Source organism: Yersinia pekkanenii, from assembly GCF_001152565.1.
Lineage (GTDB): Bacteria > Pseudomonadota > Gammaproteobacteria > Enterobacterales > Enterobacteriaceae > Yersinia > Yersinia pekkanenii.
Genome location: NZ_CQAZ01000040.1, coordinates 1 through 43357, shown reverse-complemented (window position 1 = coordinate 43357; position 43357 = coordinate 1). Strand labels below are relative to the sequence as shown.

Here is a 43357-nt window from a genome sequence, read left to right as displayed (position 1 = left end):
ACGTCGGGCAAGAGACCAGATAGCAAAGGCCAGATTGTTTTCTGCTTTACCATCAGAGAGACAAAAGCCTCTTCCCCAGCATAATGCGTTGAGGCAGATGGCTAAAATACCCTCTGTTTTACCACTCCCGGTCGTGGCCATCAGTTGAATATGACGAAGGGCATCATCCAGGTTTAACCAAAGTTCATGGGCTAATTGCTTGCCCCTGGCATAACCCAGACAAAGGATCCCCTCTGCCTTCCCATAATGGCGAGTTCGGGTAACAAACCGAAATACCCCCCCAATCCCTTTATAGCCTTTAAACCCCTCCCGCTCGGTGGTGATATCAATTCCACCCACATCCGTTGGCATGCGAAGCGGCATCCTAAAAGGCCGGTCACCGAATATGATAAGCAATATCGCCGTACCCGGTAATGTGACCAACAATGTTGCTTGCCAAAAACAAGCCGCAATCAACGCCATTAATAATGTGATTTGTATACCGATAGGGGAGAGAATTGAGTCAGCAAAGTTGGCATCGAGGACTGGGCGATTAACTCGGCGTGCATCAACTGAAGATTGACGTTTATCCATGGGTTATCTCGCTTATTTTCCGGCATTCATGAAGGAGTCCAGCGTGTCATCATTTTGCAACGCGCTAAAGGGCACAGGACGACCATCATCGGCAACAAGCTGCGGTGTTCCCCGGAACCCATAACTGCTGAAAGCATTATCGTTGACCGCCAATGCTTTTTCGCCAATGTCACATCGGGTTAATACGGGCGCTTTACCCGTGATCTCTAGCATCCCGGCAGCATCATCAAACAGATTTTTCCAATGCTTGCTGCGAAACTCTGGTGCCGCACATAGCACGGGGATCACTTGGGCCGCTGTTTTTTGTTTGCCTAACAGGGTCACAGGGAAAATGACAATGTTGTAGCGTTGACCAATCGCTTCGAGAGCCGGTTCAATTTCCCGGCAGTGTGGACATAATGGATCGGAAAAAACGTACAGAGTGCGGGGATGGCCAGAGGTCAGAGAAACGGTAAATATCTGCCGTTCTGTCGCATTACGTAAGTTTTTAGCTAAGGTATCTAATGCGTCTTGTGTCGTTTTCTGTTGGACCAGTGATGCCACTGGGGGCCGTGATTTACTGATTTCACTTTTAGCCGGTGCATTCTGTACCGTTGGTGTTGCTTCTACCTTAATGGGCTGTGTTTCAGCGGTTTTTGGTGCAATTGGGGAGCCAAAAAAGTGCGGAGATCCATATGTGACAGTAATGGCCAGTGCGGCGACAACGGCAAGAGAAATAAGCGTCTTGATGGTTTTACGTTTTCTATAGTGTTTTTCCAACGTGTTATTCAATGTATTCAAAAGGTAATGAACCTCTAACTCCTCCCCCGTATTCTTGAACATAAGGGTGTCATTAGTGAACGATTGGCGAACAAAAAGACTGTCATCTTTGATGTAAAACTGGCTTCTTACGCGAATATCAAGAGTGAAAAGGGCAGGGCCATTCTGATTGTCAGACTGGACAATCAGAAGTGAACCGGTAATGCGGGCAAAGTATTGTTTGATTTTCATTATAGGGATCTCTGTCAGAATTTTGATTTAGGTCGTTTAAGTGAAAAAGGTGCGCGGGTGGGTTCTGGTTGTGCGTTATTGGGGGGAGATTTAGGCACTTCACCTCTGGGACTGGGGTGCGGTGGCGTCCATTCAATCTCTTCGCTATTCCCTTCATCATCAGGGTCATCGTCAAAGGTAAAATCATCTTCTTCAATGGGTACCCGGTCATCAATGATTGCACCGACAGTCATCAAGTCGAGCTCCAGTCCTTCCACGGCATAGGTCACAACCGGCTTGGGTATACGTTCGTTATGCACTGCAGCCTCACGTTCCCATTGCGCCATCGTGACGATGCCGGCACCTTCAACAAACGGTTTAGGTCGGTCGGAGGAGCACAAGGCATACCACAGGCTACGGTCGAGGCCTTTTAACCACCGAAAGCGGGCGTTAGGAAGGTGCAGATCATTGGCATGGAGGGCTGCGATAGCCGTTCGGGCATAGCAATGTTGTTTGAGCCATGTTTGGGCGGCCTGATTGGACGATATTTTTTTGAATGCGGTGCTGGCGGCAGATAATACGGGGTAACCAATTTTACCTTTGTCTCGCCGACTTTTGATGAGGCAAGAACGGTTCAGTGTGTCGAGTAGTTTTTCTGCTGTTTTGCGGTCGTTAAGAAAGAATTGCAGACCAAAAACGGCAAATAACGCCCGTTCATAAGAGTTCAAATCCTCCATTTTCAGATTCGATATTCGGAGACCTAACTGACGAGTGAATACCTTGGTGGTCAAGTCATGGTCAAGACGCCGGTCGATAACTAATTTATGACGCTGAGCAAACTCTGAGGGGTCCAGTGCACTACGATGTTCCGCTGGGTCAACATTGAGCAACTGTGACTTTTTATCGCCATAGCACAATGCCGGAATAATGGCGGGGGAAAATCGGGCCATTATCCAGGGGAGCGTATGGATATTTATTTCCCGGCGAGTTTTGTTTACCGGGTGAGTCACGGTGGCGTAAATACCCATAATGGCCAGCGGTACCAGGAACAGCAACAGTATCCCCGCAGTCCTGTTCATCACATCGATCCACTGCATTAATGTGATGTTATCTGCGCTGTTTGCAGTTGCGGCCAGCAGGTTAATACGTTCGGCAACAAAAGTGTGAATACGGGGGTAGTCACAAAACATCCACAGGTAATATAAAAGGGTACAACTCCAGTAAACGATATTTTCAAGGAAAATCCAGAAAACGACTGCTACGCCAATAAAGGCACTTAATAATAAAAACCAGTCATTTTCAGGCGTGACATTATGGCGTTTATCCACGCAGAACCTCTGTCAGAAATGAATAATGAAAAACCCGGGGTCTGGAAGACGCCGGGTTAGGGGGAGTTACATTGGAAGGATTACAGCAAGATCACGCCAGAAGAAAATCAGCAGGCTAACATTTTAAACCCCATTTCATTCGCCAGTCGCTCGGTGTTGTGTTTCACATAGCCTGGGAAATTATAAGGATAGTTGTATTGCTGGTTTCTCATGACACAGATTTTCTCGTACAGTAACCAGGCTTTACTATTCTGAATATCAATGAAAGGCATTTCTGTCGAGTTAATATAAAGTCGTAACTGATTATTGGCCCGTAACTCACATTGTCGCCAGTTGCTGATATTAAACCCCAGAATGTCGACTTCTTTATTATTCAATAACCGAACGTAAAGCATTGTTCCTCGTTTAGTATCGATGCCGAAATAAGCACTGGAATGAATCTCACGGATTTCATTCTCTGGCGTTGGGTCATAGCTCTCATCACTTTTAATGGTTGAGAGGATAGAGGTCAGTCGGCGGCGTTTGTTGAAGTATCGAATGATATACCAGCCAATAGGGATAATTAATGCTGACCAAGATAAGGCTGCATATAATAAATCTCTATTTCTATTAGGTGAGTATATATCACTAGCCATCCAAGTGGAAAAAGAAGCGATAAAAAGAAATATTGGTATGCCAGCAATTATATAAAACATAATACTAACGCCCAATATTGTTTCTTTTTTTGTAGTGTGTCTTGCCATAATTAACCCTCCAAATTGATCTTTCTATTATAGCTGAAAGTCGCTGGTGTTTGTAGGTAAATTAAACAATTAAACTGATTATTTAACACCATTATCGTTATTTCCCTCGCCTGCTGAAGCGACTATTTTCTTGGCATTAGGTGTTCTGCCTGAACCACTGCCAAACCCGGCAAACATATTTTTGACGGAGTCTGCCATACCATTCAACATGCTGGCCCCTTCACGACCACCCAACCAGGATATAACGTAATCGGGCATGGTGACTTGCAAACTAAAGGCTCTGGATACCAAGGTTGTACAAATACGGGCATAAATCATTAGAATGCCGACAATACTGACCAAACCGGTTATCGAGTCGGCTTGAACATTGGCAATGGCTGATGCCAATAGCAAATTAAGCAAGGTACCGATGGCGACAATAACCAGGCTGGCGAAGAAGAACCCGAATACCATTAACATCGGTCGTAGCATTACATCAATCAGGAATATATAGCCATATGCGGAACGACTGCCTTTATCTTCCTCACTACCCAGATGGGTGGCAGACCATAAAGAACCCGACATTGCACCCACAATGACCCCAACAACCCAGTTGGTTGCGGCACTTATCCAATAGATAAAGGGAATGAAAGGCAGATAAATAGAGAGGCTAAAACCAATACTGAAAAGAATGAATAACAAAAAATAAACTACAGGACTTATTGCATCTAAAATACCTTCAGCAATATCACCAGCACCTGAAAGACCATTAACAACTTTAGCCCCAATTGCTCCAACATTATTACCCTTAGACCAATAGAGTAATGCTTTTGCACCAGTGTATACGGTGAATACTGTTTGAGCACCTACTAATGTGTAATCACCTATAGCTTTCATTTTCAATAATGGATTAACTTGATCACTTGAATCATTATTTGAACCGAAATTTATATTGGCAATTTTATTAATAAGGTCTTGCCCCCAGGAGTTAGTCATACTAACTAGTACTGCTGATGAGTCCGTCGCATTACTGACAAGTTGAGTATCTTTACTCTTTTGGGTACCCAATGGCGCTGAGTAGGTATTATTTTGTAATTGGGCCCTGTAGGCCATAGCCAACTGGTTATAGAGTGAACCCGCACCTATTTCACCCAACCCGGATATGCCGGAGACCGTTGGGCTCATTGTTACCACGGCATTGGTTTTACTGTTTGCGGTGGCAAAGGTTTGATACCAACTTCCCAGCGCTAACCAACCGTATTGCTTTAGTTGCTGTGCTACCAGGTCCTGTAGTGATGATTCATTGTCCATCGCCTGCGCTGCCTGGCTAACGGTTTCCTCGTATTGGCGAGCGGCTTCCTGGACTTCGCTTTCTACATCAGCAATATTTCCTTCCCCACTTCGTTGCTTCTGCCTAAACTCACTGACAAAATTGTAGGCGGATTGTGAGAGCCGATTTTGCATCTGATTTAATGCATTCTTCTGTGCGGCGATAAGGGGTTCTACGTTTACCGGCACATCAAAAAGGGGGATCCAACTGCTACTTTTTTGTGTCACAGGCAGGCGAGCTGAACCACATTGCGCACTGCCGTTACTAATTTCGTACCCATCATTCAGCGAATTTATACTCATCAGCTTTGTGCCGGCGTCGCCACTTTCGCTGTACATGGTATGAAGTTCATCATTGATGCCATACATACACAGATTCATTTCAAATATTGCTCGCGAGGCGCTAAGCGTCTGAGGGGCAATCGGCTGCATAACCAGTGACTTCCCGCCTTGTAGCATATCCGCCGCCCTGTCTGTTAGCATATTGGCGGACCCCACGCCCATTATCGATGCTGCCCATAACACGACCAATTGTGAAATAGACCAACCCGAAGGCGTCGGTACCAGCGTAATAAAACCGGCCAGTGTGGTGACCGGGAACATCATGGTGCGCCCGGAGGAAAATACCTGTCCCTGATTGCCCGCGCGAACTGTTTGGCGAAGAGTGACAGATAGGAACCAGAACATAGCGATTGTGGCGATAATGCTGTTGAGCACAAAAAAGAGTTCACCAATCATGCTGGTATTGGTGGGGCTGAGAGGGTTATTGACCACATCGCCAAAAATCATCACAAGTGCCTGACGGGATAAGTCACCACTGCGCTTTGCTGCACTGGAAATGGAATCAAAATCCACGCCATCAGCAGCACTCCCCGAAAGAGAATAAAGTCCGAGTACAATGAGGCTGAATATACGCGTTATAACTTTCATATCTAGCGTTGCTTTTATCCAGGCAGTCTCAGTCAGAAAACAGCGAAACTCACCACCCTCGGCATTAGATACTCGTTGTTCACGCAGTTGCCAGCGTCGGTACTCGCATATTAATACCTGTGTAAATCCTCTCGCAGAAACCGACAGCAACGCCATAAAAAAAACACTGACTTTGAGCCAAATGATGAGAGGAAGTTGGGAGATGTTAATCAGCAATAGGGCCATCAGGGCCAGCACCAACATCACCGGAGCAAACAAAACAAAACGCCATATCCTTTTTTGCGTTAAAAATCGCTTGTCCAATTGAGCTGGCGTTTGACCGCTAGCCTTGACGGCTTCTTCCCAGTTCAGTGACGGTAGAGCGGCTTCCTGATCCTTCTTTCCCTGATGAATATGCCGTATTCGGTCAGCCATCGATATCCAGGGGCGAGCGGTAATCTGGGCGATTTTTAGCGTTTCGGCTATCGGGATAGCTATATTCAGTGCGCCAGTCAGCCAGCCGGTCTTTTGGGCTAACTTTTTGCTTTCATCGAGAGGGAGAAGAAGATTGGCGGCCTGGTAGGTACGTTTCATTGCGCGTTGTTTTGGTGTGACAGGTGTTTCTTTATCCATTACGGCTTACCCCTGCGCTAACCTGCTGTAATTTCTGTTGTAATAGCGGGCGGAATTCCTGTGCGCCAGCGATACCCAATTGTTGGCCAGAAAGGATATTGCCTTCCTGAAGCTGTTGTTTAATCCCCAGTAATAACCAGTTTTGCAGGTTCTGAACCTTGATGGATTCACGCATCAGGTTATCGTCCTCCATGTCTTGCAGGTCCGTCAGGTAGTCGGTATTGGCGTACCGACGTCCAACTTCAAAGGACTCAAACTCCCGCTCAGACATGGAGTGGGTCCTCCGAGCTTCAGGAGAGGCGTTCTGGTCGAAATAGGCAGCGGCTGATGGTGTCAATAAGGCTTCTTTCAATACTTCTTTGGTCTGAGGATTGGGCTGGCTGGCCGCAATCATGGCCAACTGCGGTTGCGCAGCAGCGGACTGGATCCCCTGATGTTGGTTCATGATGCCGATATATTGTTGGCCAGAGGCGGTCTTAACCTCACCTTTGCTGAGCTGTTGGCCTGCAGAACGCTGTGAGGTATTTTTCATGTACATCATGGCGGCATCCGTTTGTTCTTGAGTGAATGTCATGTCGGGTGCCTTATCGGGTTTACCGGCACCGTAGAGAATTGACCGGATATCAGTATCCCCCCCCGGTAAATCAGAGACCTGTTGACACAATGCTGTCCCCCCGTAAGCTGCAAAATCTGAGGCGCTACAGTAGTTGGCGTGGATAGACGCTGACCGGAACTGCTCTTGTTCAAGCGGAACGGCCGGGGCGCTGACCGCTGTTTGAATAGCCTTGTTTGCTATCCCACTTCCCCCGGCTAATTGCCCTTCCATCGAGCGGGAGCCGGCGGTCACTTGCGTTGCCATCCCTGAGGCTGAGTCACTGCAAATACTGTCAGGAACGGAATAGCTACGCCGAGCGGTCTCCAGTCGCTCGGTTTTACGGGCAAACGTCTCATAATCACGCTGAGTTTTTGCGGTTTCCTCAATCATTGCCGCCAGTTTGTCACTGTTAGTATTGATGGCGGTCCCGATTTGAAACTGAGTGGCCGCGATATCCGCCAGGGTGGTATTGATGGCCATCAGTTGTGGTCCAATGACTGTTTCTACGGGGATGCTACTGGTAATTTCGACTGGCATGGCATAAGCCGCACCGGTGCTACACAGCGAGAATGCTGTGGCGATCAGTGTTTTTTTCATGGGGTTCCTTACAAACGAAAGCCGCGTGAGGCAATAAGTTCGTCAGCCAGTCGGCGAATGATATTGGCGTGGTCGTTTTCCCCAGCCTGCTTTTGCCTCAGCTCAATGAGTTTTTCAGCACTGCCGGTAGGAAAGTTTTCTGCCAGGATTTCGCGAGCAGTACGGCCATCGAGCTGTTCATACATCAGGTTACGAAGTGCGCTGTCTTTAGGCGTTGAGTTAAGCGCCCAGAGTTCGCGGGGACCGACGGTGTTTTTGAGGATTTGGGCAATACGGCCCACTTTGGTTTTAAATACCGCCAGAAAGCTGGTACCACTGCCATCCGCTGCAGCGCCTTTACTGCTGTTCATAAAACGCCGGATGGTGGCTGGAGGGACCTGAAAATGCTCTGTTAGGATCTTTGCGTCTTCCGGGCGAATACGCATTAGGTAAAGTGAGTTTGCGGATTTCAATAAGTTTTCGGGGAAATCAGACAAGTATTGCGATGACAAAACGGTACGAATTGCAAACTTACGTTGTTCACGGTCCTGTGTTTCCAGTGCACTGAAAATGAAAGGTACTTTCTGAGCATTGTGCAGCTCGTCATAACCTTTGGTTTTGAGCTCCTGGTCCAGTTGCTCAATCCTCGCCAAATGGAAATCTTTGTAGTGCGGGTTAATTTTACTGATCAGTTCATCAGCGTATTGCGGCAGAATGTAATCTCCCGATGCCACCTGACCGGCAAACAAGTACATAATACCGGTTCGCAGATGGCCCTCATCGGAGTCATCCCCCATCACGTTGTTGAGGTCAATGGCCACGACCCGGGTATTCGGGTTTAAAGCAAACTGAGTGCGGCCTGATAGCATGCGGTACTCTGTCCCCGCTTGGGTTAAGCAGCGGGATATGTACTCCAGCAACGGTTCTTGTGAACCATCGCGATTAACCTTCCCGAAAGCACTGCGCACATCGTCATGATTGAGCCAAATTTGCAGGTCTGAGAGTTCGGGAACGGCCTGGTATTGTGCTTTCATCGCCTCAGCAATAAACCCCTTTTCAAACAGCATGTCGCGTACTTCATACCAGGAAAATTCTTCCCATTCATGGTTTGAGTGTAGTGAGCGTAATCCGCTGCTGACGAGTGCAGTATCTACGCTTGGTACCCAAGATGGGGCATATCGAATAGGGCTCTTTTCGGCATTATTCCGGTAGGCTTCATCGATAACCCGCCCGAGGATCTGACGAGTATCCTTGGGATTGGGCGGATTTCCCTTGCTGGGGTCAATACACAGCGCATAGAGAATGTTTATTAACCAGGCACGCTCAGGTATCAAAGGATAACGAGCACCCAGTTGGATATCGAACGGATTACGGCAATAATGGGCATCATTTTGCAATACGATACCGACTGCTTCATCCTGGCGTTCTGGTGGAAGGCATTCACGGATCATCCGTATCAGCCCTTGTGCGCCGTAACCTTTATCTATCACACTGAGGAATGGCAGGTGTGTTTGACCGTTAGTGATGACCACTTCGTTTAGTACGTTGATTAATACAGACTTACCGGAACCCGGTTCACCGGCTGCGATTTCAGTGTGTTTCTCTTGCAATGAACTCCCCAGTCGGACGGGAAATAATTTACCGTCCAATGTCAACCAAACGACATTGGCGTCGTTAGTCCAGGGGGTGGCAGGACGTTGCAGCGGTAGCATTGCCAGTGCAGCGGACAACGGAGGGAACAGCAAGTTGGCCCCTCCTGCAGTAGCCGCACCTACAATTGAATTTACCCAAGCCCGTAAAGGATCACCAAACGTCCGTGTGACCTCGCACACTCCCCATGACTGAAAGGCTTTCTGCAACATGGTGATGTTGCGCTTCACATCGGATTCGGTTTCTGCCCAGGTACTGGCGGAAATGGTCATCACACAGGTCGGGTCATTCTCATTGTTTTTGGCCAGCCATTCTACGGACTCATAGATAGGGCGAAGAGAGGAAATAACGGCCAAAAAACCGAGCGCGGTCCGTTTTTTCCCCAAGATCTCTTGCCCGCCAGGCATCAGGTCAAAACGTACTCTGAAGGGGACTTTACGGTTCACTTTATTAAACAGTTGGGTAAACGTCTCCGGCTTTTGTGGCCCAAGAGTGACCGCTAAACTGGTGTGCCACATGCCATCGATTTCAACCAGATTGCCCTGAGTGTTCGTTTCCTGAGAAAACAATTGATAATTCAGGTGGGGAGCTAGCAGGCCGGAGAAGTCGTCCCCTTTTGGGCTCCCATGGGGGAACAGCACATCACCGGGTAAAAATGGACGCCAGTCAGATGCCGTGCCATTACGGTCAACTTCTTCCCGGATACTGAACCCGACTTCATGTGCGTCCATCAGGCGTAACAACACGCCCTGACCATCAGTAGAAAAGTCACTTTGTATCTTACTGACCAGGGCATCGTGTCTCATTTTCAGGCCTTCGAGTCGATACAACTCTGGATTCTGGCCATAACGTGCAACGGGAGCCCCTTCAAGCTGTTTGTTCAGTCGCTTTTGGTCGCTCTTTAATTCGGCTCCCGGGAGAGAAATCAATCCGGTATAGACAACCAGGAAGGCCCGTTCGCGAGCGGCGTAGGGCGTCAGTTTGTCGATTTTCTCTTGGATGATGTCGTCAATATCGATACCCAACCGACGTATAGCCCGGAATTGTGGTGCAAACAGGCGGTTTAACTCTTCGCGTGCTTTACCTGGATCTCGCTCAAAGACAAAACTGAGTTTATGGCCCAATGTTTTGAACTCACTGGCAAGTGAGGTATGAAGGCGTGATATGTAGTGATTGAAAGAATAGGTGTTCTCTTTTTTTTCTGTTTCCGTGAGGGCATTCTGTTCGTCAAACTCACAAAATGCGCCCTGAATTTCATACACGCTGGCGTAATCACCGGGGTGAGTGACAAAAATATATGGGGCTTGCAGTTCGGGTCGTAGAGCCCGATCTTCATCCGTTAAACCGAGGGTGGTCCGCAGGTCGCAATAGGCCGTAAAGTCACGGCCTAGCGTGTAGCGAGACGTGTTGGCAATGGCCGATTCAACCGCATTCAGGATTTTTTCAACGATCATATTATTTGTCCTTTGCCAGATGCTTTTGGTACAAAACGGTCCAACTGGCGGTGTCTGATTCAGGTTTACTGCCAGCAAAGATGCCCTTGCCTGTGAGTTTTTTGGGATTAAGTATGAGGGCCAGATGACGCCAGCGAGCTTGTAACTCGGGGCGTTGATCCTTATCTACCTGCAACAAGGCTTCTCCAAACTCACCGGGATGGGATGTTCCCCAAAAACGTTCGACTTCTTTTTTATGGGTTCCCAGCCAGTTGATGACGGCTTTTGCCTCTTCCTGATAGACAGCGTCACCCGATTGCAGTGCATGAACAGCGGCTCGCTGAAGATGGTTTACATCTTCTGGCCGCAACTCAGGTAAATAAACGACATGCCCGGCATCTGCATCCAGCCCCCCGATGTTCTGCCAGGCTTCACAAAGGGGGTCGACAACACTCAGATTGTTGGTGCTGTGATTGAGTGGATTGTTATCGACAAAGAACAAACGGTTATTTTTTGAGGTATAACCGCAGAATTCACAGTGGTGGTGACTGTTTTCTTGTGCCTGCCTGCGCAGTGAGGACGAGATTTTTTTAATCGGCTCCTGTCCCCAGGTTTGCTGCAAAATAGAAAAAACGAGCATAAGTCTCCCAGACAATTGTTGGTTTAGGTGACGTTGTAACAATGAGCGGTGAGCTTATTGAGGCGGGGTGTCAGTGCTGATAGGTTTATTGGATAAACAGATGGTGGTTCTCACACTGACTGGCGGTTTCTTTCGGATTAGCCAGTACAGGATTTTAGCTATCAATACAGCCATCACGATCAGGGTGTAAAACAACACAAAGGCCTTCGATATCGATTGTGCTACCGTCGATATTGGGGTGGCCTGTTCGGTACATTCTTCAGGGGTAAAGGTAACTTTTGGCGGTCCTTCTGGCGCTGGCATTGTTTGGCGATTTAGGGTCATGACATAGCCGGGAGGGGCATCTTTAAACACTTCAGATTGACTGAGCATAAGATTTTCCGTCAAGGGTGTCAGACCGCCAGAATGCAAAATTCCCATGATAAGAAAGGTGGCCACAATCCCTGCAGGGATGATGACTAAACAAACAAAAGCCTGGGTTATAGAAAGCCAGGCTATCGCTAAAAAACGCATGGTTAGGACTCCAGATTAATCATCTAAAACCCCGCACTGATTTGTACGGGGCATTTATCATCAGCCGACACTGACCGGCTGGAGACCGGCCTGGCTTTGGCCACGCTTAATGAACTGGTCCAGAGCGATAAGGATGCAACCAATGCCAATTGAAATGGCAATGTGAGAGCCTTTGACATGCGGGTCATTCTTTTTACGGGCCCATAAAGGGGTATTGCGCACATTTCCCCGACAAGCGCCACGAAAGAGGAAATATATAATTAAAATCAGGTAGTTAATGGTTTTTTTTTCACTGCCCGCGGATAAGTGAGGGAAAAACCGCAAAAAATGTATAAAAAATCGATTATAAGACACTGATGTACATTAAATTCCGTTTAACGATTTAAAAGACGCTATTTTAGGCATAGTTTTCTGTGTCTGAAATGTTTTGATATTTCAGACAGTTAGCTATTTCACTTATATTCACATTCTTCAAATCGTTGGACGGACGGGAGAAGCATTGATTCATAGAGTGCTTTTATACTGTTAACTATATGATAAATATATTTTTTTACGCCCTATGTGGCGTAGATCGGGGAAATGTGCACGGAACCCCATAAAGCAATCCCGACGAGTACACACCCTATACCGGCCACCTGAGCCGCCTTCATCAGTCCGGGCTTAACGCTATAGATACCGTCAGTCATGCTATTGATCATGCCCGCAATATCATCATCAGCGGTCGCTGCCTGGGCGGTACATAACGTCACAATAAACATCAAACCCTGAACCATTTTGCGGCCTGTGCGCTCAGCGGCCAGACAGAGGCGAGTACAGATAAACAATGAAATGTGGTTAAGAACGTGCATAAAAACTCCTGATTTAAGAAAAATAAACATGAAAAAAAATAACGGCGATGCGTAGGATTTTTGTTAAATCCTGATGTTACGCACGGGGAAAGTGGTCAGAATGAACTGCGTGTTAAGAGGCGAGTTGTGTTAACCCCGTATTACCAGGCGATTTTAACGGTATTCTGAAGTGCAGAAAGGAAGTAGGGATTACAGAGAAGTAAGATCCCTATCAATGCTTTGACGACGCCAGTAGAAACATCTTCACCTGCACTTAGCCCTGTATGGCCATCTATCAGCGAACGTTTGATCCGCTGTACCCCTTGATAGAAGTAAATTACCCCCACGACTTGTAACAGCGTTAATACGGCGTTGATCGCCTCAGCTGCTGCCCCGTATTTTGCGGTGGATGCATAGGTAATCGCATCAAAAGTGACATCACCGAATCCCAGTTGGTGTGCGGTCGCGTTCATCATCTGTTTGAGTGCAATGAGCCCACCGCACAAAATAAGGAATGCCACAATCTTGCCCAGACTGGTATCCGAGCCGGTCATGTGGTTTTTGGGGCGAGTAACACGAACCAGGTACAAGATAGCGCTGACTATCCCCATGATCAGGGCTAACGCCATGATGAACTTGATGCCGGATTGCGTGAGATTATTGGCCAGATTGACCAACATCTGTATCAGGTCATTATTCATACTGCCCCTCTCAGCGGATAATGCCGGCAGAGGTCTCAATCTGGCGCTTATCCGAATCAATCCTTTTGATCAGCACGTTACCCAGAGTATCGCCCTCACGAACGGCATAGGTACTGCCTTGATGAGAAACCCACGCCATCCCTTGCCATAAGGTATTGATGCTGTAGCCCGATGTGCTGACCCGGGGTGTGCTCCGTGCCACACTTTTGGTTACTGTGGGAGTGGATGTTACGCTGGCTTTTGCCTGTGTGGCAGGCTGGGAACGAACACTTTCCAGTCGAATAGCCATATCGCCGAGTTGTTGCTCCAAGACTTTAACCTGCTTATCTGACGCATCCAGTCGGTCGGAGATTGCCTGTATGGCCTCGCGGTTCTCTTCAGCATAAACACGACGGGATTCAAGAACCGCTGCCATGTCTTTTTTAAAGCTGGTCAATGGGTCAGAAAATACAGAACTGCTGCGAACAGGCATGTCGGGTGAGGTATTGCTCTGGTAGGCTGATGACCACTCCGTTTGGTTCACCGGCTCCGGTAACGATTTTCTTTCTACAAACTGAGGCGCGGCTCCAGTGTCCTGACTTTGAGGCCAGACAATGTAAATTCCCCCTAATAGAATGAAAATGGCCAATCCGATGCATTCTACTTTTCCCAGACCAAACCAGCGCTTAGGGGGCGTTTCCTCCAACACCACGGAAGCTGCCTCGTCGTCTGAATCGGGGGCATCATTGTAAAGCGTGTCATCGTTTTCCCCATTATCGGGATGTATCTCGGGGGCATTGAGATCAAAGATATCCGGTTTTTCCTGCTTCATTGTGTGGGTCCTTCTGATTAACGATTGTCATAGCGCGGGGTGTACGGGCTCGGTGTTCTATTCAAGGTTGTTGGCTGCGCTGTTACTGGGGGCGGCTGGGATGTGAGTTGGTGTGGTTGTGCCTGGGTTTGTTGCTGAATTTTTTGTTGGCCACTTTTGCTGCGAATATTATCACTCTGATAAACTCCGCCAATAAACTGGATAGCAATAACCTGATTGGGCTCAACAGTGGCTTGTTTTACCGGTAAACGGGCGGCATCACTGGCCATTACCTGGCCTGCCTGACTTCCGATCCCGCCTACAATCGTACCGGCAACCGCTGAACCATTGGGAGTACCGGTGCTGGTTTGAATAACCCCCCCTTGAGGGGTAATGATGTTTTGTGAATTAGCCTGCTCATAAAGCTGACCCGTGCGGCCAATCCCCATCGCCAGCGCGGGTAAAATAATGCGTGAAAAATAGCGATTATTGACGTTACTGGCGACCGAGGATTGAAGTGTTTCATCGCTCAACGCATAGGCGTCGACCGTGTAGGTTTCGCCACCCCAGGCCATCCGGGTGAAGTGAATATTCACGCCGTCTCCCGCCAACTGAACGCTACTGGCATGCAACATTGCGCCTGCATATGGCCCGGCTGGGATGCGGGCGATAACTTGTGATCCCGGGTTATCGGAGTCGACAGCTGTTTCAATTACTCCCGGCGTTCGGGTATAAGGCGGTATCAGCTGGATATCAGGCATATTACTGTCATCGAAGGATTGCCGGGAGGGTGTGGGTGATGACAGGCTTGAGGTCCACTGTGAAAATGCCCCCGTTTGCTCCTGACCAGCAGCCCCCCCATTGCCTCCTGTCGCTGATGCCAGTTGAAACCCCACTGGGGACCAGTGTGAGTTCAACTCCTTTAGCAGTGCGTCGATGGCTTTCTTGCGGTTCTCACTGAAGGGGGGAGCTTGTTGCTGTGCTTGTGCCGCGCCAGCCGTCGTTGCCGGTGGCGTTTGATTCAGTATGACCGATTGCGGGGTGGTCAGTGTTTTGGTCCCAGCCCCTTCAGAGCCTTGACGGATTTGAGCAACAAAACTCTTCCCCTCCTGACGGGCTTTTGCTGCTTTTTCTGTGTTGTATTTCTCCAGTAATTCCCGATATTCCGGGCTTTCTGTTATTGTGCGCCCCGCATTGGTTGCTACTTTATTTATGTCATAAACAGACCGGGCTACGGGAGGGGAGTTTAACCAGCTGTAACCCAGATAAATCACACATAACGCGGTGATAACGCCGATACCGATGATCGCAACAGATTTACGCGTATCACTGGCAGCCTCTTTTTCAATGATCATTGTTTACTCCAAATGGATGGTCAAAGACTCAGTGCGGCCCATGACAGAGAAGCTGACATAGGGTGTTAAGGGGAGTTTCCAGAGATAAGTGCCATCAATAGAGGATTGAGTCTCCTCAAACTCATCACGGATCTCACTCCGGGAACGGATATAAAGGTCATCACCCAATTGCCAGACGGTGGTTTCTGCCACATTGCCGTTAGTTTTCAGTCGCTTAGCGTCTTTAGGGGGAATGCCGTCTAAAAATGACTGTAATACGGTGTTGTAGAGACCAATTTTTGTCTCAGGTTGTGCCATGGCTTTAGCATCAGGTCCCCGCATTGGAATGCGCAGGTCCAGACGACTGTCCATAATCTGTGATGTTGATTTGTCATCGGGTTCACCACTGGCCAGATTCACCACGACCGGCACCGACAAACCTTCCAAGTAAACAGTGACATTGCCGGTGTCATATCGGCGCATTGCCTGCACAGTCATGATGGCGCTCCCGGCGATGTACTCCACTTGAAAACCGGCACTGTTAGAATTGTAAGGTGGCGCACCCAATTTCCAGGGGGCACCGGTACTGTCGGAGAAAGTGACACTGCTGCTCTGATTCATGGCGGTTCGCAGAATAGGAATACTGGATCCGGGAGACAGATTTACGGTTAGTGAACTGATGCGCGGGACTGCCACTGTGGGCTGATAAGCTCGGCCACGACTGGCATTATCAGCTGATCGGCTGAGCTGTTTTATTTCCTCACCCGTGAGAGGTGTCGCCTGATCTTGTGCATAACTGAGCGCCGCTGAGGGTGCAGGCAACGGTGATTTTGCCTGTGGTTCTTGATGTTCAGTGTGTTCCTCTATGGGCTCTGGCGCGGTAATGGCGGGCGCGATGGCGGTTGGTGCAGTTGGCTTATGTGCTGAGGTGGCAGGTTGCCAGCCCCCAGGATTATCAGCGGCAAAGGACTGACCTGCAGACAAGCAGGCGAGTAAGCAAATGTGGAGAGTTTTCATGGTTTATATCCCATTATTGAGGTTCTAACGTCACCAGTTGAGTGACCTCTAAACCGTCAGGTTTATCCGTGACGTCAGCACGTTGGATAAATACTGAGAAGATGAATCGCTGTGCCGGAAGTGAGTTGGTTTGCCCCTCCAGCCTCAGGGACACGGGGTACTGAATTTCCCAGGCATAGACCCCATTATCGAGTAGCCCTTTGGTCCTTACGACGCCGGGTTCAACCGAGGGCGACAGGTTCATTTTCTTACCGGTTATTGAGCTCAGTACGTTGGACGCGGTTAATGCGTTGTAGTAGCTGATATACCCTTCTCTTGAGAATCGGTCAGAGACGGCGTTCATTTGTTGCTTGTAATGGACAAAATCGAGTGTGAATGCTTTGCGGATGGTTGCCGCACCAAATTCAGTGACTTCATCCTGGCTATACGCGGGTTGGTCTGTCGGGAAAATTTCCACAACCCTTCCATTTACCGTGGCGAAGTATTTAACCGGAGGATGTGCCACCTTCCAGCTCAGCCCGAGGATAACGATTAGTGAGATCAATAGAGCAGCACTTAACATGATATTCAGTTTCAGGGCGCTACGGGCAACACTGGCACCCAGTTGATTTTGTTGATGTAACAGGAATGCGGCTTGATAAGGTGCAGGCACACTGTTGCCCGCACCGGCAGGGCCGGGACGTTTTTTCATTATCAATGACCTCGGACAGGAGACTTCCGGCTAAGAACGTGCGGCCGTAGTTAGTTGAGATTGAAGGGCGAACTGCTATTGGTCGTCGGGACGGCGCTGCGTGAAACCGGAACGGAGGTTGTGGGGATAGAGTAGTCTGACACACTCAAATCCCCCCAAGGGTCAATATTGCTGGGGATATAGTCAGAAATTTTGTCGCGGGCAGCGGCACAAATCTTGTCTTTTATCCCATTCAAAATATCGGCCAAATTAGGGAACGTCGGCATGGTTATTGACGTACTGATATCCCCGAGACATTGCTGGAGTGCATCAGTTGCCTGATCCTCTCGTTCTGACCAGGCATCAGCGGCTTTCTTTGCTCGGTCATATCCCGACTGACTGCCCACTTGAGCGGCGCTGTAAGCGCGACAAGTTGCGGCTTGACTGGACATAGTGGCTGTCAGCAACAGAGCACAGAGCAGTAAATTGCACGATTTTTTCATGAGTACCTTTACATTCCCGGTCGAGGGGCATTGTCGGGTCTGGCTAGCGGTTTATTTTCTGCTTTTACGATGGCGTCAGATACTGGCGCTACTGGGGTAAACTGTTTCGTAAAACCCAGTTTTTTATGCAATACCGCCTCCATTTTTTCGGGGCTATCCAGCTTGGCGACCACTTTTTCGTTGTCACCGCTCAGGCGAAAAACAAAGGTGTCATACGCGACTACAGCCCCGCGAACCTGGTTGACTGCATTACCATGACCGATTGGCCTTAAGCCATCGGGTTCAACAATATTGAGTGTCAAATAGCGTGAGCCATTTTCCCGTGTACAAAGCTGGCCAAGAACATGCTGATACTCTCCTTTATGCAAAACAATACCTTGCAGGTAGTCTCCGTGCGCTTTTACCAACTGTAAGGACAACTGGCCATCAGGCAGATGCCCTGTCATGACAGGCGTTCCACTGTCTTGGCTGGCTATCGGCAGTTTTGCTGTCTGTGGATTGCCATGCTGGGCCGCACCACGGCCGTCGGGTTGTAACCAGAGCAGGGCTGAATGGTTAGTGAGTGGGGGTAATGTTATTCCACTGGCTGCGATAACAGTTTGTTGAACCTGTTGGAATGACGCCATGTCATAGGCCAATAATGACGCCGGAGGAAATGCTTGCTGACGGTCGGGTACCAGAAGGCGATTATCAATGGCAGACTTCACTTCCCACTGGTTGCGCATGGCGTCAATTTTCTCCCAACGAAGTATCTTTCCCGTCTCGTCCTTCACCGGGGAGTTTACGGTAACAGGCTGTTGGCCAAGACAACGTAACGAAATGATATCGCCGATATTCATGCCACTGTCGGCTAATGCCCCGTTAAGTTCCTTGCCCCAAATGACTTTTTCACCGTCAGCAGTCCGCATTTTTACGTGGTAACTCATGCTGTTGGTATCATCAAAATCGTAAGGTGCCTCGCCATGCGCCAGCAATTTACCGGTTAACCCTGTCGTTTCAGGTTGAGCCGCGTCTTGCTGAGGTCGCTGTTGAGATTGAGGTGTGCCGGTAGCGTGCACTGTCGGTGCCTGAGTGCCAGGTACCGCTGACGCTGAAGGTTTTGTCTGATTAGCTGGTGTCAAAACAATCCCGTCAACAGATGGCGTTGATACGGGCGTATCATTACGCTGTTGTGCCAGTAATTTACGCGCTTCATCCAACATCAATTGTTGTATTGGATTTTTAAGCACCAGTTCAAGATTGTGTTCGGCAATCAAATTTATGGCGCGTTGTTTAAACTCGTCGCTGCCGGTGAGCTCAATTTTGCCATGATAATGTTGTCTGGCGACGAGGAGGGCGGCCAAGACCAACGTAACATTCTGGCTGGCTTCGGGAGTCGCCATGGTGATGTGATTGCCATGATCGACAAAAGCCCGTACCCCTTCATGAAAATAGACAACAGTATTGCCTTCGTACTCATGGGTGACATTTTGAAGCAAGGCATCGAGGTCAACCGGTATTGCTCGTCGAGGTTGGTCATCTTCAGCACTGTCTACTGGGTCTATATGAATGCTGTTATCAACTGATTTATATTGAGGTTGTTCACTGCTGGCCATCTCTTCTTGATGTGATTCGTCTTCTGGCAGGGTGTCATTAACATTAAGCATTGAGGCGAATGAGGCTGGCTCAGCGCGGGGATCATCTGGCGTAGAAGGTTTGGCGTGTTCGGTATCAGTTTTCTGACTGAGAGTTTCACGCAGTGACTCTTCGAGAGCAATGCTTGGCTCTTCAAAACCCGCACTTGTAGTGTAGCTATCTGAACTCATCCAGTAGTTACGAAGTCCAATGCTTTCTTTGCTGAGTAGATTAATTTCCTGATACAGGCTGGCAACATCCAGCGAATCAGATTTGTTAATTAACTCATTGAAATTTGAGGTAAGCTCTTCAAATTCCTTTTTAAAGCCTGCTGTAGATTTGTCATCATGTGGTATCGATGGGGTTGGCGAAATATCTGTCTGCGTCATGCCTGCTTCTGGTATGGCCTCCGCTGATCCTGCCGGAACAACGGTTAGCTCTGGCTGGCTGGCGGTTTTAGCGAGAACGTCCCCTGTATCCTCGAAATGTTGTGTGGCATCTGTTGCGTGAGTTTCTGCATCAAGTGGCTGTGAGCTCGCTATTTCTGGTTCATTTTCAGTGTAAATCGGTGCTATTTCTGCATCAGCAGGTGCCGATACAGCTTCTGTCGGTTCGCTACTGTTCTGCACGATAACGTGATTTTCATTTTCCGGGTATGGTGAAAAAGACTCCTGCTGCATATAAGCCGCATATTCTGCGATATCAGCGGGTTCTGGTCGTTGCTCTACAGGATCGTCCTGTCTGAGGTGGGTATCTGGCATGGGATGTTCCTCTGTGAAGGTCTGACGCCAGTCAGGAAGTAAAGGGTCAAGGACCGGAGACAGCTGATCGCGTACGGCATCAATTCCCCGGGATGAATGAATATCGTTGAAATCGCTGAATGAACCGGTGCCGGCGAATGCCTGTGTGCGTTCGCTTTCAGTAAATTGCGGGATGATATAAGTGCCATCAATAGCTGCTGCGGCTTCCCGAGCTTTATTGAGTCCTTTATTATCGGTTTTCGTAAAGTCATCTTCGCCAAGGATGATGTGGGCCGTATCGGGATAAAGTGCTTTAAGGTTTCGTGACACCGTCACCATGTTGCCTGCATCGACCGTCATCACAACCGGAATGCCGGTGGCCTGATGCAGGCTTGCCGCAGTGGCATATCCTTCGGCATAGAGAATGGGACGTTGTGGACTGAGTTCACCGCCAACGACGAAAAAATTACCGGTCTTCTCGGCATCCTTCTTCAGGTTTTTGGTACCGTCAGGCTTGATATACTGCAGCGTGCGAAGTTCGCCGGCGGTATTGCGCAGTGGAATGACCAGATTGTCATAGATATCCAGTCTGACACCGCTAGCAGCCGACACACCTTTACGTGAAAGGTAAGCGTGAGTATCCGGTGCAGGAGGCATTTTCGACCATTGGCGAGTCAACGTTTTCGCTATCCGCGTATAGTCTGTCCGAGCTTTCAACTCGCGAACCCAACGCTTCTGGGCCGCCAGTGCCCGCTGCTTCATAGACTCAGCTGGGTCATACTCATAACTACCGGTGGACGTCCAGTTCACCTTTCCTTCGCTTGCGCGGTGATTCTGGTACCAGCCAGCAGGACGGCCGTCCATGTAACCCTGATACACGCCGGATTTATTATCATCTTTATCACCCTCGGTTTGTACCCGGCGGCGCTTTCCGTCCATTTCTGGTAACTCGTTGGCTGGGAAAATAAACCCGGCGTCTTTTAACACCTCGGCAAATTCTTCCGCCGGTGTCATGTTTTCCGCGACGGTGTGTGTGTGTCCTGTGACCGTGTTTTCCGGCAGCCAGGGCTTAACTTTCTCAAGGTCCGCTTCTTCCTTCGCAAACCAGAGTTTTTGTGACCTGTCGTATTCAAGGGGATAGCCCCCATCCGGAAGCCGGCCCGCTGCACGCAGCGCGTCCTTCTTGTTATTCGGCATGATGGTGAGATAGGTGCGATTTTTCATTATTACCTCCTGAGCAGGCAGCCGTTCTGGATGCGCAAGCCTGAATGAGTGAAAGGGGATTAATGCGTGGTTAACCGACTATTGGACGACAACTGGCTGACCTGTTTGCGTATGGCCAGTTCCTGCGAAACATCGGTGAAATTATCGATTAGATGGGTCAATGGTAGGCAGACAGCCCGCGTCAAATTAATATGACTGCGTCTTGCCCGAGCTTCCCACCAAAATCGCTGATAACGAAAACTGGCCCCAGGCAGCGTAAACAGATACGTCTCGATCGCCTGCCGGGCTGCTACAGACAGTTTTTTATCTTCCAACGTGGTGAGTAAGGTATGGAATGGGGTGCGCTGATAGCAGGTTTCTGCTGAGGCATCTGCGCCATAATGTTCTTGCTGATGTGCCAGTGAATAAAGAACCGCATGGCTGAGTTTTTGCGCGTGCCGTTGAAATCGTATGGATTCGTCTCTGAATACAATGGTGATGTATCTGGCCATGTAACAGATATTTTCGTCGTTCAGTTGCAAGGGCATATATATTCCGTATAAGGAAAAGCCTCATGCTCTGTCTTTGAGGCTTTATCATGATTCAACGGGGTGTGAACAGAAGCAGTTTCATCTCAGGATGGGCGAATCGAGGGTCAATTTTAAAATTGTAGCTTTTTAGTATATTAATCATGACTTCAGAGCGGTTATAACAACGAGCATAAATATTAAGGCCTTCACTACCCAATAACTTAAGCACCTGACCTGTCATTTCCTTCCCTGAGCCTTTCCCTCTGTGCTTTTCAGCTATGGCAGCAAGCCACAATTCAATGCATTCATCTGATGCATTGACAGAGATGATCGTGAAACCAACGGGTTCATTTTCTCGGGTGAATATCAGAGCAGTGGCCCGTTCATCATTATAGATTCGTTTCCCATATTTGATGATTCTCTTCAGTTCACGTTTAAAACCAAATCTTTTCAGAAAGGATGAATATATATCGTGATTAAAATGGCGATGCTGGGCCTCCTGAATAAAAAGTTTATAGATGAATTTAAAGTCTTTTAAAGTCGCGACTCTTAACATGTTTCCTCTTGTCTAACAGTCTGAATTTTTCTCAGCTTATTATTAGACAGAGATAAACTGTTTGAGCAAGACAATGTTTTCATTCAAAAAACTTGCGATACCACCATGGGCGACCCGTAATGGGGTTGCCGCGCATCAAATGGATAACTCGCTGGGTTAGAACCGTAAGTGTGTAGCCAAAATACGCGAGGATCTTGAAGACGATGATGATGGCGGTGCAGATATACAGCGTCATTAATGACGGCCAACGGAACCAGGCGAAGTAAATCGTTAATAACAACGCCGGAATACCGTAAATGGTCAATGGCCGTGATGCATCCCGCCAGAGCGAGACTTTCATAGGCTCTCCTTATGTGAGGTAAATATGGGGGTCAGACAGGCAGGGTTTCTAACGTCAATAGCTGACCAGGGCTGACAACGGTGAGCATTTCTACGCGATCAATACGACCTTCCTGATATAAGTGCCAGGCAGCATCGACGATGGTGGCTTGCTTTGACTGGAGATGACTGTCAATCCAGTTACCCCATAGGGTGTAATTCAAACCGGCCAGTTCATGACGAATTTCTTCATTAAAGACCAGGTATTCCCTGATGGCCTGACGTTTACCGTCAGTAGTACGTAACAGTCGCTGCACCACAATGACCTGAATAACACCGAGAATATCTCGGGCTGCCGCTTCACGCATTTCCGGGGGGAACATCAGAACGGCGCGGGGGATCGTTTCGCCTGGGGAATGGGTGTGCATGGTAGACAAACATAAATGCCCTGACTGACCACAGGCAATGGCACCGAGGATCGTTTCCAGATCACGTATTTCCCCCACACCAATCAAATCCGGCGCTTGTCGTAGCGCCAGACGTAATCCTTCCGCAAAGCTGGGAACATCTCGACGAATTTGGGATTGAGTCGGCGGTAACACGTTATCGGGTGTCGCGAGAATGTATTCTATTGGATCTTCGAAAGTGACAATTTTTCTATCAGGATATAACCGTCCACAATACTGATAGATTGACGCCAGAAGGGTTGATTTACCTGACCCCGTCTCACCGCACACCAGAATAAGGCCTTTGTGCGGGAGTAGATTGAGCTTTAACTCATCTTCCAAACCCAGCGTTTCTAAGGCAGGGATGACAGTGGGGAGGATCCGGAGTGTAACGGCCGTCGTCAGTTCTTGTCGGCCAATTGTCGCTTGAATAAAATTGGCTCGAAACCGCAGGCGCTCACCTCGGTTCAGTCCATAACGTTGATTCGCATCCCCATCGAGCTGGAGAGGTCGGTCAACCCCTTTGCCTGACTTGACCATCGCTTTTACTTCTGGCGTAAATACCTCATCAATCCATTTGGTTAGCTGGGCATCTTCGACGCGAAACTCACTGACTTTCAGTAAACGACCAAATCGACTCACAATGATGTGATTACCACCCTGCAAATGAATATCCGAAACATCATTTCTCGCACACCAGGTAAAGAAATTGCGCAAGCTATCAGCGGTAAGCCCCCCAGAGAAATCAAAGGGAACAAGTCTTTTATCCGACATGGCGCTATTTCTCCTGTGTGATAACAGGTTGCCAATGGGTTTTATCAATGTCGAAGCCGGCACGCTCTTTCAATCGTTTCACTTTGTCGCCGATCATCAATTGGTCACGGGTGCCGGTGACTGTTTGCTGTTGTTCGGTGACCCGTGGTGCTTTTATCATTCCCTGTTGTAGCAATGTCGAGTATTGCAACATGCCGGCATAATCGCGGGTCAATCGGCTAAAGTTAGCCTCCAGCGTGTTATCTGCACTCTCTCGCCCCTCAGTCCATCCCTTTTCAATCGCTTGCCGCCATACGGTTCTTTGTTGGCCGTCTTTAGGATGAACGCTGGATTCAGGCAATGCAGTGCGCCCGGTATTGAGCCCCGCCAGGAGATACTGTCTCCATCCCGGGGGGTTACTGACAAAACGTTCCGGCACCACAATTTTATATACGCGGGTTGCCGTGCGTATCTGGTCCGGGGTGATGTGTGCAATATCTTTTGATGCAGCGATGACAGGCGGCAGCCAACCCTGGCGAGTAATGAGGGGACGAAAGTCATACACGGTGTTTAGAGTGCTCTCTTTACTGATCAGTGCTGTTTGTAACTCCCATGCACGTTGCGCTTTCCCACCGCGAAAACCGACGGTGCGGCCAGCTTCTGTCAACATCTGATAGACCGTGTCACTCATTCCGTTACGACTGTTATCTGATGGACTCAGATAAGCATCCATCCCTGGCGGCGGAGCCGGTTCTTCTACCGCCAGTGCGGGAAGGGAAAACAGTATGGCGACAGCGAGTAAAGTCTTTTTCATGCGAGACGCCCCTCTTTATCGGGTAAAGAGAAATGCAGATGTAATTCAAGGGATTGCTGTCTGAATGTTGCCCGCCAGCCAATTTGCGTCTCTAGCTGACGTAAAATATTTTCAAAGGTCACTTCGCGTACATGAATACTGACCGGTAGGGGTAAACGGACTCCACTGTAAGCAAATGTGATACCACGTTGACGGGCTAATTGGGCCAGGAGTTCAACGGCATCCCCCTCCCAATCAACTGAAAGTCGCTGACTGTTTGCTGTGATACTGCCAGGAATATGAGGTGCTTTCTGGTTTAATGCGCCCTTCAGGTACAGTTCCTGCTGAGTAGCTTGAAGCTGAGCTGCATTGGCTGATGCGGGTTGTGGCGGGGGCGTCGGGTGGTCGGCCTGGCGGGCATGACAGCCGGACAGCAGCAGCAGGCCAAAAGAGGCCAAATACGATAATTTCATTATTGAGGTTTCCTAATAGCGTGAATATCGGAGATAGGGTGATACGGGGGTCAGGACGTTAAATCTATACGGACATCGCTGGTGTTGTGATAGGCACTGTTCGCCAGTGTTACCGTGATCCGACTGTTTGATTTTACATTGACGACCAGTTGTTTTTGAGCGACACCAAAATTCTGATACCCCCAGTAATGGCCGTTACTCCCGCTTTTATCAACCTGGACACGGGTACTGACTATGCCAACCAGCCCTCCGTCTACGTACACATTAAAGTCAGCTGAACCGGTATGAGAACCATCGGCAGGATTAAACAAGCTGGACACGGTGACGAGTAAAACCTTATATGATCCGTTTGACACGACATCTACGTTATTGACGCCAGCACGCGACATCCCGCCACCGCCGATACTGGTCCATATTCCTTTCTGGCAGAAAAGAGGGGCACCTTCTGCATCGCGAGTTAATGTCCCGATTTCACACGCCTGACCTGCTGTCATCACTTTATTGAGCTGAAGAAATTCATCTGTGCCCAGACGGCCTTCTGCATGAACAGAGCCGCCCCGCAATTGACCTCCGGTATAAATGCCTTTGTTATTAACGGTACGGATCCAATCGTTATCGTTCATATAGAATCCGCCACCGTGCTCCTCATTCAACCAACCTTTTCCACTTTGCGTTATTAACCAACCGGTATTGCTTTTGATATCACCCTCCGCAGTGACAGTTTCACTGAACGTGCCGGTTTCGGCGTTAATATCTTTCACGTTGTTGAGATTATTCTTGTTCAAATCGATATGGGTGTGCATTCGATTTAAGTCGGGACGCCCACTGACTTCATAACGATATAAACGGTCACTTTCCTGCGTATCAGTACCGAGAACATCAGAAGATAACCAGGTAAGCGGTCGACCAGACTCAGCCGCCAGCCCGAAGGTTGTCAGATTTTTTTCCCACCCCCCAACAGCGCCCACGGCAATGTTATCTGTCCACACATACCCCCCGGAGCCTTCAATTTTTAGCGCGATATAACGCAACGCTTTATAAGAGAACGTCTGACCCCCTTCAGTTAACACAAAGGCGACCAGTTTTTGATTAAACGTCGGGTCTCGGGCAATGGCGACCAGGTATGTTTGGGCGGCTATATTTTGCAGAGAAAATCCGATAGGCAGATAGCCCTCTTGCTGTAATTTGGCTGCGGTCACCGTGACGGGCGTTCCGCCAGTGACCTGGCTGACTAATGTGTCACGATTGTCACGAATATAGCTTTTGGCTGCACTGCCGACGGTCGTCATATTGCTGGCTTCTACCCCCCATTCCATTTCTTCCATGTACTGGGTATAGCGGGGATAAGCGTAAATAGCGGCGAGCATAATAATGACCAGCACAATCATTAACTCAATTGCCAGCACACCCTGATGAACGCTAACGGGCAAAGAATTCTGTTTTTTCATAGCACATAGCCTGTAAATGAAGGAATACCTGCCAATATGACCATTGCGAGGCAGAAGCAGATATAGGGTGCAAAGGGGATAAACTCCCGGTTAACGAGTAAACCGGTGCGGCTGGCCAGCCATTGAACCGCGATGATCCCGAGAGCCATCAATGTGATGACAGCGGTGACAGGTAACGTCAACCAGATACTCAGACCGGCCAAAAGGTAAACATCCCCCAGGCCAAAACGTTCCTTCCCGTGTCGGTTGGCCATGACACGAAAACCGTAGAGCAAGGTCATCATGACCCCCCAGTCAACCAATGCATGACGGAAGGGCAGTAACGTATCGGAAAGCAGGGTAAACAACATGCCGCTGATGGTGAGGCTTAACGTAAAGGGGAGCGGTAGCCAGTGTCTGGCGATATCCAAATGTGTTAACACTACACACCATCCGAGTAAAATTAGGTCACGAAATACCGTTAATCTGGGTAACTCCTGATATTCGCCCCGCAGAAAAACCAGACTGGCCATTAATGCGAATAAGACGGTTATTACGCCGGAATAAGGCCATTTATCGGGAGAGTGACCTTCATGGTCTCGGATGAAATTGGCGGCTTGCTGGTGCAGGCCTCTGCCAATGACGACAAAGGCAGTGAATATCACGGGTATTAACAGACATAACGTCAGTAATGTCATGACGGTCTCCGCACCAATAACTTGTTATAGATACCGTAAATACGCTTGGCGTATAACATTCTACGGTGTTCGTTATTGCCGGCGAATCCCGCGTTGTAGGAGCCGAGACAACTCCAGTTCACACCACAGGTCTGTAGGTGTGTTGCCAGGATCCACGCGCCTATTTGTACGTTGAGACACGCGTTATTGAGCAAGTCTTCTTTCGACGTAATAACGCCCATTGAAACCAGTTTTGGAATATGGCGGGAGTTAATCTGCATAACACCATAATCCGTGCTTATTGCTTTCCCTGCTTTATCGCGGTTCGTGTTGATTGCCCGGGGGTTCAGACCACTTTCTTGTACTGCCATGGCTTCAAGCAACACAGGGTCAACCTGATAGCGTTCTCCTGCGGCCTGAAAGCAGAAGGCACTGGCGCTCCCCGACAGGCTCAACAGCAGTGACATCAGACCCAAAACCAGCCCAATGCGCTTGTGTGATTTTTCCATATCTCAGCCTGTAAAAGGGGCAAGCTGTGCAGCCTGCCCGGTCAGTGATGAGCACAGATGTGCGGTGAGTTAAGTCATGCTTTTGAATTTCAGCGTGTTGGTCCCGTTTGAACCGTTATCAGCCTGACACTGTGAACCGGCATTTGCAGCAGAGACGGCCCCTACGGTTGCAGAGCCGTTGATCGTGGTCTCTGATACCACAGTGGTTTGTGACATTTTGGTGGCGATGGTCACACAAGACTCTTGCGGTACGCTCTCATACGTCAGTGAGAAGCCGGTGTTACTGCCGCCAGATGACGCTTCGGCTTGCACGGTTACAGCGCCACCCCAAGTGTTAATCACCGTCGCGGTGCCAGAGCTTTTATCACCGATGAGTGTCATGGAGTTTGGTACGCCACCGAACAGAACCAACGTACCGGTCATCGATGCCGCATTACTGAAGTCATACAGACCTTGCGTTTTCAGCAAGGTACGGGTCTGGGTCATGATCTCTTGTGCGTTACCGAGCTCCATGGTGGTGTCATTTTTACGGAACAGGCCGCCACTGTTGGAGAAAATGTAAATCACCATAATGACGATAACGGCCAGAATTATGACCATTTCAATGCTCAATACACCGCGATGGACATGACGCGTCCGTGAAGCAACATTCTTCATTGGTTTTTCCTTAATTACAGTAAATAGCCAGAGGGCTGGAAAGATTCGAAGGGATAAAGGCGATTACTGACCCATTTGGGCCGCCATACTATTGAGTTGTTGAATGACCTGGACCAACAAAAACATGTAACCACTGACCACCAGGAACAACACGATAGACAGGCGTGTCGCCCGGCGTTTGATGAGTTTGATGGTGGTGATCATCCAATGTTTGGCATAGTTCTCGATGATGCCGGCAGCGTTGTCACCGTCGGTGAGCAACACCAGTTTGTTCACGCAGTCTTTGGACGGGAAATGATAGCCCGTATTACGCAATGCCAGCCCGAGGTGTTGTCCCTGGCGAACCAGGCGTCGCGCTGCGTTAAGCCGCTCCAGTAACCAGGGTGAGGCGTTACGGGAGAGGATATCCAGTGCATCCAGTGTTTTGACATCAGCCCGTAACAGCGCCGCGATATTGAGCAGAAATGCCACCCCCTGAAAGTCTTTGTATATCGACCAGGGAATGAGGTAATCAAGCCCGCGCCGGGTTTTTCCGGTCATATTATTGAATGACCAGGTTATCCACGCCGTGAGTAATGCCACCGACAACGACAGTAAGACGCCTTGATTAACAACGAAATCCGAGGTTGCGCCCAGCCACCATATCCCGCCCTCCCAGGTTGTTCGGGGAATGATTTTAGCCAACTGAGGAATGAAATGTTCACTGACCATATTCATGATGCCAATGACGGTGGCGATCAGGGCCAGGGGATATCCCAGGGTACTGTAGATGGATGACTTCATTTCATCGATACCCTGTACGACAGTCATGGCACGACGTAATGCATCAGCAATATGACCATCCAATACGCCAGCACTGATAATGGCGGCTTCCTGGCGAGGGATCCAATCGCCCAACGCTACATCCAATGACTGACCATTGCTGAGGGCTTTCAAACAGTCATTTAGCCAGACGGCAGAAGGAGAGCTGCGTTTACCAAAGTCAGTTGCACTGTCTCGCATGTTTGTGATGGCAACTTCCAGCGTGCGATTGTTATCAAGCAGAAAAGCCAGGTCTTCATACAGTGACAAACGGTCACGGGTTGAGAAGGTGTGGCGGTAAAGCCAGCGTCTTGCCGGTTGTAGATATTTAATCTGTAAATCGGGCCGGAGAATGGGGGTGAAAAAGTTGCTCAGCCTCTTCATTTATCCTCCTTATCGAGCAGAAGCCATTGGTCTTCGTCTAACGGGCTCACGCGATCTGCTGCCAGTGGGTCAACCAGACCGGCATTGATATGGTGTAACAGGTGTGTATTGCGGGTTATTCCGTTGAGTTCGCGGTGCCAGTAAGTTCGTGCAGCGAGTTTGCCGTGGTCACGGTACGTTTGCATAAACTTCGCATCAGGACTGATCACCTCGGTAATGACGGTACGGCCAACAATGCCCATATGACAATGTTCGCACCCGTCTTTATGGCGAAAGTACAGGTTCTCTAACTGACACCTATTTGAAAGCAGATCTTTATCATCTTGTGATAACCGTTCTTTCTCTGCCGACCAGGGCTTTTTGCAACGTGGACAAAGTAATTGCACCAACCGTTGACTGATAAGTCCGATCATCAATTGTGGGTCCGTCAGTAACGCCGGATTAATGCCCAGCGTGGCCAGTCGCTCCAGTATATTGATGGGGTCGTTAGCATGCAGAGTGGTTAATAGAAGGTGTCCGGTCATTGCGGCCGTAATACTGGTTTTTGCTGAGTTTTCGTCACGCATTTCCCCGACAACCAGGGCATCAGGATCGAGTCGCAATGCAGCAGAAATAGCCCGAACCCATGCTTGAGAGACGGCCGCAGGGTTATTTTTATCGGCGATGATAGCCGTTTGTACTGCGCCCTCTATTTCGCCTTCTGGTGGATCTTCAATGGTCATCAGGCGTCGTAACTGATGGGTGCTTTCCAGATACAAGTCACTGAATGTTCGCAGAGTGGTACTTTTGCCAGATCCCGTTGGTCCTGACAGGATGATAATACCTTCCGGTCGTTGCAACATTCGGCGCAAAAGGCGCTGATGTTCAGGTAGAAATCCCAATGCCTCCAGCGTGGGTGGCGTAGCACTGTCGTCGGGTAAGATACGCATGACCACGTACAATCCATATACGGCCGGAATGTGCGCATAACGTGCACCAAAAAGGCCCAACCCCCGCAAGAACTCCGCTTTCACCCGGCCATCCTGGTTTCGGTTGGCATTAAACTGGGCTTCCGCGACATCGCACATCGATAACACGATGGTAGAGGCTAATAATTCGCCTTCTTTGGTTGAAATGGCATCAACTTTGACCAAATCACCGTGAATACGCATCACGATGCGTGTCGTTCCGCCTTTTCCTATCTCCAGATGAATATCCGAGGCCTTGAGTTCAACCGCCTTTTTGAAATACGCGATCACTTTTTTCTGGGTATCACTGAACAAGGTTTTGTCAGTCTGTTGTTGCGGTTGTTGTTCCTTATAAGCTTTTATCTGATCGAGGGGCAGGAACTGAATATCGTTGACCTTTTTTGTTTGCCGCACACGGTTGGTATAGGACTGAACCCGGACATCACTGCGATGATGTTCAGCAATCATCAACGTGACACTGCCATCGTCTTCGGTGTGTTCGTGAACCCAGCTTGCAAGGTCATTCAGTAGCAGTTCGGACATAAAAGCCTCACTCAGTAAATGCCAGGGTGTGAGTTTCTCCGGTTGAAGTCGTTATCTGGACTTCCTGCGCCGTAATCGTCTTTACGGTGTTGTTCGTGCCGGGAATGCGTTGCCCTGCGCTAAGTTCAACCGCAGCGCCATCGGATAATGCCAGGCGTGTTCGTAAATGCTTACCACTGCCCGCAATTTCCACTATGCGGGGTAATGCAATCTGTGTGGGGAGTGTTGATAACGTTGTTCCCGGGATCCCTCCCGTGGTCGCAACCAGACTTTGGGATAAGGGAGCCGGCAGGGAGGCATCATAGCCATTGTTTTGCTGCAGAGAGAGCAGTGCCTTTGCCCGGGCGGCTTGTGCTTCAAACAGCAAGGTATCCGCTTGAATACGTTCAAGACGAGCCAGATTTAACGTATTTCCCGAGTTCTCATGAAGGCGAGTTGGGGTTGGCGGAGTATCTGAGGAGGGAGTCTCAGACTCAGTGGGCGAACTTTTCTGTATTTCAGTGGTATGGGTGACACCGGGTAATGCCGTGGTCGGCGCAGCATAGCTGCCTGGGGTTGACCCGAACAGAATGCACAGCAACAACGGGCGGCTGTATTTATTGAGCATACAATTTTCCTTCCAGAGAATAGTGCAGTCTGGCGTTATTCAGAGTGACCGTTATCCGCGTCAGTCGGATGCCAGAGGCATCAAACAACGCAGGAGAAAAGAGTTTGTCGGGCGGTATATCAGTGGCAAATGTGAAACTGAAACTGCGCCAGGGAAGCGGGATTGATTCATTATTGACCTTGACTGTTGAGGCACTGTCTTCAGTCAGATTCAGCACTGCCCGCAGTTGTTGCGCATAATTGGTCAGTCGTTGGGTTTGGCTATCCGCATCACCGACGATTTCCGGCGTGGCCGGGAGGGGCATTGCCAGGAGAAGGGCAACGCCCCCGGTATCGGCTCCACCTGGGATATTGAACAAGGGTTTGTTACCCGGATACCAGATGGCAAGCCGACGAGAAAAGTCACCGACTGTTCCCCCAATAGGCTTACTCCATGCCAGCCTCATGGATCCTGATGTGCAATCTGCTGTACGAAAACGCCAACCCGCAATACTGATGGGGGCGGATTTCCATTGCGCACTGCAGGTACTTAGAAACGTGGCCAGAACAGGCTGTTCTTTCCAGGGCTGTAACGCGGCTGGCGTGGCTGTCTTAATCTGTTCTTTCGTCTTTAAAAATGCGGCTCTTACGTCAGCAATGCGTTTTGCCTCCTGCAGGGACTGATATTCTGTTATCGCGTAGTATCCCCCAAATACACCGATCAAGATGGCCGACCAGACAATCAGGGCCTTGCGGTTAGAGAGAGGATGCAGCCGAGCGCGGCGTGGTACGGTGATCGAGGGCAGCGCATTGTCTAACAACACATTATCGGCCGTTACATCGGGCAGAAAGTCAGGAGGGCAGATAATGGTCCGCGCATCCTGCGGCATTAGATCAAAGCTCAGGAACGTTTTCACCGCATCGCGTATTGAGTGTTTGTTACCGACAACATCAGAGAGAACGGACAACTGCCCGTTAAGGGCTGCGACAAACCAGAACTGGCCATCATCGAGCTCGAACACGCCCCAGCCGTGGTTGCCGAGCATGGGCAATAAGGTTAACGCCAGAGAAGCCGATTTTCGGGTCTCCCGGGGCATCACTCCGGCATCGTGTAGATTGCCAATTCCCGCCAATAATTGATTTTTGTTGGCGGGAACGGTGGCAAAACTGTCAGCATCATGACGTCGTGCGAAGGCGCGAGCCGCATAGCGGTATCGACTTTCGACTAATTCCCACTGCAATCCTGCGATGAATACCCAGCCGCCACTGCGAATAACATACAGCGGGTTATCGTTATCATTTTCTGTCATGGATCACCTCAGAAGGGTTGGTGTGATCAGAATAACCAGCATGGTGTCGTCCTTCTGACCATTAGCCCCACCACCGAGCCCAAAGAAGGAGGCTGACCCCACGCCTTGTTTGCTTCCGGTGTTATTGACTTGCTGAAATCCACTGAGCACCAATGTTTGGCCAGAACTTAAGATCACGCGCTGATTGAATGTTTTCAGTCGGGTTTTCATCAACTCAATACTGCTTTCACCGCTGGTGAATGTGCGTGATGTTGGGTCATCACTCATGTTGATACTGAACTGCAACTGGATTTGGGATGACTTTGGCATGATGTACGGCAACATGGTCATGTTGAAGCCGGTTGTGATAGTTGATTTTGTTATTGACGTAGAGGTGCCCACATTGGCCGTGGAATCAGTATTGACCTGACTGGCATAATCTTGTTGTGTACCCACCTGAACAGGTACGGCTGACATATTGGTCGTGGTGCTGGCCTGTTGTGTGACTAACGATACATTTGCCTGTTCAGCCAGTGCATTGACAAAGGCTTTTGAGTTGGCAAATTTGCCATCGAGTATCGATAACCCTCCCGTCATGGCACTGGTGGATGCCTCTGTAAATGCACTGGTTAACGAGCCGCCGATACTGCCAGACGTAAATACCGCATTCCAATCAATCCCCAGTTGGTCCTGACGCCGTTTTTCAACAGAATAGACTTTAACGTTGAGGACCACTTGACGGTTGAGTTCAGTATTGCGGTCATTAATGTAGGTGTTGACCGCATCAAGAACGCGAGGCGTATCAGTTACGGTGAGCATTCCAGCGGCAAGGAACAACCGGCCAACGCCCGGGGTGAGCATTGCCTTGATCGTGTTCTCCAGATCACTGTAAAGGCCCGAGCTCATTTCCATCGTTGTTGTCTGTGACGTATTCACATCACCAGAGAGACCGCCCCCGCTGCTGCTGCCTGAGGTGCCTGATGAGGTGGTGGTTCCACTAATGACTTTAGAGCTGAACGCTGTTTTCGAATCCATAAACATGATGGGGAAGGTGCGTGTATCGACATAGAAAATGGAAATACGGCCCTGCTCATAACGCCAGGATAATCCCAGGCGCGTTGTCACATTATCTAATAGGCCAGCAAGGGATCCCTCCCAGTGAACACCCCGCAGCGTATTGCCAGAGCCGCCCGTCTCACGAACCACGGGGGCCGCGCCGCCCATCGTATTCAAGGGGACCATGCCATTGCTGTCAGGGGCGGGGATGCTTCCTTGAATTTTTTCTGTTTTGCCCTGGCCTGGCACCATCGCGGCTTGTGCATCCGGTGTAACCACTACCGGTATTTTACATGTCCGGGTAATAAAGGCGCTTACCTCGGCCAATGAGACTTCACCTGGACGATTAAATGTGGGTGTACAACCTGGGAGTTGAGCCTGTGTTTGTGTCCGGCTGTTGAGCGGGACAGGATTGATCCATTGAGTGGTGAGTTCCTGGACTGGAGAACCGGACGCTATCTGACTGAGATGGCCAGTGGCTGTACCGTAGTCAGTATCCGTCTGTTTCATGGTCTGGTTTATTCTGTCCATACTGGAGCAGCCAGACAGCATAAGGCTTAACGCAATGGCCGAGGCCAGCGCTGTTGGGGTTTTAGGCATAAGGAGTCCGAGAGGTCAGTTAATATAAACGAGATAAGTCTCTGAAATAACGTCAGGAACAGAGACTTGCATATCGGTACCGAGATTATCGATAAGGCGGCGATTTTGTACCCGTCCCAGTAATGCAGAGTCACGGGTCATCGTTTTCAGTGCGCTCATTAAGCCACTGTTGTTGGGTTGGTAAACAAAGACACGACGATCTTGAATGATATGAGACAGGGACGGGAGGGAACTGAAACCCAGTAAATTGTCGTTTATCACGCCATTGTCTTGGGGGTGGTCATACAGATAGTCATTGATGGCATTGATGTAGAGCACTGTTTGTCGAGCTCTCTGTTTATTCTCGCTTTCAGCCATTTCCAGAGTCTGATGCGTTCTCCGGTGCGTCATATCAGCCGTCATCAGGAAGAGAACTAGAAACATCGACAAGAGCCAGTAGCCAATCCCCATGAGCGCGTCTCCTTAATCAGAAGCTAAACGGGATAACCATGAACATTAATCTTGATTCGTCGTGCCGATTGGCTCGCGGAGGATGAGGTTCAACCAGATGCCGAGGGATTAACACTCTGATTGCATTACAAGCTCCTGCTCACATTCAGGTACCAGACGGTGAAACGGTGTGCCATTCAGCTCGGCGAGGTTAGACATAATTCTGAATAAAAACTGATACAGCGCCATCATTTCACTGTCCATGAGATCTCGCATGCCAGGAGCCAGAAACACGACTTGCCGTGGCTCAGCTCGAAGGGAAGATAGCAAAAAACCTGGCCGACAGAATCGCATGGCGACCACCGGAGATTGAAGAATGCACAGTCGTTTGGTCAGCACCGCCTCTGCAGCTTTCCACTCTGTGTCATTTCCCGGCAATGCAGCCAGATAGAGAATTTCTGGATGGTCCTGGTGAACGCTATGCCAAAATAAAATAAGGTTACGAAGAAAGCCGGATGCCAGCCAATTACACATCTCTGCAAAGTCCCGAAACCAGCCTGTATCCACAGTAAACAACAAAACATGCTCAAAAATCTCCCTAGCCAACAGGTCAGAAGCCGTGTGAGAAGGGATAAGTGCATCCGCTACTGTCTTTGCTTTTTTAATCAACGCACCATCAATCAATGGTAAGTCTGCCAACAAATCCCAACCATGTTGTTCAGGCTGACCGAAGCCCCCAAGATGACCTGGTTGTAACAGATGAACAGTGATACCCGATGCCACAAGCGTCTTATGGCAGGCATTCGAGACGCCACAGCCGGGGTCAAATATCAGCAGCGGTATTCCATCAGGCAGGGCTGCGTCAATAGTCTCTGTGCCACAATTGCTATAATATTTTGTGTTCACAATAATGCTCCATGTAAAGAGGGTGATGAATGTTTGGCTTATCCACAGAAGATGAGAAGGCTTGGCTTTACCGCGAGGTAATTAATGGGTTCAAAAAAATAAAAGCTATTGGGTGTGCTGAGGGGGACATCATTCAGGAAATTCTGTTGGTTCATTACTCTATGAGCGGGGAACTCCCTGATTTTTCCAGTACCCGCTACCATTGGAGCACCCACATCGCCACAACAACAGATGGATGCTTTTACAACACTGGAAACGTGCAGCAATACACGGACTTATTTTTTATTAAACTCGGGTTTCCATTTGAGTATGACAATATCGATGTCATGAATGGGGAAGTAGCGCCCGTGATCAGAGCTGGTTTTACTTAACGCGGTATTGAATTTGCTTTGGATTTAAATGAAGCATGGCTTTCAACATACAACCTTGAATTGCCATTAGCGCACCTCCTTATCGTCCACCTTGATTAAACATTGTGTCGTACTGATACCGGCATAAAGGGGAACCGTTGCTGTGGTATATAAACGGAATACGCCATTCAATGCCTCTCGGAACGAGCCTGAGAAGGATAATGGGGCATCGATGCGGTAGTTAACATCAGTCATCCAGACCACACTCCAGGTATCGTTCTCACCTTTGATGCATTTCGCATTGGCCGCCCAAAGGAACACGGTATCTTTGAGTGTTGACCCTTTCTCTGCTCGCCAGTCTTTCGGCGCGACGGTTGGTTTTACCTCCACTTTAATCACCGGGGTTGTTGACGCTACGGGAGGGGATGAAGGGATAGCTTTACCCGGTTTGATCACTGTGGGCCCTACCGTTCGTGATGCACTGAACGGATTATATGGTCCGGGCGATATCACAGACGGCGATGATGTTGGTGGTTTTATCAATGCTGATACATTACCCGTTTTAGCGGGAGATGCAGTGGCCACAGGGGCCGAATTAAATGACGTTGTCCAGCGTGCAATAGAGACTCTTTGCGTTGGCCAGTTAATTAACGCCACTAATTGATGTTGAATTAAGAGCCTGTCCAGAGCAAACGGCCATTGATCATTGGCCTCAAGATTAACCCGCTGCTGAGATACGGTCTTCAGATCTGCAGAGAATTCAACTGTCCATCCTTGTGGCACTATCTGGTGAAGAGCTGCATCAAGAGGTTGATTACGTGCGGTTCTATTAATCAGTGTAAATGTGCCCGGTGTACCGAGTGATTTGACGTTTTTCACCCCTCGTATTGAGGATGGATTAATCTGGCCACTATTGAATGTTGCTGCCGATGGCTTAAGGCTAGAGGATAATTTGGGGGTTGGTGACCGAGCTCGTTGTGTCATGGCACTGGCCTGCTTCAATGAATCTTGGGCCAGTATGATTATTTGAGTGTTTGTTTGTATCTGTGCATCCACAAATTGTAGGGCGTCGCTGCTGTCCGGCTGACGATGCGGCAGGCTGCAGCCACCCAATATAATAGGGAGCAGCATTGATGTGTGAATGATTTTCATAAGATTCATCAGGTAGAGGAAAAAACCGGGACGTAAGATATTTAGAAGCGGTATTTCCAGAGAGCTGAAGGGTTAACGTAAGTGTTCCTTTTCAAACGTCACGATATTGTCCTCAGCTTCGACGATCAAGTAACGTAGCGCTGAAAGGTCGTTAAGCGTTATTTTCTCGGGATTTTTTGCTCGAAGCCGACACGCACGTTTAAACTGAATAACACGGGCTGCGCGTTGAATATAGAGTTCACGTAAATCCTTTTCAGTAATGGTAATAGACATATCGTCATTCTCCGTATGTTACGGTTTACTGTGTTTACGAAAAGCTAGCGGCCCCCGACCCGCAGGGAATCTATTCAGAATAATTCGCTCAACTAGATTCTCATGCTGTATGTCACTAATCCGGTCAATAACCGCATTAATAATTTCAGCTTTGCTCAGTGGAACACCTGTTTTAATGCTAAGGTCGATAGTTAGTTTATCAATTATTAATCTGCGACTGCCGGCGATACTAATAGTTGTGCGTGATAAATCAGTGATGTCTAACATAGGGGGCCTTTTATAAAAAAAACCGACATTTCTGTCGGCTAGGGTGGGGGGAAGGCAAGGTTGCTGCTGGAGATAAAAACAGAGAATTAAGAGAAAGAATGCCTGCGTTAAGCCGATTTACGTAATGGTGTATTAAGCGCTTCCATTAATGCGAGAAACATTACTGTGCGCTCATGTTTATTACTGACTCTGGTGATGGCCACTATTTTTTCTTTAAACCTACCTGCTATTACATCCTGTTCTGTCGGGCAGAGGGGTAATTTCATTAAGGATTCTATTACTGTCTTTGGTATTGGTCTTATATCACAACCAAATTTGACGAAATGACTGACACTTGATAATGCTGTCAATTTGGTTGTATGTGTGATCTCTGGGTCAAACTGGATAAAAATATAACCAGAAAAAAGAGGTTCAATAATCAATCTGCCGCTGGGTCTGTCGGGTCGTGGTCGGGATAAGCGGATCAACGGACAGAAGCTATCAATATGCAAACGTGACAGCTCCAGTTGAGCTTTATACAGTGTTTCCTTTCCCGGTTGATGACAAGCCAGATACCAGTTAAACATGATTTTTGTCTTCCTTGTCAAATAGATATAAGTCAGAAAAATCATCAGAATGATGGGCGCACTTCCAAAAAATGATCCCGCTTCCGGAATCAATACAAAGGTGAAAAAAGATCTCCGTCAGGACTGCGACCTGTTATCAACGCTGCACTGGCTTTATACCCGAGTATTGCAAACCACAGTCATGACGAAGATCTAATATTATTATTACTTTATTTCTTCTCTTGGCGGAGAAAAGAAATAATTATTTAAATAACAGCGATAAAAGAGATCATCGCATGGTTTGCAAAAGAAATACAGACCCCAAAAGGGGTCTGTATGTCATTTATTCTCTTTAATTTTTTCATAATAAGAACTAGGGAAGTCATTAGGTGCCATCATAGCGGTTTGTATTCGGCAGTGATAAATGACTCTGACCATTTCTAGTTTTTCTACATTTAAGTTTTCTTTTATTCTTCGTAGTGACAGCTTAATGGCGTTTACAGAGCAATTTAGTATGCCTGCTATGCTTTCATTACCTAAACCAAAAGCATATAACATCAATACCTGAAATTGTGATTCGGTTAGTTCGGGAAACATAAGGCGAAGTTTCCAGAATGCATCTAAATTCAACATGATATACCCCTTATATGAAAGAATATTTGGGGATATTGCTGATGATTATATACCTTGCTAAGGATGAATTTAGGCAGATTAACCTGGAATATGGGCGTATGTTGAATTGAATGAATGTTAAGCAGATATTAAGGGGCATAGGTAATACTCCACATAGTAGGTTTTTAGCCTCCACCGGAGTTTCTACGCATCTGGTGGTAGCCCAAGCGAGGGTAGAAAACCGGCCTAAGTGGGTACCGGCCAGCCCTAAGGCTGCCTCACCTGAGCCACCATTGATGGTAATCAGGTATGCGCATAAAAAAACACGCCAAAGCGTGTGGTTTTTATGCCCCACTTAGTTGCACGAGTTTCTACGCTCGACTACAGCTTATCTCTGTAGTTGCAATAGGCTAGCGGCAGCAACAAACAATGTCAATGTTTGAGCTCTAGAGTCCGTAATCTCTGGTCGGTCACTAATCATTTAGGGCGATTTTATGGGGAGAATCGACTTAAGAATAGGTGCAAACTGTACCGGTACAAAATGCACCTATTTTCTTGTAAACTAATATGTTAATTTAAAAGGTTAGCTTTGAACAAAATATCGTAGCCAATCGAAATGAATCTCGGTGGAACATACAGATGCCATCCTTTTTTCAATCCCAGTTCCAATAGCATTTCCTTAGATGAAACGCCAGTCAGCAGAAACAGCCGCGAGATAATATTTCTTATCGAAAATTTAGAAATTCCTAAAAAATCAGATATTTGTGCTCTATGTGAACCCCGAAAAAGCAAGAAAAGTACGTCCCATTCTCGCTTCGTGAAAATGTTTGTCGGTGGGATGAATGTGGCCTCACCATAGAAAGGTTTATCTAAAAAATACTCCATAGATAGCCGCTCAAAAGGCTTTAGGTGGGCTATCGTTCCAACAATAGTGCCGTTCTCTTCAAAAAGTGGAAATTTTTCAAAGATAAATGAACGATAACTATCTCCAATCAACAATGTCCCGACAGCTTCAAGGCGCAGCCCTGTTTGCATGACCTTTTGATCGTGCGCTATGAGTCGTCCTGCTAGTGATGAGAGTGCAGGAATTGCGTCATAACTTAAATTAATAATGTTATTTATTATATCATCTTGAATATCAAGAAAATTAAAGTAAGCCTGATTAGCATAAACGTAGCGACTTTGTGCATCTTTAATTCCCCATGGTTCCTCACTCTGAGTAAAGAAGTGCATTGCCTGTTTGGATATTTTTATTGGGGCTAATTTGTCTGGTGTATAAAGAGTAGTCATCATTATTTCCCACTCTTAAGTAAACATAATGTTGGCATTGTTAATATTAGCTCTCTAAATATTGATTATGATCAATATTTAATACTGAGAATTATAAAAGTGGATATTTTGACTGCAGTAGAAGGACGTTAGGTGAGATCCTCTAGATCTATCGTTAATGGTGATGATTTATAAGGATATTATTAATGTGAGGTGTGATGGTGATCGTTGGATAGGGATCCATTGGTTGCAAGCAGAAAAAAAACGGGTAATATTTACAGAGATTTGTGCTGAAGTCATTGGCTTCTAAGAGGCTGAGCGCAGAGGAATAAGAGGCTATGTGGCTTTAGGCGGCATGGTAGCGTTGGATGGGCATATCCTGAAATGCTCAAGGGAAAAGGTACCAGAACAGCGGGCCTTAAATGCAAAAACCCCCGAAATCTGTTCGCGACTTGGCGGAAGAGAGCAGATATCAGGGGTTACAAAGCAGGCGCTGGCCTGTGAGAGATTATAACTCATGCAATTCAGAACACAATACCCGTCCGCCATAAGTGCTGGCGGGTGTGACTAAGAAACATTCAGAAAACCTATCAATTGATCCTTCCTGGGAAAATATCAATTTCGATGCGCTAGAGCGTGCCGCGACGGATGACACCTATTGGCAGTGGATTGATGAACCTAAAACTGAAACACCTTCAAAAACGACTAAACGCCGAAGAGGCGAACATTCGACTGCGTGTAAATGCCCTAACCCTATATACATCAGGCCTGAACAGTACAAACCGTTGTCTGGCGAGTTTGGCCATGGCTATCGACGGCTGGTTAAACGTGACAAGAAAAACGGCCGTGTATCGTTGCGTATTCGTCTTTCACGCCATCCCTACTTTGTTCAGATGCGGCGGGTCGTCGGGCGTTCCCGTGATTTTCGTCCGGAACGGCAAAATTTGCTCGATGCGATCCCCCCTCTTCTTATCAGCGTCGCGGACAGAGCAACTAACATCGTTACGATGAATGTCAGCCGACTGGCCAACGAGCTCAGTCCGAAGGATGAAGACGGGAATGTCATTCCTGAAACGGCAGTGACCGTCCGTAGGGTATGCACTCTGATACAGGAGCTTATACGTTTTGGCTTACTGGAATTGCCAGAGGGTGTCCAGTGGGACAGTTTTAACCGCTACTGGTATCCGAAGCATGTGGTTTTGTCGGAGCAGTTTTGGAAGTTGGTCGGCGTAAATATCGATAAGCTCTACGCGCAGCAGCAGGAGCGACTGGCGGCCGAAGCTGAGGGACTTCTTGCGCCCGGAGAGGACATTAGCGTCAGTGCTGCCCGTAAACGTTGGTATGAACGTATGAGGCATGCGACGCTTGTTCGCCGGCGAGAAAACGCCCTGAAACAGAAGCGTGCGAAAAAACTGGGTACGCTGGAGTTTGACGATCGTCTCTACGCAATGGCGGATCATTTAACTAAAACGCTTCCGGCCGACGAACTATATCAAATGACGCCGGATGAATTTGAGCGTCTGGCCCACATGCGATTGTATCAACTAGACCTCGGGCTGGAACCTGCCCCTCCGGACAGCGTTCACTGACGCCTTAATCAACGATAAATATCCTCTAACCGCCGCAGGCGGTTTTTGTGCTGGCCAGGTGCGAAGAATTGTATATAAATCATTCAGGAAAAAGGTCGGCCTGCAGCTAAAATGTTCATCCCTGAAGCAAATTATTATGCTTTCTTTTCTTATCCACAATTACCCGCAATTGGAAAACAAGGTTTACCCGTAAACGTATCTTTTGTTATCCGCAATATATTCTTAACCCAGAGTTCTTTTTCTTTTAATTAGTAAACTAATTAAAAAGATCTTACTCCGTCCGGCATATTCTGTGGATTAAGGGCATTAGTGACCGCCCTTGCAGCGAGCAAGCTCGCGCCGGTTCGGAAAATAACTACGCAATGGTAGCTCCCACCTACGGTGGGCAAACTGCAGCTCTGAACCTACATCTAGAACAGTAACCCCTTAGCCACTGAAAAGCCGCCCCGCTCCCGGCCAAAGGCCGGAAACAGAGTGGCTTTACAATGGATGTTGTAACTAGAAAATTTGTGTCGCTGGAAGTAAGTTAGCTGTAAGTCCTGGATACACGCTCGTAGCTTCGCTAACGCTCGCACGCGGAGATACGCCCCTACTGCGGCCAAAGGCCTTGTCGGGACCACTCCGACCGCGCACAGAAGCTTCTGTATTACTTTAAGCGGGTATGGCTTATCAGGGCGAGGGGATGGTTAGGCAAAACCTATCAAACCTGAACCGGCTTCGCCGGGTTACCGGCGCCCCTTAACGACAGCGTCGTATAAAGCTATTTTTGTCGCCTTCATGCGTAAACGCATAACTAAAAAATCTTTTAAAACATTCAGTTAGGCTGATTATTGCGATATAATTAACCTTATATGCCGTGCATGTACCACGTATAAGATGGATAACGCCAGGGAGAAGTAAATATCTGTGAGCACTGAATCGTTGACGAAAAAATCCGGTCATCTGGCCTGGTGCGCCATGGTCGCACTTCAGCTGGCAAAACGTGACGGCAAGGTCAGCTCTGAATCCCAGGAAAATCTGTTCCTGACTCGCTGGCTGGCCACCGCACTTAAACAGCACCGATTTCCCCGCGACGTGGCCCCGGATATCGGGGTTTCGCGCACATTTCCACGATAATGCTAACGTTGTCGATAAAAATCTTTTATTTTCATCATGTTGACCTTTAAAAAACCGACTGCCGACGCTCACATTTTCGACTCTTCGATGATTTTATAGACCGTGGAACGTGCGATACTTATCATCTTTGCTATTTCTGTCGCTCCGGTTCCCTTATCATGGAGTTCCAGTACGGGGTTCCGTGCACATTTCCCCGAAAGATGCCATCTGACGACTAAAAAACATTAATAATCATG

General features: G+C 48.4%; 41 protein-coding genes and 3 pseudogenes. 3 read left to right on the top strand and 41 right to left on the bottom strand.

Features of this window, described 5'->3' with window-relative positions; genetic code table 11:
- From AEP37_RS17685 to AEP37_RS17515, 35 genes and pseudogenes are all read right to left on the bottom strand, one after another.
- Nucleotides 1-573 (bottom strand): annotated as a pseudogene (locus AEP37_RS17685) (F-type conjugative transfer protein TrbC); the annotation flags it as partial.
- 12 nt (nucleotides 574-585) lie between these two features.
- Nucleotides 586-1563, bottom strand: coding sequence for a thioredoxin domain-containing protein (locus tag AEP37_RS17680; RefSeq protein ID WP_012606355.1), 978 nt, complete (start codon nucleotides 1561-1563; stop codon nucleotides 586-588).
- A gap of 14 nt (nucleotides 1564-1577) precedes the next feature.
- Entirely contained in the window at nucleotides 1578-2870 is a 1293-nt protein-coding gene (locus tag AEP37_RS17675) for a secretion/conjugation apparatus DotM-related subunit (protein WP_012606354.1), read from the bottom strand.
- 107 nt (nucleotides 2871-2977) lie between these two features.
- Entirely contained in the window at nucleotides 2978-3613 is a 636-nt protein-coding gene (gene excA, locus AEP37_RS17670) for a plasmid IncI1-type surface exclusion protein ExcA (protein ID WP_012606353.1), read from the bottom strand.
- Nucleotides 3614-3691: 78 nt separating this feature from the next.
- Nucleotides 3692-6463, bottom strand: a complete 2772-nt coding sequence (gene traX / locus AEP37_RS17665; RefSeq protein ID WP_156168653.1) for a conjugal transfer protein TraX — start codon at nucleotides 6461-6463, stop codon at nucleotides 3692-3694.
- The gene (traW, locus tag AEP37_RS17660) at nucleotides 6456-7655 is read right to left on the bottom strand and encodes a conjugal transfer protein TraW (protein WP_012606351.1); all 1200 of its coding nucleotides are present in this window, start codon (nucleotides 7653-7655) and stop codon (nucleotides 6456-6458) included. Before traW ends, traX begins: the two co-directional genes overlap by 8 nt.
- Nucleotides 7656-7663: 8 nt before the next feature.
- Nucleotides 7664-10738 carry a TraU protein gene (locus AEP37_RS17655; RefSeq protein ID WP_012606350.1) on the bottom strand — a complete coding sequence of 1025 codons (3075 nt, stop codon included), beginning with the start codon at nucleotides 10736-10738 and terminating at the stop codon, nucleotides 7664-7666.
- Nucleotide 10739: 1 nt separating this feature from the next.
- Complete coding sequence (locus AEP37_RS17650) at nucleotides 10740-11357, bottom strand: hypothetical protein (RefSeq protein WP_012606349.1); 618 nt, start codon at nucleotides 11355-11357, stop codon at nucleotides 10740-10742.
- A 54-nt stretch (nucleotides 11358-11411) separates the two neighbouring features.
- Nucleotides 11412-11870 (bottom strand): hypothetical protein, encoded by a 459-nt coding sequence (locus AEP37_RS17645; RefSeq protein WP_012606348.1) that lies wholly within the window; start codon nucleotides 11868-11870, stop codon nucleotides 11412-11414.
- 60 nt (nucleotides 11871-11930) lie between these two features.
- On the bottom strand, nucleotides 11931-12092 hold the full coding sequence (locus AEP37_RS27755) for a DUF6750 family protein (RefSeq protein ID WP_209435167.1): 162 nt from the start codon (nucleotides 12090-12092) through the stop codon (nucleotides 11931-11933).
- A 335-nt stretch (nucleotides 12093-12427) separates the two neighbouring features.
- Nucleotides 12428-12718 carry a DUF6750 family protein gene (locus AEP37_RS17635; protein WP_049614577.1) on the bottom strand — a complete coding sequence of 97 codons (291 nt, stop codon included), beginning with the start codon at nucleotides 12716-12718 and terminating at the stop codon, nucleotides 12428-12430.
- A gap of 140 nt (nucleotides 12719-12858) precedes the next feature.
- Nucleotides 12859-13398 carry a conjugal transfer protein TraQ gene (gene traQ, locus AEP37_RS17630; RefSeq protein ID WP_012606346.1) on the bottom strand — a complete coding sequence of 180 codons (540 nt, stop codon included), beginning with the start codon at nucleotides 13396-13398 and terminating at the stop codon, nucleotides 12859-12861.
- 10 nt (nucleotides 13399-13408) lie between these two features.
- Nucleotides 13409-14209 (bottom strand): conjugal transfer protein TraP, encoded by an 801-nt coding sequence (gene traP / locus AEP37_RS17625; protein ID WP_012606345.1) that lies wholly within the window; start codon nucleotides 14207-14209, stop codon nucleotides 13409-13411.
- 17 nt (nucleotides 14210-14226) lie between these two features.
- Nucleotides 14227-15543: a conjugal transfer protein TraO gene (gene traO / locus AEP37_RS17620; protein ID WP_012606344.1), complete on the bottom strand. Its 1317-nt coding sequence runs from the start codon at nucleotides 15541-15543 to the stop codon at nucleotides 14227-14229.
- Between the two features lie 3 nt (nucleotides 15544-15546).
- Nucleotides 15547-16539, bottom strand: coding sequence for a DotH/IcmK family type IV secretion protein (locus tag AEP37_RS17615; protein WP_012606343.1), 993 nt, complete (start codon nucleotides 16537-16539; stop codon nucleotides 15547-15549).
- Nucleotides 16540-16552: 13 nt separating this feature from the next.
- Nucleotides 16553-17230 carry a DotI/IcmL/TraM family protein gene (locus AEP37_RS17610; RefSeq protein ID WP_049614576.1) on the bottom strand — a complete coding sequence of 226 codons (678 nt, stop codon included), beginning with the start codon at nucleotides 17228-17230 and terminating at the stop codon, nucleotides 16553-16555.
- A 50-nt stretch (nucleotides 17231-17280) separates the two neighbouring features.
- Nucleotides 17281-17712 carry a hypothetical protein gene (locus AEP37_RS17605; RefSeq protein WP_012606341.1) on the bottom strand — a complete coding sequence of 144 codons (432 nt, stop codon included), beginning with the start codon at nucleotides 17710-17712 and terminating at the stop codon, nucleotides 17281-17283.
- Nucleotides 17713-17720: 8 nt separating this feature from the next.
- Complete coding sequence (locus tag AEP37_RS17600) at nucleotides 17721-21290, bottom strand: LPD7 domain-containing protein (RefSeq protein ID WP_049614575.1); 3570 nt, start codon at nucleotides 21288-21290, stop codon at nucleotides 17721-17723.
- Nucleotides 21291-21349: 59 nt separating this feature from the next.
- Nucleotides 21350-21817, bottom strand: coding sequence for a hypothetical protein (locus tag AEP37_RS17595; protein ID WP_049614574.1), 468 nt, complete (start codon nucleotides 21815-21817; stop codon nucleotides 21350-21352).
- Nucleotides 21818-21872: 55 nt separating this feature from the next.
- Nucleotides 21873-22355, bottom strand: coding sequence for a GNAT family N-acetyltransferase (locus tag AEP37_RS17590; protein WP_012606433.1), 483 nt, complete (start codon nucleotides 22353-22355; stop codon nucleotides 21873-21875).
- Nucleotides 22356-22434: 79 nt separating this feature from the next.
- Nucleotides 22435-22695, bottom strand: a complete 261-nt coding sequence (gene icmT, locus AEP37_RS17585) for an IcmT/TraK family protein (RefSeq protein ID WP_012606432.1) — start codon at nucleotides 22693-22695, stop codon at nucleotides 22435-22437.
- Between the two features lie 31 nt (nucleotides 22696-22726).
- Nucleotides 22727-23893 (bottom strand): plasmid transfer ATPase TraJ, encoded by a 1167-nt coding sequence (gene traJ / locus AEP37_RS17580; protein WP_012606431.1) that lies wholly within the window; start codon nucleotides 23891-23893, stop codon nucleotides 22727-22729.
- A 4-nt stretch (nucleotides 23894-23897) separates the two neighbouring features.
- Nucleotides 23898-24686 (bottom strand): type IV secretion system DotC family protein, encoded by a 789-nt coding sequence (locus AEP37_RS17575; RefSeq protein WP_049614573.1) that lies wholly within the window; start codon nucleotides 24684-24686, stop codon nucleotides 23898-23900.
- Nucleotides 24683-25138, bottom strand: coding sequence for a DotD/TraH family lipoprotein (locus tag AEP37_RS17570; RefSeq protein ID WP_012606429.1), 456 nt, complete (start codon nucleotides 25136-25138; stop codon nucleotides 24683-24685). The genes AEP37_RS17575 and AEP37_RS17570 overlap by 4 nt, the downstream gene beginning before the upstream one ends.
- Nucleotides 25139-25188: 50 nt before the next feature.
- Nucleotides 25189-26586, bottom strand: coding sequence for a shufflon system plasmid conjugative transfer pilus tip adhesin PilV (pilV, locus tag AEP37_RS17565; RefSeq protein WP_049614572.1), 1398 nt, complete (start codon nucleotides 26584-26586; stop codon nucleotides 25189-25191).
- The gene (locus AEP37_RS17560; protein WP_049614571.1) at nucleotides 26583-27263 is read right to left on the bottom strand and encodes a prepilin peptidase; all 681 of its coding nucleotides are present in this window, start codon (nucleotides 27261-27263) and stop codon (nucleotides 26583-26585) included. The genes pilV and AEP37_RS17560 overlap by 4 nt, the downstream gene beginning before the upstream one ends.
- The gene (locus AEP37_RS17555) at nucleotides 27260-27751 is read right to left on the bottom strand and encodes a lytic transglycosylase domain-containing protein (protein WP_012606426.1); all 492 of its coding nucleotides are present in this window, start codon (nucleotides 27749-27751) and stop codon (nucleotides 27260-27262) included. Before AEP37_RS17555 ends, AEP37_RS17560 begins: the two co-directional genes overlap by 4 nt.
- 69 nt (nucleotides 27752-27820) lie before the next feature.
- Nucleotides 27821-28408, bottom strand: coding sequence for a type 4 pilus major pilin (locus tag AEP37_RS17550; protein WP_012606425.1), 588 nt, complete (start codon nucleotides 28406-28408; stop codon nucleotides 27821-27823).
- A 63-nt stretch (nucleotides 28409-28471) separates the two neighbouring features.
- On the bottom strand, nucleotides 28472-29593 hold the full coding sequence (locus AEP37_RS17545) for a type II secretion system F family protein (protein WP_050691961.1): 1122 nt from the start codon (nucleotides 29591-29593) through the stop codon (nucleotides 28472-28474).
- On the bottom strand, nucleotides 29590-31083 hold the full coding sequence (locus AEP37_RS17540; RefSeq protein WP_012606423.1) for a GspE/PulE family protein: 1494 nt from the start codon (nucleotides 31081-31083) through the stop codon (nucleotides 29590-29592). The genes AEP37_RS17545 and AEP37_RS17540 overlap by 4 nt, the downstream gene beginning before the upstream one ends.
- Nucleotides 31084-31090: 7 nt before the next feature.
- Nucleotides 31091-31690: a type IV pilus biogenesis protein PilP gene (gene pilP, locus AEP37_RS17535; RefSeq protein WP_049614570.1), complete on the bottom strand. Its 600-nt coding sequence runs from the start codon at nucleotides 31688-31690 to the stop codon at nucleotides 31091-31093.
- Nucleotides 31680-32978 carry a type 4b pilus protein PilO2 gene (gene pilO2, locus AEP37_RS17530; RefSeq protein WP_012606421.1) on the bottom strand — a complete coding sequence of 433 codons (1299 nt, stop codon included), beginning with the start codon at nucleotides 32976-32978 and terminating at the stop codon, nucleotides 31680-31682. Before pilO2 ends, pilP begins: the two co-directional genes overlap by 11 nt.
- A gap of 3 nt (nucleotides 32979-32981) precedes the next feature.
- Nucleotides 32982-34613, bottom strand: a complete 1632-nt coding sequence (gene pilN, locus AEP37_RS17525; RefSeq protein ID WP_012606420.1) for a PilN family type IVB pilus formation outer membrane protein — start codon at nucleotides 34611-34613, stop codon at nucleotides 32982-32984.
- A gap of 15 nt (nucleotides 34614-34628) precedes the next feature.
- Nucleotides 34629-35063 (bottom strand): type IV pilus biogenesis protein PilM, encoded by a 435-nt coding sequence (gene pilM / locus AEP37_RS17520; RefSeq protein WP_012606419.1) that lies wholly within the window; start codon nucleotides 35061-35063, stop codon nucleotides 34629-34631.
- A gap of 108 nt (nucleotides 35064-35171) precedes the next feature.
- The gene (locus tag AEP37_RS17515) at nucleotides 35172-35948 is read right to left on the bottom strand and encodes a hypothetical protein (protein WP_012606418.1); all 777 of its coding nucleotides are present in this window, start codon (nucleotides 35946-35948) and stop codon (nucleotides 35172-35174) included.
- Between the two features lie 29 nt (nucleotides 35949-35977).
- Here AEP37_RS17515 and AEP37_RS17510 point away from each other — a divergent pair, with 29 nt between their 5' ends.
- Nucleotides 35978-36319 (top strand): hypothetical protein, encoded by a 342-nt coding sequence (locus AEP37_RS17510; protein ID WP_049614569.1) that lies wholly within the window; start codon nucleotides 35978-35980, stop codon nucleotides 36317-36319.
- A gap of 66 nt (nucleotides 36320-36385) precedes the next feature.
- Here AEP37_RS17510 and AEP37_RS24330 read toward each other — a convergent pair whose 3' ends face one another.
- From AEP37_RS24330 to AEP37_RS17480, 5 genes are all read right to left on the bottom strand, one after another.
- A complete protein-coding gene (locus AEP37_RS24330) occupies nucleotides 36386-37450 on the bottom strand; it encodes a toxin co-regulated pilus biosynthesis Q family protein (RefSeq protein ID WP_050691960.1) in 1065 nt (354 codons plus the stop codon).
- Between the two features lie 72 nt (nucleotides 37451-37522).
- The gene (locus tag AEP37_RS17500; protein ID WP_012606416.1) at nucleotides 37523-37723 is read right to left on the bottom strand and encodes a hypothetical protein; all 201 of its coding nucleotides are present in this window, start codon (nucleotides 37721-37723) and stop codon (nucleotides 37523-37525) included.
- Nucleotides 37724-38097: 374 nt separating this feature from the next.
- On the bottom strand, nucleotides 38098-38556 hold the full coding sequence (locus AEP37_RS17490; RefSeq protein WP_012606414.1) for a transcription termination/antitermination NusG family protein: 459 nt from the start codon (nucleotides 38554-38556) through the stop codon (nucleotides 38098-38100).
- A gap of 318 nt (nucleotides 38557-38874) precedes the next feature.
- The gene (locus AEP37_RS17485; RefSeq protein WP_049614568.1) at nucleotides 38875-39168 is read right to left on the bottom strand and encodes a helix-turn-helix transcriptional regulator; all 294 of its coding nucleotides are present in this window, start codon (nucleotides 39166-39168) and stop codon (nucleotides 38875-38877) included.
- A 549-nt stretch (nucleotides 39169-39717) separates the two neighbouring features.
- Nucleotides 39718-40440: a PAS domain-containing protein gene (locus AEP37_RS17480; protein WP_050691959.1), complete on the bottom strand. Its 723-nt coding sequence runs from the start codon at nucleotides 40438-40440 to the stop codon at nucleotides 39718-39720.
- Nucleotides 40441-40979: 539 nt separating this feature from the next.
- On the opposite strand from AEP37_RS17480, the gene repA reads away from it, so the two are divergent.
- Together repA and AEP37_RS17470 are read left to right on the top strand one after the other, a co-directional pair.
- The gene (gene repA / locus AEP37_RS17475) at nucleotides 40980-42005 is read left to right on the top strand and encodes a plasmid replication initiator RepA (RefSeq protein WP_049614566.1); all 1026 of its coding nucleotides are present in this window, start codon (nucleotides 40980-40982) and stop codon (nucleotides 42003-42005) included.
- Nucleotides 42006-42911: 906 nt separating this feature from the next.
- A pseudogene (locus tag AEP37_RS17470) lies at nucleotides 42912-43094 on the top strand (DUF2913 family protein); the annotation flags it as partial.
- 95 nt (nucleotides 43095-43189) lie between these two features.
- Here the strand turns inward: AEP37_RS17470 and AEP37_RS25120 are convergent.
- Nucleotides 43190-43303 (bottom strand): annotated as a pseudogene (locus AEP37_RS25120) (helix-turn-helix domain-containing protein); the annotation flags it as partial.
- Nucleotides 43304-43357: the final 54 nt, after the last annotated feature.

Bases quoted from the DNA above. Each gene is read 5' to 3' on its own strand.
- AEP37_RS17540 (WP_012606423.1), bottom strand. From the start codon at position 31,083: ATGTCCGAACTGCTACTGAATGACCTTGCAAGCTGGGTTCACGAACAC.
- AEP37_RS17550 (WP_012606425.1), bottom strand. From the start codon at position 28,408: ATGAAGAATGTTGCTTCACGGACGCGTCATGTCCATCGCGGTGTATTG.
- traO (WP_012606344.1), bottom strand. From the start codon at position 15,543: ATGATCATTGAAAAAGAGGCTGCCAGTGATACGCGTAAATCTGTTGCG.
- AEP37_RS17655 (WP_012606350.1), bottom strand. From the start codon at position 10,738: ATGATCGTTGAAAAAATCCTGAATGCGGTTGAATCGGCCATTGCCAAC.
- AEP37_RS17600 (WP_049614575.1), bottom strand. From the start codon at position 21,290: ATGAAAAATCGCACCTATCTCACCATCATGCCGAATAACAAGAAGGAC.
- AEP37_RS17680 (WP_012606355.1), bottom strand. From the start codon at position 1,563: ATGAAAATCAAACAATACTTTGCCCGCATTACCGGTTCACTTCTGATT.
- icmT (WP_012606432.1), bottom strand. From the start codon at position 22,695: ATGAAAGTCTCGCTCTGGCGGGATGCATCACGGCCATTGACCATTTAC.
- AEP37_RS17575 (WP_049614573.1), bottom strand. From the start codon at position 24,686: ATGAAAAAGACTTTACTCGCTGTCGCCATACTGTTTTCCCTTCCCGCA.
- AEP37_RS17545 (WP_050691961.1), bottom strand. From the start codon at position 29,593: ATGAAGAGGCTGAGCAACTTTTTCACCCCCATTCTCCGGCCCGATTTA.
- AEP37_RS17570 (WP_012606429.1), bottom strand. From the start codon at position 25,138: ATGAAATTATCGTATTTGGCCTCTTTTGGCCTGCTGCTGCTGTCCGGC.
- AEP37_RS24330 (WP_050691960.1), bottom strand. From the start codon at position 37,450: ATGAAAATCATTCACACATCAATGCTGCTCCCTATTATATTGGGTGGC.
- excA (WP_012606353.1), bottom strand. From the start codon at position 3,613: ATGGCAAGACACACTACAAAAAAAGAAACAATATTGGGCGTTAGTATT.
- AEP37_RS17560 (WP_049614571.1), bottom strand. From the start codon at position 27,263: ATGACATTACTGACGTTATGTCTGTTAATACCCGTGATATTCACTGCC.
- traP (WP_012606345.1), bottom strand. From the start codon at position 14,209: ATGAAGCAGGAAAAACCGGATATCTTTGATCTCAATGCCCCCGAGATA.
- pilN (WP_012606420.1), bottom strand. From the start codon at position 34,613: ATGCCTAAAACCCCAACAGCGCTGGCCTCGGCCATTGCGTTAAGCCTT.
- AEP37_RS17650 (WP_012606349.1), bottom strand. From the start codon at position 11,357: ATGCTCGTTTTTTCTATTTTGCAGCAAACCTGGGGACAGGAGCCGATT.
- AEP37_RS17590 (WP_012606433.1), bottom strand. From the start codon at position 22,355: ATGTTAAGAGTCGCGACTTTAAAAGACTTTAAATTCATCTATAAACTT.
- AEP37_RS17510 (WP_049614569.1), top strand. From the start codon at position 35,978: ATGTTTGGCTTATCCACAGAAGATGAGAAGGCTTGGCTTTACCGCGAG.
- pilP (WP_049614570.1), bottom strand. From the start codon at position 31,690: ATGCTCAATAAATACAGCCGCCCGTTGTTGCTGTGCATTCTGTTCGGG.
- traX (WP_156168653.1), bottom strand. From the start codon at position 6,463: ATGGATAAAGAAACACCTGTCACACCAAAACAACGCGCAATGAAACGT.
- AEP37_RS17480 (WP_050691959.1), bottom strand. From the start codon at position 40,440: ATGATGACTACTCTTTATACACCAGACAAATTAGCCCCAATAAAAATA.
- pilO2 (WP_012606421.1), bottom strand. From the start codon at position 32,978: ATGACAGAAAATGATAACGATAACCCGCTGTATGTTATTCGCAGTGGC.
- traQ (WP_012606346.1), bottom strand. From the start codon at position 13,398: ATGAATAATGACCTGATACAGATGTTGGTCAATCTGGCCAATAATCTC.
- AEP37_RS17635 (WP_049614577.1), bottom strand. From the start codon at position 12,718: ATGCACGTTCTTAACCACATTTCATTGTTTATCTGTACTCGCCTCTGT.
- AEP37_RS17645 (WP_012606348.1), bottom strand. From the start codon at position 11,870: ATGCGTTTTTTAGCGATAGCCTGGCTTTCTATAACCCAGGCTTTTGTT.
- AEP37_RS17615 (WP_012606343.1), bottom strand. From the start codon at position 16,539: ATGAAAACTCTCCACATTTGCTTACTCGCCTGCTTGTCTGCAGGTCAG.
- AEP37_RS17595 (WP_049614574.1), bottom strand. From the start codon at position 21,817: ATGCCCTTGCAACTGAACGACGAAAATATCTGTTACATGGCCAGATAC.
- AEP37_RS17555 (WP_012606426.1), bottom strand. From the start codon at position 27,751: ATGGAAAAATCACACAAGCGCATTGGGCTGGTTTTGGGTCTGATGTCA.
- pilV (WP_049614572.1), bottom strand. From the start codon at position 26,586: ATGAAAAAACAGAATTCTTTGCCCGTTAGCGTTCATCAGGGTGTGCTG.
- traW (WP_012606351.1), bottom strand. From the start codon at position 7,655: ATGAAAAAAACACTGATCGCCACAGCATTCTCGCTGTGTAGCACCGGT.
- AEP37_RS17605 (WP_012606341.1), bottom strand. From the start codon at position 17,712: ATGAAAAAATCGTGCAATTTACTGCTCTGTGCTCTGTTGCTGACAGCC.
- traJ (WP_012606431.1), bottom strand. From the start codon at position 23,893: ATGTCGGATAAAAGACTTGTTCCCTTTGATTTCTCTGGGGGGCTTACC.
- AEP37_RS17500 (WP_012606416.1), bottom strand. From the start codon at position 37,723: ATGTCTATTACCATTACTGAAAAGGATTTACGTGAACTCTATATTCAA.
- AEP37_RS17490 (WP_012606414.1), bottom strand. From the start codon at position 38,556: ATGTTTAACTGGTATCTGGCTTGTCATCAACCGGGAAAGGAAACACTG.
- AEP37_RS17610 (WP_049614576.1), bottom strand. From the start codon at position 17,230: ATGAAAAAACGTCCCGGCCCTGCCGGTGCGGGCAACAGTGTGCCTGCA.
- AEP37_RS17485 (WP_049614568.1), bottom strand. From the start codon at position 39,168: ATGTTGAATTTAGATGCATTCTGGAAACTTCGCCTTATGTTTCCCGAA.
- pilM (WP_012606419.1), bottom strand. From the start codon at position 35,063: ATGGGGATTGGCTACTGGCTCTTGTCGATGTTTCTAGTTCTCTTCCTG.